Raw genomic sequence first — 57,671 nt, 5'->3', positions numbered from 1 at the left:
GGCAGCACCCTTGATGTGCTGTCGCCCGACTGTAAAAGCAGTTCATGTCCGATCCTGCGAAGTAAAACTTCCCTCCTGGAGATATTAAAATCATCACTGTCCTCCATACTGAAAGCCACGCAGATGACAGCGATAAACAGGAAGAGTATCAATCCCAACAGGTATTTGCGTTTCCCGGAGAGGAGATGTTGACTAAGATACATAGAGTCAGGCTTTTATTTATAAAGTTTACAATGCCCTTTTGGAACCGTTCAGTTATTGCCAATATTAAATAAATAAATGATGAAATCCATACACCTATATGCTTTGTGTGAATACCTCCCATGGACCTAAATGGATAACCCGGAATATCATACAAGACAGAAAGGGTAACATTTGGATGGCTGCATTTGATGGTATTTTTCGACGGAAGATCCTTTACCAATATTACACAAAAAGTAAGTCCGGCCCGTTTTTTTTCTGTTTGGGAAGATAGAAAAGGAAAAATTTGGCTGGCGCTTTGAATGGTATCGTTATGATGGTAATACTATTGCCAGTTTTAACGGGACCGACTCACTGGTTGGCCTTTAATCCCGTTTGATAATTATTATCCCCTGTGCATAAGTTGAATTGTACAGGCAGTATAAATCAAAAGTACTAACGCCTGTAAGTATTGGTATTTACAGGGATTTTCCCTTGAAGGAGCAATAGTGTTTAAAAAGGGTTTATTCCGCAGTTGCAGGATCAATAATAGCAGTTATCTTACTGACAGCGTTGGCAGGAAACCCGCCCTGTTTTGCATGCTCTCTGATCATTGCCTCGTCAGGAGCGATATACACACAATAAATTTTATCGCCTGTCACATAGCTATGGATCCATTGAATTTGTGGGCCCATATTGCTTAAGACACCACAGGAAGTTTGTGAAATTGCTCTTAATTGTTCTCCTGATAATTTACCTGCACCAGGGATTTCGCGTTCAATAACATACTTAGGCATAACTTTAAATTTTAATTTTATCCTATGACTGTTAGATCTGGCTTGTTATTGGGGTTTTCGCAGGTTCTGGCGTTTATGGGTAGTCAATGGGGTAGTAAAAAATATGTACCCTAAATATAAGCAATTATTTCAAAAGGGCCTCTCCTTTTCTTATTTCTCTCATCCCTTTACCAAAGTGTTTTTTCATCATCCTGTTCAAATGACTGCTATCAGTAAATCCCAGTTCCCAGGCAATTTCGGTTATAGGCGCGCTGGTATACAATGCACGGGATGATGCAATTTGTAAACGGGCTTTCAAAACAAAATCCTGGAAACGTTCGGAAGCATTTCTTTGAAAATATTCGCTGAAGTAACTTTCTGCAATATTAAATTTGGCAGACAGATATGCGGGAGATATTTTCTCCCGGTCCAAAATATTGAAAGAGATAAAATTAATCAATTCCGTAAACCTGCCGTCTTTAAAAGTACGTCCTTCCAATACCTTTTTCTGAATGTTACGTGAAAGAATACCAAGAATAGATACCAGGGTATTTTGGATAATAAAAGCAGAACAGGTGCTCTTTAACTGGTATTCAAAAAGTACAACGTCCAGTAATCTTTTCACCTGGTTTTTCTCGCCGGGCTCACTGATGAGCTCTCCCGGGTAACGGTCATGATGACTGAGAATGAAATTCAGCCGGCTGAACCAGGAGCTGTAATCAACCTGGGAATTTCCATGAGAAGCAAAATAACTTCCGGTAAAACGGACAAAAAGGAAGCGGGTCGGCTTTTCTATCATATACATATGACACTTAGCCGCCGGGAGAAGAAAGATACCGTTTTTAGCATATCTCCGTTTGAAGTGATTCACACTTTGCAACCCTGTTCCACGGAGAATATATACCAGTTCAAAGAAATTATTCTTCCTGTTTCTTTCTTTCCATTCGTGATATTCAGCAATCTCAATAGCAAATGTGTCGTCCAGTTGTTCCATATTCCAAATATACAAATTCAGACCCGGTGAAAACGCTTTCCAATCAGGTTACTGTTTTTTCAGAGGCTGTTACCGCTGATTGAGACGTAGGATCAGCAATTTTGTGAAGTAATAAAATTATATGGATTATAAAGCAATTTCAAAAGAAACAATTGGTTTCCTGTATCAATCACACGCCAGCATCAGGAAATCCGGACTGGACAACAAACTGATCGCACTGGCAGAGCTGCGGGTGTCTCAATTAAACGGGTGTGCATATTGCTGCAGCTTTCATAATGCAGAGCTCAGGCAAATGGGGCTTAGCCAGGATACCCTCGACCGGCTGCCGGGCTGGAAACATTCAAAAGCCTTTGACCATCTCCAGCAACTGGTTTTGTTATGGGCAGAAGCAATAACCTTAATGCAGGATGATCTGCAGCCAATTCGGGAGATGCTGGGAAAACAATTTACCCAAAAAGAAGTAGTGGAGCTTACTGCAAGTATCTCCCTCATGAATGCGCTAAACCGGCTTCGGATCACGCTTGGAGAGAAAGATTAAGATAACTGTAGCAGGTGCTTCCCGCCAGGATTAAGACAGCAGTACGGGGTTTTACAGCGCTATCTCAAACAGGCTGGAAGCGCCATCTTTATAATGTGCAGGCAGCTCATCGGTGGCAACAGGCGCTGTAACACCAAGATAATTAAAGCCACAACTGATATAATAATTGTTCAGCTTATCATTGCCGCTGCCCGTATCCATCCTGATATAGCTTTTACCCGTGCGAACTGCATATTCCCTTGCCCACTGTACAATATGCCTTACATACCCGTTCCCCCTGAAATCAGGATGGGTGGCAATACGGTGAATGTACACGGCCGGATCCTTATCCTTTTCTTTCCAGATGAAAGGGTCTTGCAGGGTAATGGAAAAGATGCAGGCAATACGCTCATCTTCCACTATTTTAAATAACCGCTGTTCACTGATATCTGTTTCAATTAATACCCGGTCAAACCCTTTCCAGTGTTTCCCTGCTACTTTCTTCTGGTATTGGGTACCGGCTTCATAAAGACTAAAAATGATATCAATATCTTCCTGCGTACTGTTAATTATCTGTAACATAACATACATATTGAGACCGTAAAATTCAATTATTTCCTGTGAATAAAACAGATTCAGTTTTGTTTATTTTAACCATATCAGATTTGTTGTTATGCTTATCAGTGAAGCATCTTTGAATTAGTTCTATCTTTATAGAATAATTGGGGATTAATAATGAAACTAACGATATCGGGCTATTCTACTGCCTTGTTTTCCACCTGGTACTTCCTGGAAGAACTGGGGATTTTGATGGATGCAGGAGATGGGTTAACGGCTGCGCTTTTACAGAAGAGCAGGAAGATCAATTACGTGTTTATTTCTCATGCCGACAGGGATCACCTCACGGGCCTGTTGCAATTGAACCAGCTGAATGCAAGGGATGGTTTTCCGGTGATCTGTTATCCGGGAGACAGTAGTTCTTTCCCGGCGCTGGAGGAATTTTCAAAAAAATTTGACCCTCACATTTCAGGTGTGCAATGGAGGCCTGTAGCGCCAGGTGAAGAGATATGGGTGAAAGACGACATCGTGGTGATTCCTGTTCGTAATGAGCATGTAACGGCCAGTGAGCACATCATCCGGAGCCTGAGTTATAAGGTTATGCAGGTAAAACAGAAGGTAAAACCGGAATTGGCCTCACTTCCGCCGGAAGTCATCCGGCAGATCATTATGGATCAGGGAAAAGAAAGCACTACCATGGAGGTAAGGACCAACCTGGTAGGCTATTCCGGGGATACGCCTGTACAGGATCCCGAACGCTGGAACAATACTGGTATCCTGATCCATGAAGCCACTTTCCTGGGCAGTGAAGGAAATGTAAAAATGATTGCTCATAAAAATAAGCACAGTAAGCTGGAAGAAGTGATGGATATGGTAAGTCATATCCGGATAGAACAACTGGTGCTGGGGCATTTTTCATCGAGATACAGTGCTGAGCTGATTGATCGTAGTATTAAAGCATTGTGTGATAAGTACGGCATCAGCATACCCGTATTCCGTTTATTGCCCGGCCTAACGGTGAGGGATATACTTTCCGGCGCGCCTGTTAACAGGTAGATACGCTACCATATTTTTTTATAAGTATTTGTTTTTGTGGATATTTATTTCCTACATTTGCATCCCGCTACACGGGGCGTAGCGTAGCCCGGTATCGCGCCTGCTTTGGGAGCAGGAGGTCGCAGGTTCGAATCCTGCCGCCCCGACGAAAGATAAAAGCCTTGAAATTCTTTACAGATAAGAGTTTCAGGGCTTTTTTATTGTTGATATGTTTACATTGTTTTGCATGGAATGGCTGGTAGGGGAAACACCTGATGTTCTTAATATCATCCAGGTCTTAATTATTCCCGTCATAAGAAGCACTGACATCGGGTAAAATATGTTGTACGGATATTTCAGGGGTCATTGCCGGACTATTTTGTTAAGTGCTTGTATGTGGTACATATTAATTTACAGTGCTTTGGGTGAAATGTGTTAAGCAAAATGCGAAAGGATTTCAAGTATTATCTTGGGTAACGGTGTAAGCCGACCTGTGGGTATTGAGTCCAAACTGTATACAACATGAAAAAAGTACCGCTGTATCACTAACAGCGGTACGACTCCGCAGTATAATCTGGTACGCAACGCCGTCAGGCGAAGTGTCAAAGCGTGATCACAATTTTTCCGACAGTTTTTCCTGTTTCTATCTGAGTATGTGCTTTTGCGATCTGCTCAAAAGATAATGTTTGTGAGACAAAAGGCTTTAATGCTTGCTGCTCCACCAGGTTCGCAATATGACTCATATCTTCTCCACTGGATTTAACAAGGATAAAGTATCCGTTCACACCAGCCTGTTTAGCCTTTGAAGATACATCATCATTTAGGCCAGTTGGTATGCTGATGATTGTTCCTCCAGGTTTTGTGACAGCTATCGAATTGTCAATATTGTTGCCGCCAACCGTGTCCAAAACAAAATCATACTCTTTTTGCTGACCGGCCCAATTATAGTCTTTGTAATCAATATGCTTGTCCGCACCCAAGCTGAGTACAAAATCGCGGTTCACTGCCGATGATGTTCCCGTTACTTCAGCCCCCAGGTTCCTGGCAAGCTGCACGGCGATATGGCCAACTCCACCTGCTGCTGCATGTATGAGAACTTTCTGCCCTTTTTGCACCTTCGCATTACTCACCAGGGCCTGCCAGGCAGTTAGCGCTACCAGTGTCGCTGCAGCGGCAGCTTCGAAAGAAGTGTTGGAAGGTTTGAGTTGGAGATGGGCTGCAGGCGCCGCCACATACTCCGCATACGCCTTCCCATGGCCCGGAAAGTTTACCATGCCAAATACCTCATCGCCCGCTTTGAACAGCTCACTATTGCTTCTTTCCACAATACCTGAAATATCCCAACCCAGGATAATCGGGTTTGCCATTTTCAGCGCTTCATACACTCCTTTGCCTTGCCGGACCTTTACGTCGACAGGATTAATGCTGATAGCCTTGACCTTTACAAGCACCTCTCCGGCGCCGATTTCTGGTATTTCAAGTTGCCGGTATTCTAATTTATCCACCCCTCCCGGTGCAATTAAAACAACTGCTTTCATTTCGTCATTATTTAGTTAGATTGACATTTTCCACGAAGACATTTTTGCCAAGGTGCAGTTCCAAATCACCATGCTGTTGCAGTCCCCGTTCAAACAGGTTTTTGATACGCTGCCTGGCCTCTGGCCATGCCAGTGAAGCAAAGAACTGTGTCTGCGTATCGGTAATGTCCTCGTTTTTAGGCAATGCAGCCCTGTTGTTCATAATCTGTTTGATCGAAGCGATGGCCTTTTTATCGAAGGACGCGATACGCCTGGCGAATTGGTCAACGAAATTGTCAAGCTCAGCGTCAGGTACAGCACGATTTATCCAGCCGTAGAAGGCAGCTGTCTCGGCGTCATAATCATTGCCACTGAGAATGATCTCCAGCGCCCTGGCCTTGCCGGTCAGTAAGTGCAATCGTTCCATACCACCACCACCGGGGAATGATCCAATGCCAATTTCCACCTGGGCCAGAAATGCTTTCTCTTTGCTGGCAAACCGGATGTCAAAGGCTTGTGCGAACTCGCTGCCCAAGCCCCTTGCCCTTCCACGAATGGAGGCAATACTCACAAAGGGCGCTTGTTCGAGCCGTTTTGCGATGTCGGGCCAGGATTTGGACAGACCGGTTTTACCGGCACCTTTCGGGAAGTCATTGACATTGAGTAGTTCGACATGCGCAACGAAAAAATCCGGGTTAGCACTTTCGAACACGACCACCTGCAGATGTTCATTAGCCTCCAATTCGTCCATCAGGACGATCAACTGCTTGGAGAACTCGGTGTCGAACATATTGATGGGAGGGTTATTGAAGCTGACCCTCCAATAAGCGTTGCTTATTTTATCAACAGAAAAAATCATATTGCATATTTTTGAGTGAAATGATTAGTATTGAAGAAATAGATGGATGTATCCGGCAATGAGAACCGGATGCTGGTGTTGTAGTCCATGACCGGTGTCATTGATGATGATGTGCTGCATGGAAGGTGCATTCCTGAGCAGCGGAAACCAGTTTTGGACTGCAAAGCTGATATCATGATCTGCTGAAATCACCAGCACCGGGTTACTCAGCGTTTTGTATTGTTCCCTGAAATTTTTGGTGTCCTTCTTCATGGAAGCTGAACCGGCAAAGTATCGCTTGAAGATTTCCTGCGAAGAAGGAATCTTCGACCGGTCTAACCTTAGAGCTATTCGGTCAAAAGATGCTTTTGCTGCCGCTAGGCTTTTTTGAGATGAAGGTTCGAAGAAGGTGATAATTTCATCATCAGAATTGTTGACGGGTTTCAGCGCCCTCTCGAAGAAAAGCTGCTCAAATGGCGTCTCGTTCAGTCCCGGCGGATTGGTGCCAATCAACACTGCTTTTGAGATAAATTCCTTGTTTTGGAAGAGAGCCGCCTGCGCTGCCAGTCCACCATAAGACCATCCGGCAACATGGTAATGTCCAAAACCAAGCTGCTCCATGAGTTTCACTCCTGTGGCAGCAACATCCGTAATTTCTGTGGAAAGTTCACCTTGCGAATCCCCGATCCCCGGATAGTCAAAAAGAATAATACTGTAATTAGTGGCGAGGGTATCCAAAAAGAGCGGGTCCCAACTGTCGAGGATGCCCCGGAAACGGTTATAGAATAATATCGGAAAGCCGGTTCCGAAATGCCTGTAGGCAACTGACAGGCCGTTTACCGTTAAAAACTGTGTTTGGGAATCTGAGAAGGATACATTCATATGATGTGCGGTTAATTAGTGACCAAAATTAGAATTGCACATCACTGAAGGTTAGTACGATTCGGGGAATTGCTTATCCTTTTCCCTGATTTCGGAATTCGAGAGGCGATACTCCTTTTACTTTCTTAAACAGCCGGGAAAAGTAGGCAAAATTGCTAAACCCCAAATGATAGGCTACATCGCTGACATTCATTCCGGTTTGCAGAAGAAGAATCTGCGCTTGTTCAGTTATGAATTCATGAATAAGGCTGACGGTGCTTTTACCAGTTTCGGCCCTGAGAAGATCAGTCAGGTAGTTAGGCGACAGATTAAGGCCTGTGGCGATGGAAGAAACAGTGGGAACTTCCTTTACCGGGCGGGAAAGGTTGCTGTAATAATCTTGCAGGTAGAGTTTGATTCTGGAAGAGATCGTGGTGTTTGGATGTTGGTCAAGGCCATATTGTCTTTCGTAGTACACTTCGGCATAGCTCAGTACCACACCCAACAAAGAAAGTACTACTTCCAGGTTGGAGTTGCCTCTTTTCTCAGTTAATTCAAGGTGAATCTTTGTAAAAAGCCAGGTAATTGTTTCTGCTTCTTCATGAGTCATAAACAGTGCATCGTCGACCTCATAACTAAAATACTTGTACCGGCTGATCTTGCTGGCTACCGGATGTAATTTCAATATGTCTGGATGAAACACAAGGGCGTATCCATCCCAGAACGTAAGGGTATCCCAGGATACTACTTGACCTGGTTCACTAAACAGCATCAGCCCATTATCAGTTTTATACCTGTTTTTACCGTATTTGATATCTCCGGAGAAATTCTTTTTTAACGCGATTTTAAACAGGTTAACCTGTATCTCACCACTGGCCAGTGGAAAATTCGGTATGGCTTCCTTGCAAACACGACTATCCATCATTGGATGCAAAGGCTCTTTTAGGTTTAAATACTGGTTATAGGTTGCCAGATCATTGAATACTTTCATAGTACAAAAGTATAAATATATTTATCACGTGGTGCTGGCTGCTCATCTTAAAGGCGCGCGCATTCCGTCACACGTAGACATTGATAAATATTATTTTATCATTGCTATTTAAGTCGTTGAATTTGAATCAGAGCGTCAATAAACAGGTTCGAAATTTGTCCAGTTGTCCCGACAGGACAGGATAGCTTCAATGCTATCCTGTCTTTTTTTATATCCCCGCAAATCGCGTTCTTATCCTTACAAGCCCAGGAACCATTTAGTAGTTTCGATCCTTGAAGCTTCCGGCCCGATGTCCAGGCGTCTTGCGTAGATCTGTTTTGCTGCACCACCGGCAGGATAGCGTAGTTGATCCTTTCCGTCGGTTGCGGCCTCAAAAATAACTTCCGCAATATTTATGGCTTCTCCGGTTTGCTGTATGCGGCCAATCATCTTTTTTATCACATCATCATATAAAGGGTGTGCAACTACATCGGCGGAGGAGAATAAATTGGTTTTTGTTGCATCCGGTGAAACAGTTTTAACACCTATGCCAAACATTGATAATTCGATGGATAAGCATTCGCTTAAACCTTCTAACGCCCACTTGGTTGAATTATAGACACTGCTTAGCGGAAAGCCTGTAAGCCCGGCCATGGAAGTGGTGTTGATAAACAATCCACTTTTCTTTTCCCTGAAATAGGGTATAAAGGCCTGGATGACTTTCAACGGGCCCAGGAAATTTGTGTTAACCTGCTTTAATATTTGCTCCCCGCTAACAGCTTCCAACGGGCCAAACAACCCATGACCGGCATTGTTCAGTACCACATCAATGTTGCCTGATGCAATTGCCGATTGAGCCGTTGATTGAATTTGTGCATCATTTGTAACATCTAAAGGAAGGATCGATACATTTTCAAGTGCGGTTAATTCCGTTTCGTTTTCGGGTGTCCTCATAGTGGCTATTACTTTCCAGCCCTTGGCCTGGAATAATTTGGCTGTTGCCTTGCCGATGCCTGATGAAGCCCCCGTAATAAAAATTGTTTTCATATCCCGATACTTTTTATGATTCAAAAGTATTGGGTAAATAGTATACATTTGATACTTGTATCCTAAAGGATACTTAATTCTCTTTTAGTACTACTATGAAAAACAAGCACAACGAACGGCGTTTTAAAGAGAAGATCAAAGCCATACAGGATACGATGTTTGTACTTGGGGGTAAATGGAAGTTGCCAGTCATCCTTTCCATTTATAGTGGAAACAAGCGGTTTAATGATATTGCCGGTTCTATTCCAGGCATTACCAACCGTGTATTGTCCAAAGAGCTAAAGCACCTGGAAGAAAACTTGCTGATCAGCAGAACTGTGATAGATGATTATCCCGTCAGGATCGAATATACCATTACGGATTACTGTTTAACTACGGAAGAAGTAGCTGCTCCATTGGAAAAATGGGGTAAAATCCATCAGAAAAAACTCCGGGGAAAGGCTTAGTCATATGGCTGATTGAAAAATGTTTATCCGGGCCCGGCCCGGGGAACATAAAAATTTCGGATTTTCCCGGCGATACCGTAAGCAATATGCTTCACTTTAATGGTTCAATAATGTCTTAGGGCTTAATTAGGTGCTAATGTTATTAACACAGATATAGTTGTTTCACTATTTACACAAAGGACTGAATACTACCATTTAAGGAAAAAAGCTGCCTGGAAAAGTAAAAGCAGCGAACTTCTCCTCTCAAAACTTCTCTTTCCCGGGCCTTCCCACAACAAATAACCACGCTTTCAATACGGACGCTATAAATGAAAAGAGACCGCCTCATTTTTTTGAGATGGCCTCCTGGTGCTTAATCATCTTCCTGTCACAATTCCTTTTATTTTCTATAGCCCTATTAAATCCTATATGTACCGGTCCGAAATTCGTCCAATCATCCTGGCCTGCTTTAAAACGAATGCAATAGCTTGTTTTAAGGCCTTTTTACTTTTACAGCATGCCCTAAATTCCGGTTCTAAAGGAACTTTTTCATTTCCATACAAATAAATTTTGGATTATTGAAATTTATTACATTTACACTTAACATGTAATTAATAAACCGATGTTACTTTTGGGCGCACATGACTGCTAATCATACCGATGATCTTCAACTGCTTGCCCGCATTAAAGCCGGGGAATCGCGGGCGTTTGATCAGTTGTTCCTTAAGTATTATCCTAATTTATTGCATTTTTGCAGGTCGCTGCTACCTTATCCGAGCGATGAAGGCGAGGATGTGGTGCTGGAAGTATTTCAGCAGGTTTGGCGGCATCGCGAAAAGATGGATATTCATTCTTCATTGTCGGCATTTTTATATGCCTCAGTGAAGCATCGCGTGTACGATTATCGCCGCAAACAACATCCGGTAACAAATATGCCGTTAGAGGAAATCCACGATGAGCTGGTGGCCAATCGTGAATGCCCCGACCAGGCATTAACCTACAAAGAACTCTCTGAAAACCTGGAAAAACTTATAAAGCTGTTGCCGGAGCGTATGCAGCTGATTTTTCGTATGAACAGGGAGGATCAGCTAACCTACCAGGAAATTGCGGATCTCCTGGAAATTTCTATAAACTCGGTCAAAACCCAGATGTACCGGGCCATCAAATTCCTGAAAGAATCCTACCGGTTCGATAACTCTGCCAGTTAAAAAAAAATCATTTTTCTTGTCACGATATTTTTTGCGCTTTACGTCTTATTAGTAAAAGGACAAAAAATTGAAAGAAGAAGAACTTTATCTGCTGATCACACGGTACCTGTCCAAACAGACCAGTGCAGAAGAAAATGAGCAGCTGATGGACTGGATGGCCGCGGATAAGAAGAACGGGCAGGTTTTTGAAGAGGTGAAGCGGATCTGGCTGGGGGCCCAAAGGATCGCCGACCCCGGCAGTATTCATGCCCTGTCGAAGTTGCGGTCGAGGATCGCAGCGGAGGACAATACTTATGTTCAGGCACCCCCCCGGCATGTACAGCTTTATCGTTTAGCTGCGGCCGCAGCCATACTGGTGGTGGCAATTGCTACCTGGCGCATCTTTTATTTCAGGCAGTCGTCTCACCAGGTAGCTTACCTGAAAGAAGCAACCCTTTCAGGGCAAAAGAAGAAAATAACTCTTGCTGATGGTACAAAGGTTATCCTGGGGCCGGAAAGCTCACTTTCCTACCCGGCATCATTTGATAAAGACAGCAGAACGGTAACGGTTGAAGGGGAAGCCTATTTTGAAGTGAGCAAAGCTCCTCATCTTCCCTTTATTGTGCAAACCCCCGTTCTGACCGTACAGGTATTAGGCACTCACTTCAACATAAATGCCCGTGATAACCAGCCATTAAGCAGTGTAGCCTTGCTGGAAGGTGCTGTTAAGGTGAAACTGAAAGAGAAGATAAATGAGGAATACCTGCTCAAACCCGGACAGGAACTGTCTGTAGACCACAACACACACCAGGTGTATCAACACGCGCTTGATTCCACAGCCGTACTGGGGTGGCAGAACAATGTATTGAAATTCAAAAATGAACAATTTGGCAGCGCCGCAAACAGGATCGAGAAAATGTATGGTGTAAAGATCATCTTCAAAGACCAGGCTGCTGCCAACACACGTCTTTATGCCACATTCAGGGACCAATCGCTTTCCGATGTGATGGAAATGATCTGTACTTCCGGAGTACTGGCGTATCACCAGGAAGGCGACACTATTTATGTAAATCTGAAAAACGAAAAAACGAAATGAAAATTATGTAAGCCTTGCCAGACATGAGTTTAGAAATACCGGCATCTGGGAAATGCCGGTAGTATTGCTATCAAATTGTTGGAATCTATTAATGAACATTCAGAACTATGAAAAAAAATTACTCTTTTTCGCCGACGAAACAATCAGGGCTTCACGCATGTCGCTTAGCAGCGGGAAGAAAGTTCCATCTATCTAAATATAAATTCTAAAAAACAAATGAAGTGAAAATTATGTAAGCCCTGCCTGGTGGGAGCTTAAAAAAACCGGCATCTGGGAAATGCCGGTAGCATCGCTATTAAATTGTTGGAATCTAATTAACGAATTTGCTAATTTATGAAAAAAAACAGTTACCCTGTATCTCTAAATTCACGTCTTCACAGACTATTAACAGTTATTGTACTTTTTTTATGTGCTCAACAAGTTGAGGCTGCATATAAAAATGAGTACAGACAGGATCTGTCAAAAATTAAATGCTCACTGACTGCCACGAATATGCCATTGAGCGATGTGTTTGACGTTCTTCAGAAACAAACGGAGTTCACCTTTATCTGTATCGACAACAACCAGCTATTGGCAAAGAAAGTTAATCTTATTGATCATGATAAGAGTCTTTCAGCAATCCTGGATGCGATAGGACGGGCCCTGAACTTTACTTACCGGCAAGCCGGGCAGCAGATTATTATCCGGCCTTCAACAGCACCTGTAATCCAGGCGGCAGTGCCACGGCTGATCAAAGGACATGTGTCGGATGCAGAAAAGAGGAGTCTTCCCGGCGTATCAGTTTTGATCAGGGGAACCAATACCGGCACTGTAACCAGCCAGGACGGCGATTTCTCGATCAAAGCCAATGCCGGCGATGTACTGGTTTTCACTTTTATTGGTTACCAGACAAAGGAAGTGCTGGTAGGAGATGCAGACAGGTATGCCGTTGTACTGGAGGAAAGCTCCAAAGGATTGTCTGAAGTGGTGGTAACGGCTTTGGGTGTGAAAAAAGAGAAAGCCAAACTTGGCTATGCCGTACAGGAAGTGCAGGGAGAAAGTCTTGTTAAAGCGCGGGAGCCCAACCTCGTCAATTCGCTGACAGGCAGGGTCGCCGGTTTAAATATCCAGAACTCAACCGATCTATTCCAGGACCCCGGTATCTCACTGCGCGGTCGTAAGCCACTGATTGTTATTGATGGAGTTCCGGATCAAACCGCCGACTTTTATAAAGTGAATGCCGATGACGTAGAAAGCATGACTGTCCTGAAAGGGGCGAGTGCGTCTGCATTATACGGATCCATTGGCCAGAATGGCGCGATCATGATCACCACCAAACGTGGTAAAGGGAAAACGTTAAGCGTGGAAGTAAATTCCTCTACCCAGCTGCAGCCGAGCTTTATCCGTATCCCCAAAGTGCAAACCGAGTATGGCGCCGGTTTCAAAGGGAAATATACTTATGTGGATGGTTCAGGCGGCGGGCCGGAAGGCTCCGGCTGGATTTGGGGACCGAAACTGGATCAGCGGGATCCATCTACTCCCAGCGGCTATTTTGAGACGCCTCAGTTCAACAGCCCGATCGATGCATCAGGAAAGCGCATTCCTATACCGTTTATCTCAAGAGGCAGGAACAATGTAAAGGACTTCTTTAATACGGGTATAGTGGCGAGCAATAATATCAGTATCATGCAAAGCTCTGATAAAGGTTCTTTCCGCGCTTCCGCATCGCATATTTACCAGAAAGGCATTGTACCAAATACGGATCTGAACAACAGTTCATTTACCGTGGCGGGCAACTATAAGTTATCCGACGCGCTTACCATGGATGCACGACTGACCTATAACAAACAATACACCGATAACTTTCCCGAAACCGGTTATGGCCCTACCAACTATCTCTATAATCTGGTTTTATGGACCGGCGCCGATATCAGCGTAAAAGACCTGCGGAACTATTGGGTGCCGGGTAAGGAAGGCATCCAGCAACGGAATTACAATACTTCTTATTATAACAATCCATATTTCCAGGCTTATGAATATCTGCGCAGTTATAACAAGGATAATACCTTTGGCTCGCTGAATTTGACGTATCAGATCAGCCCGGAGTTTTCACTGCAATTCAGGAACGGTATTAATGCTTTTGGTCTTAACCGTACTTATAAGGAACCTAAAAGTTATATTGGATACGGTAATAAATCAAGAGGTCAGTTCACGGTGGCTACACAAAATTACTTCGACATTGCCTCCGACCTCATTGGCGACTATAACCATACCTTTACCGAAAGATTTAAGATCCATGCACAACTTGGCGGATCGAATTATTACCGCAACTACAAGTATGGTTCCTCTAACACAGATGGGCTCACTATTCCGGGGTTTTATAACCTGAGTAATTCTGCCAGCCCGGTACAGTCCAACAATTTTTTAGAAGAAAGAAGAACGAGCAGTGTGTACGGCGTTATTGACCTGGAGTTCCTGAACGCCATTTACCTGTCTGCTACCGGAAGGAACGACGTTATATCTACCTTGCCAACCGAGAATAACAGCTTCTTTTATCCTTCCGTGACAGCCTCCGTGATCATTTCCCAGCTGGCAAAGATGCCTCAGTTTGTGTCTTACCTGAAAACGAGGGCATCCTGGTCAAGGGTATCCAGTGGTACCTTAAAGGATGATGATTATACTTACAGTTATTTGCCATCTTTTAACAAGGGTACTATCTGGAACAATGTACCATCATTAATTTCTGGTGATACTTTACTGAACAGTAATCTCCATCCCCAGACCTCCGACAGTTGGGAAGCCGGTGTGGATGTTAAATTTTTTAATAACCGCATAGGAGTGGAAGCCACCTATTACCAGACCCGCGATTACAACAATATCCTTTCTGTACCTACGTCTATCGCCAGCGCATATGGTAGCCAACTAGCTAATGGTAATGTTTACCAGCGGAAGGGAGTGGAACTGGTACTTACCGGTTCACCGGTGCGTAGTAAAGCATTCAACTGGGATGTTGCCATCAATCTTAGCAAGTATCGTCGTTACCTGAAGGAAATATATGGTAATGCCGAAACCTTTAATTTTTTAAGGGTGGGCGACCGTACCGACAAAATATTTGGCAGTGTATACCAGCAGGATCCTAATGGTAATATAATTTATGGCAGCAACGGTTTTCCGTTGAATGATGTGTTCTCCCGTTTTATTGGTAACCGCGATCCGGACTGGACCTATGGCGTGGAAAATATTTTCACTTATAAGAATTTCTCTTTCAGGTTCCTGGTAGATGGCCGTATTGGCGGTATGATGTATTCCACCACCAACCAGAAAATGTGGTGGGGAGGAACCAATACTGGCACCGTGAACCAGTACCGGGATGACGCCAATGAAGGAAAGGCAACTTACGTTGGAAAGGGCGTTGTTATAACCGGCGGTGAAGTGGTTTATGATGCAAACGGTAACATCACCAAGGATACCCGCACCTTTGCTCCCAACACCAAAGCGGTTAACTACATAGATTATATGACCAACACAAGCAACGGAGCCAATAATAACTACAATTATTTTTCACAAACCTTCCTGAAGCTCCGCGAAGTAACATTGACCTGGCAGTTTCCAGGGCAATGGCTGAGCAGGTCATTCATTAAAGGAGCCACTGTTTCTTTTGTAGGCCGCAACTTACTGTTGTTCTCCAGGATGCCGAATGTGGATCCTGATCCGGCTGCTGATAATCTTCAGACGCCTTCTACACGTTCTATGGGTATAAATTTTAACATTAAGTTTTAATCCGCCGATCAATGAAAAAAGTTCTTTTTATATTATTGAGTATCCTTGTTATACAATCAGGGTGTAAGAAATTCAGTGAGTTCCAGACGGATCCTAATAAGTCCACGATCTCTACTCCCGATCTGTTATTGAATGCTATAGCACAAAGCGCTTTTCGGTCTACCGATATCGGTGCTGCACTAGCCTGCCGGCAGATGGTGTATACAGATGCAGCAAGTTTGCAGCAATACTATGGATGGGCCAGGGCAGGTTTTGATGGATATAAAAATTTACGCCAGGTGCTGAAAATGGAGCAGGCTGCAACAACGCAGGGCAAACCGGAATATTTGCCGCTGGCAAAATTTTTCCGCGCCTGGTATTTCCTGCAGCTTACCCAAACATTCGGCGATATTCCGTACAGCGATGCGCTGAAAGGTGATGATGGTGTGAACGCACCGGTATATGATAACCAGCAGGATATTTATTTCAACATCCTTGAAGATCTGAAAGCGGCTAATGGACTGATCACTTCAGGTACGGCGCAGGTGCAGGGAGATATCATTTACAACGGTAATATGCAGCAGTGGAAACGGGCTATCAACTCCTTATCCCTGCGCGTGTTAATGAGCCTGTCGCTGAAAGTAAATGACACAAAGATTGATGTTAAGAAACGTTTTGCGGAGATCGTGAACAATCCTGTGGAATACCCTGTTTTTACCGGCAACAATGATAATGCGGCGTTGAAATTTTATGACCTGCAGGACAACCGTTATCCATATTTCAATAACAATGACCTGCAGACGGCTGATTACATGGAAGAAAGTTTCGTGAATCTTTTAAAATCATTAAAGGATGTGAGATTATTCAGTTTTGCTGATAAGGCTCCTAAGTTTGCTGCTTTGCCCGCCGATGATTTTAATGCCTACGGAGGTGCAAAAGGTAGCGCGCCGGTGAGCGACAACAATGCCCGTACTGTTGCAGGAGAGATTTCCAAAATCAATCCGAGGTTTTATAATAACCCGGTCAATGAGCCGAGTATCGCACTGGGCTATCCTGAATTGCAGTTCATCCTGGCAGAAGGGGTATTAAAAGGATGGATTGGCGGTAGTGCCAGCGACTACTACGAAAAAGGGATCAGGGCATCCATGTCTTTTTATCATATTGACCAGACAGTGGTAGATACCTACGTGGCGCAGAGCAGTGTAAAGCTTTCCAATGCCACTGCGTTACAGCAGATTATTACACAAAAGTACATTGCGTCCTTTTTTAACAGTGGCTGGCAACCATTTTATGAACAACGCAGAACAGGGTTTCCTGCATTCGACGTTTCAGGCGCGGGTATGCTCAACAATAGCAAAATTCCTAAAAGATGGATGTACCCGGAAAGTGAGTTACGGTTAAATGAGCAACATATTACAGAAGCCATAAGGCGGCAATATCCTGAAGGGGATAACATTAACGGTGTGATGTGGCTGATCAAACCATAATCAGTTGCTCCCTGTCCGGCTAACATAGCCGGACAGGTTTGAAACAATTATGAAACAATTTATCTTGCAAATTCAAACGGAAATACATGAATAAACTGACGAAACTATCTGTATTGCTATTGTTTTCTTTTCAGTCGGCTGTTTATGCCCAGCATATTAAAAAGACTGTTTTTGTAATAGCTGATGGAATCCCTGCCGATGTGATCGAGCGTTTGGATCTTCCCAACATTAAAAAGATCATAAACAAAGGTAGTTATACCCGCATGCACGTTGGCGGTGATAAAGGTACCTATAACGAAACGCCAACCATTTCGGCTGTTGGATACAATAGCCTGCTCACAGGCACCTGGGTGAATAAGCATAATGTGCCGGATAATGATATTAAAGCGCCCAACTACAACTATCAGAATATATTCCGTTTGTTCAAGGCACAGTACCCGGAAAAGAAGACGGCCATTTTTTCAAGCTGGCAGGATAACCGCACAAAGCTGCTGGGACATGAACTGCCGGCCGCCGGTAACCTGAAAGTTGACTGGTATTACGATGGATACGAGCTGGATACCGTTAACTATAAGCACGACCGCGCGAAAGAGTACATGCACAGGATCGATGAGAAAGTTATAGATGAGGCTACTGCAACAATCAGGAAGAATGCGCCCGACCTGTCATGGGTTTATCTGGAATATACCGACGATATGGGGCACATGCATGGTGATAGCCCCGAACTTGAAAGGGCGGTTAAAATGCTGGACGATCAGATGGGCAGGCTGAATGCAGCGATTGAATACAGGGAAAGTAAGTTTAAGGAAGACTGGCTACTGGTGATCACCACTGATCATGGAAGAGATGAAAGGTCTGGCAAGGGACATGGCGGTCAGTCGACACGGCAGCGCACCACATGGATGGTTACCAATTACAAGCCGCTGAATGCCTACGCCAAACGTTACTATCCGGCTATTGTTGACATCATGCCGATGATCAGCCGGTTCATGGATGTAAAGATCCCGCTGGAAGTTCAGCGTGAGCTGGACGGAACGCCTTTGATCGGTAATGTATCCATCGCCCAGGCTACGGTTAACTATGTGCAGGGACATCTTGATATCACCTGGAAAGCGCTGGAACCAACCGGTAAGGTAAAAGTATGGCTGGCTGCTACTAATGATTTTAAAGAAGGTACAGCAGATAAGTATCAACTGGTGGGAGAAGTGCCGGTAGCAGATCAGCATGCCTGGATTGATATTAAAGGATATCCTTCCAGTTTTTACAAGATAGTACTGGAGGCGCCGGACAATATGCTTAATCAATGGCTAATGCCGGAGGATAAAGCGAAGCACTAAAACAGCATTACATTGTGTGAACTGTTTAAAGGACAAGCCAGGTTTATTCCTGGCTTGTCCTTTTTTACTTGTAATAGCTGGGTTGTCCTTCTGCTTTTTTAATAACTGAATTACGGGTAAACCAGCGGTCGGCGGCTTTTTGTAGCTCGTTATAATCTGTGTTGTTGCCGGCCGCCCAGGCGATAATACCATCAGGGCGTATTAATGCAGCGCTCACCCCTAACTGGTCTTTTGCCGGGCCAGAAACATACCTGATTTGGTCGCCATATTCACCAGCCAGGGTTTTAAGTGAACTATTCCCGTCAAAATCAAGTAGTATGCCCTGGCCATCGTGCATCAATTCACCGATTGTTGTGCCGTCCGGGAATTCAAAGTTGGGAACGCTGTGGCCTGTCAGAGGATGCACACCACTGAGGTTGTAATGTGTGAAAATACCCCATACCCTTGCAGCCATATAAGTAGCGCCATCTCGTGTATTTATCAGGTCGCGGAAAATGGCATACAGTGCCTGGGCGGATGGATCTGGTTTCATGATGGCCACCTGGGCACGGGACCAGTCCAACACCTGTGCGCCAATAGGATGCCGTTCAGTAAAATAGCTATCCAGCAGCCCTTCCGGAGCTTTCTCCCGGATGGTTGCAGCGAGTTTCCAGCCCAGGTTCATGGCATCGCCTAATCCGAGATTAAGGCCCTGGCCTCCCAATGGAGAATGAATATGTGCGGCATCTCCGGCCAGCAGTACCCGTCCGTTGCGATAGGTGGTTGCCTGTCGCGCGCGGTCGGTCCAGGTGGTGGCAGTATGCAGGGCATTGAGCGTAACATCGGTGCCGGATATACGGCGTAATACTTCCTGTACATGTTCCAGGGTGATGGGCTGATCGGACCCGTGAAATGCACCGCCATCAAAATCCTGTATGGCCAGATAGCCCGGTTGGGATTGGAGGTACATACCTCTTGGTGTAATGTTCCTGCCTGGTTTAAGTTTCCCGGGATCTGCAATATCCACCTGCACAGAGTAGCCGGTAAATTCCGGCTCCGTGCCGGCAAATTCAAAACCTCCTGTTTTGCGGACAACACTGCGGGCGCCATCACAACCCACCAGCCATTTACTTTTAAAAGACTGGTCGCCTGAATATACAATTACCTCCTCAGGCGTTTGATGAAAACCGGTGATGGCAAGCCCTCGCTTAATTTCAACACCCAGGATGGTTGCACGTCGGCTTAGTATGGATTCAAGTTCTCCCATTTCAGAAATCAAACTCGCGTCTGTAGAGCTGGGCAGGCGATACGTCCACTGCGAGGTATTAATATTGCCTTCAAGGAACGGAATGCCGGCAAAGTGCCCTGCCTGCCTGTCAGGCCCCTGTACGGCGTTCTGGTGGGGATTTTTAAGCCGTTTATGAATCTCAAGCTCATTTAGCAACCCACGACGGTAAAGCGCTTCAATAGTAGGAGCTGAGAGGCCCCGTATGCCGAAAGGAAGGTGTTTTAACGGGGATTGAGGATTTTCTGCTTTTTCCAGTACCAGGACAGAACATCCGGCCAGGGCCAGTTCACAGGAAAGGAACAGGCCCACAGGGCCCGCGCCGGAAATGATTGCATCGTAAATAGTATGACTTTGTGTTACTTTCATATTTGATGATTGAAACACAAAATTCCGCCATACTTGCTCGTCAGGCTTGTATAAACGCGACAAAATCGCTGGTCACAGCCTTTCTCCCTTTTTTTGCTTTCCGTGCGAAGGCTGCCGGGGTAGACCCGCTATAGCGTTTGAATTCCCTGCTTAAATGAGCTTGATCTGTATAGCCCAGTTCAAGCGCTAAGCCGGCAAGGTTGGAGTCCGGGGAATGCCATAATTTGTTTCGTACCTGCTCAAAGCGCATCAGGCCAGACACGTCTTTAACGGTGTAGCCGGAAGATTGCTTGAATTTTCTTTCCAGGGTACGAACGGTTGCATGAGCCGCTGCAGCCACCTGGCTTACCGGGATAGTGCCATTGGCCTTTCTCATAGCAATTCCTGCTTTGAACAACATACTGTCAATAGCAATCCTGGATCGTGCATCCAGGAAATACTGCTTCACCAGCGCCACTGCTTCGTCTATTTTACCCGCTTCTACCAGCTTGGCCAGCGGCGATTGGAGCCGGGCGATAGGATGTTCAAATATGTGCACGCTGTCTTTCCCGGAGGGCAGTCCGAGCAAATCAAACACCGTCCAGGGAAAGCACCTGATGGCAATAATTTCCAGGCGTTTTTCCGTGTGAAAAGTAACAGGCTGATTGAGCAGCCCCATCATAAACGGTGATGGCAATGGCTGTAAATCTCCATTGGGAGAGACGCTGCTGAGACTTCCGAAATAAAAAATAATCTCAGCGTAGCCGTCAGGTATAACCTCAAAACCTGTCTGCAGTTCCCCCACTTCCCTCCGGTTGTACCAAAAGCACTTTATGGTATCCTGTAACTCTTCAGGAGGATCAAATTCCTGGTGCAGCATTTCGAAAGGCAGCATATTGGAGGTGTATTGGGTACAAGTATTTTAGTTTTATAAAAATACAAAAATAAAAGCGTGTATACCAGGGATATAAGCCGCTATATCTGTAATATGGACCTGCATCTGTTAAAGGTAAGTTTGAAATCTGTAAGCGATGAAATAAAAAAACTCTTCAACGTATGCCTCCAAAAAGTGCCCGTACTTTTTGGTGCATTACATTGAAGAGGGCTTTGGGTGGGGTAGTCCTGCAGTGACTAAAACACCCAAATATGTTTAGCAGAGATGGTTTTACTATATTTTTGTTCCATTCCTTTCCCTGGCCTCCTGTGTTCTAGGAGTAAAGAAGTTAACCAGGTTACCATCTGTGTCCCTGAATAACAGCGAACGATTGCCCCATGGCATAGTAGTTGGTTGTTGCACTACCTCTTCACCAAGTATGCCGGTGAGCTGCTGATATCTGGTATCAACGTCGTCAACCTGGAATTCAATAATAACCGACCTATTGCTGGCAGCATTTGCTATTTTGTCGCCGCCAAACAAAGCTAAGGTGCGTGTACTGCCTATAGCCAGTGTGCCGAGAGGCGTTCGCAGTTCAGCAAAATCATCAGTATACCATTTAAATGCTGTTCCGGTGACATTCTCATAGAAGGAAACCAGCTGTTTGATATTAGCTGTGATAATCCGGATAGAAGAAAAAGTCATATCGATTGTGTTTTGTTTAGAATAACGCAAAGCTATTCTGCCCAAGTGACAACCCTATGTCAGCAGTAAAACCGGAATTTTTTACATCGGGTGGGAATGCCCGATTACCTGGTGGCGCCAGATGGCTATCATCTTTGTATCTGCGTGCTCCTCGAGGGGATTGTTTTGGTAAAGCCTTTTCTTTATGTCACAGGCTTTTTGATAATCATCAATAAGGCCAAGGTTATTCAGGTCGGCCGGCAAAAAAGTTTCATCAAAACCTCCACAGTTTGTCAAAGCACTGGTACAGTAATATTGATCAAGAAGGTCATAACCAATAAAATTGAAGTTATCCAGATTGATAAATGCGCAGTCATGCTCCGGTTCAACGGCCACAGCCAGTAAATTCAATCTTACTTTCTCTTTTGTTCTTTTCAATACATAGTCCAGCGTTGAAAAGAAGCCTGTTTCAAGGTGGCCATCAAGAATGATATGTTTCCAGTCATCTTCATTGCTACGGTCGGGTTCAACTAAAACTTCATTCAGGCCGGTGTCCAGTGAAACCAGCTCTGTTAGATGGGCTAACCGGCTCCACCCGATATATTTGTCCCACCCCATCTGATCATTATCACTCCATTTGTCATACTTCGCTCGTGCGGTATATAAAAAGCTTATTTGATGATTACTCATATCGCAAGGTCGTTGTGGTCATCTCACTAAGTTACGAATGATCCTGGCATGTATTCATTTACCTGTGGCTAACACCCTGGTACCAGGCTTTGTTCTTATCCGTAATAACTCAATCAGCATGCTCCCCTGGTGGAGAAGACCCAATTCCAATAGGAGTAATTTTCCTGATCAGGAAAATTACTCCCCATATGCCTGCAATGAATGCAGCAATAGAAAAAAATAGTACAGGTTGTTCCCTTAAAGTGTTCAAACGATAAAGGAATAAAAGATGCAGAAGGACAAGCAGGCCAAGGATAAATTTACCCAGCCATGTTTTAGGCTTAAAGGTTTGGGCTGCCTTGATTTTTTGCTGCTGTACAACCGCCTGTACCAGGCGATGGGAGAAAAAATCTGTTGGTTTTACTATTCCTCCCTCTTTTAGAATCTCCCTGAGTTTATCTTCCTGCTCTTTATTATGTTTCATAGTAAATTCCTTGTTTCCTGGTTTAACAATAGTGCTAATTCTGTTTCCAGTTGTTTTCGCCCTCTTAACAGGCGCATCTTGATGGCAGACTTCCCGGCGCCGAGTATTTCGCATATCTCGGCGATATTCTTTTCTTCAATATAGTGAAGTGTGAGTACCAGCCGGTCCTCCACCGATAACCTGCCTAGTGCCAGGGCTACATATTTTTTCCTTTCAGTGTCTTTCAATATGTCCCATCCCTGATTTTCAGTGGTGGCCTCTTCCTCTGCTGCCGGTGATTGATCCATACTAATGGTCGGCATTCTCCTGTTTTTGCGCTTCGTTAAAGCCGTGTTGTAAACAATACGGTATAACCAGGTGGAGAATTTGGAGGCCTGCCTGAATTTATTCAGTGAAGCAAATGCTTTCAGGAAAGCATCCTGTACTACCTCTTCAGCATCCTCATGATTGGCGACAACCGACATGGCAATAGTATAGGAAAAATCCTTATAAGTATTAACCAGTTGGGCAATACTGTTTATATCGCCACGTATGGCTTTGCTCCATGAATCCTGTACCTGTTTATTTTCTCTCTGGGTTGCCATGTAATGAATTAGACTACATGTGAGTGAAAGTGGTCACATTCCGGTGACCACTTTCACATTTTGGGAGTCTTATTATAGGAACTCAAAAATATTTAAAAATATATAATCATGGGAATAACGTCCGCCTCCTTGTTCATTGCGATATCACTTGTTGTTTTTGGAATAAGTTATTACTATTTCACAACAAGGTATAAAGAACGAATGACCATTATTGAAAAAGGGTTGCCTCCTGATTTTTTTAAAGGAAGTACCAACTATCTTTTATTTATTCTGCTGCTTGGTATTGTGAGTATAGGAATTGCAGTAGGAGTCGTAACGGGCACCTTTTTGAGATCATTGGAGATAAGAGGGATAAAGGATTTCATATTGCCCTCTTCCATACTCCTTTTTCTGGGTCTCAGCCTGTTAATCTCTTATTTTGTCCTCAAAAGTATTGTGAAGAAAAAGTAGGTCTTCCTGAGGGCCCGGGCTTGCCGCCATGGGATGCACAGATCCGGAAAATAGAGACACACCGGGAGCCTGCCCTGGTAACAGGCTTTTGATGGTTATAGGCCCGGGTGTTTTCATCAGCGGATCCGGGGAATAAAAACATATCGGCGACCTGCCCTGGTAACAGGCTTTTGATGGTTATAGGCCCCGGTGTTATCATCATCGGGAATATTCACAGTAGCGTTGCCATTTGTTGTGCAGGCGGTAAATACGAAGCTCCTGGTAGAACCGTAAAGCCCCTGTTGTTATAGCGGAAGGAAGTGATCCGAATATTGCGGGCACTATAAGGATTTTCTCCTGGTTTAATGCAGCCACATTAAAGCAGCCACATTAAAATTAACGGGTTAAACCCGCTAAGGGAACCTTTATGCCTGTAGTAGCCAATAAATTTAAATGCCATGAAAAAAATATTGATAGTAACCTTATTTTCCATAATAACCGGCATTTGCTTTGGGCAAAGCCTGGAAAAAGAATTAGATGCTCTATTAACCCGCACATTTCCTTCTCAGGCTCCCGGAGCGGCTGTGCTGGTGGCTAAGGCAAACAAGGTTCTTTACAAAAGAGCATTTGGCAAAGCTAACCTCGAATTGAACGTAGCCTTAAAGCCTGGTTATATATTCCGGATTGGTTCCATCACCAAGCAATTTACGGCCTGCGCTATCCTGAAGCTTGTGGAGGAAGGAAAATTGTCACTGCAGAGTGACCTAACTGAATTTATCAGGGATTATCCTGCACAGGGCATTACTATTGAACATTTACTTACACATACCTCGGGAATCAATACGGGTGCAGGAGCATGGACGCCGGAAACAAGAAAGCTGGACTTTACACCACGGGCGTTGATAGACTCTTTTAAGTTCCGTCCGCCGGACTTTTTACCCGGCGCCAGCTTCCGATATAATAACAATGGGTATGTGCTGTTGGGCTATATTATTGAATTAGTTTCCGGTATGCCCTATGAAGAATATATCAGCAGGTATTTCTTTAAGCCTTTGGGAATGAAAAACTCCGGTTATGATAATACCTCTTTGGTGATTCCCGGTCGCGTCAGCGGATATCAGCGGGATAATGATCTATACAGTAATGCCGGCTATTTAAGCATGACACAGCCCTATTCAGCCGGCTCCCTCTTTTCTACTGTTGAAGATCTCTATACCTGGAACAAGGCGTTAACAGCCGGAAAAGTTATTAGTAAAGAAAGCCTCCGTAAAGCCCAAACCTCGTTTACGCTGAATAACGGCAAGCCTACCGGTTACGGATATGGATGGTGGCTGGGAAATATCCAGGGAAGCCCGTGTATAAAACATGATGGGCTGATTAACGGGTTCTCCACATTTGCGCTTTATCTTCCGCAGGAGAAAGTTTTTGTGGCTGTTCTCACAAACTGTGAAAATAATAACCCGGAGATCATCGGGTCCGAAATTGCGGGGACAACCATTGGTAAACCCTACCACACAAATGAAATCGGGTTGCCTATGGAGCAGCTGAAATCATATGCAGCTGTTTATGAATCGGCAACAGAAGGACAAAGACTCGTGTCTTATGAAGACGGACGGCTCCTGTATTTTGTAAAAGGCGGCGCCAAAGCACGCCTGATCCCTTTTGAAACAGACAGGTTCTATTTTGAAAACAGCCTGGATATCGTAGAATTCTTAAGGAAGAAGGACGGCGAAATCGCGGGGATGGCTTTAGAAACAGCCGGGAAAACAAATACATTTACCCGGACGAGTATTAAGCCGGATAACCTGTATGCAATAAGTATTTCAACGGAGTTGCTGGAAAAATATGTTGGGGAATACCAGTTCCCCGATAATTTCATCCTGATAATTACCAGGTATGGAAACCGGCTGTATGGGAAAGGAACCGGACCCCGGCAAATCAGGCAGGAAATAGTACCTTACGACACGTGCAGTTTTTTTGCCAGGAACCTGGACGCCCGGTTAATGTTCCACCTGGATAAAAGCGGCACTGTTACAGGATTAACAAAAATTCAGAACGGTGAATCTGTGGCGAGGAAAATTGAATGATGCAGATCCGGATGGCGTGGGGGAACATCTTTCAGCACTGCTGCAATGCCACACTGCTTACTGCAACATCGCGTAGTCTGCCGTTGCATTGCACCACTAGTTGTAACCCCGCACTACTGGCAGTTGCAGCACAAGCTGTAATGAGACACTACTAATTACAATATCGCGCAGTTAGTTGCGACAATCAGTACAACTGATTCCTCAAAATTCTTTTGATCATTTGTATAGTGGAACGGCTGATCTGCCCTTTATACTTCTGGAGGATAGTACTTTCACTAACGCCATCACTGAGCTCGTTCACTACCCGCAACCATTTGCCAAGGAACTCGGAATTGGGGGTACGGTACCGTAGCAGTCTCCTTACGGTTTCAATTACAGACTTGCTGACAGTCCCTTCGTGCAGCTCAAAAACCTCGTCGTTGTTAAGTCCCAGCTTGATGTCGTCGGCAATCCTGGAATAATCCTGTAGATATTTTTCATTGGCCTCCATTACCTGTAACAGGGGATTATCACTAAAAGCGATATCCGCATTTTTCCGGTGCTGTTTCTGTAAGGCATGCAAGGCGTAGTTCCGGGCAATATTGTCGCAGATAATGAGATCGTCTTTATTAAGCTCAAACCACTCGCCTTTCACCCGTTTGTGCTGGAATACAATATGCAGACTTTCTTCCAGGGCCGTCATATTCAAGGCCTCATATTGCCTGATAACACGGAACATTACAGGCAGGTGAGTATGGTAAGCCGCCAGACGCTTATGCAGGTCCTGCGTTTTACCAATCTTATACAGGTTTTTACCTGTGTTCAGAATGTACACACACTTTCCAATTTGTACTTGCTCCATGAGGTGTTTTCGCGCTTGCTGATGATAATTAAGCTATCAATTTACGACTATGATTTTTATATACAAAATGGAATAATCAGGCTGAACATTATACAGGCGTTTATCAGGGGCTCCGCCAGGCTTTTCGGGAGCTCATAAGTTAGTATCATCTGCCGGTGATCCGCCAGGTGCTGTACAGGAAGCCCGGTTTGCAATGTTGTTCCGCCGCGTATCATCTTTCACCTCCCGGTCTTTTGCGGCGAATAAGCCCAAAGAAGCTGGAGGTTCCCCACCACAGAGCACTATGAGTGGTTGCCGCCAAAACCATCACCAGCCGGGGAACTATTTCTCCGTAAGCGTGAGGGCAACCTTATGGCGTTCTGCCAGTTCTTTTAATGCCTTTTTGTTTTCATCGGTAAGCGCACTGCACCACCTCAGATCCAGTGTTTTTAAACCATTTTCCATCAGCGATTTTAAAGCACCCAGTACTTCGCCGGCCAGCTCAGTTACATTCCGGAGCTCCCGTTTCCCGTCTGATGAGCTGACAGTGGTGGATGCGCCAGGCGATTTTTCTTTGGTAATGGTCCGCGCAAGGCTCAGGTTATCCAGCCCTCTCATTTTCCCGAGATTACTGTAACAGGCTTCATCCATAAATTCCGCCCTTATTAATTCCAGCCTTTTTAATGGCAGTTGGAGCAAACCGGCAAGTCTGTCTTTTGGCGGCGTGGCAGTTTGAGTATTGTTGATGATAAGGGTATTAAGGCTTTTAAACCGGAGAAAAATATCTGACGACCAGTTATCCGGGAAAACAGGTTTAATGAGATTGAGCGTGGTGGTATTTTTATCAGCAGTGGAAATTTCATCGGTAAATGAATCTCCCGTTTTCCTGATCCCGCTGATGTCTGTTTTTACCTCCGGTTTATCATCTGCCTTAGCTTCCTGTTTTGCCTGCATCAGTTTTTGTAAAAGCGCTGTGGCTACCCAGCCGATTCCTGCGGACAGTATTCCCCATGTAACGCTGTAGGAAAGGCCAACAGCGCCGGCAATAGTAGCCACAATAGCAGGTACGGAATTTTCAGCGATCTTTAAGCCAAGAAGTTTAACAATTTCTGTCAGGGTTTCTAAAGAAACTCTTTGTACCACCGGGTTGGCAACCGGCTGCCGCTGCACAGTTGCCGTATCTGGCTGAGGAGGATGAAGGTGCAGAGCGCCAGAACTATGATACACATCCGGTGCATTGTTGCCCATTATATCAGCTTCATGCTCCAACCCTTTATCGTTGTTTACGGCGGTATCATTTTTCATTTGCACAGCCGGCGCCGGTAAGCTTATTCCACCACGGCCAGGCGTTTCATTGGCGGATGCGCGGGACTGTTTATCCGCTTCGCTTTTTTCATTAACAGGAGAAAACATAGGAGAAAATTTCTGGTATTGATAAATAGATTTGAGGGAACAATTTTCGTTTGCCGGTCTTATTTCAATACTATTGCCTTTATCAGCAGAAGGCCCTCCTGCCGCTATTCTGCCCAGTTGCTCAGGTATCTTGCGGTAAAATTCAACCCGTTGGTATACATGAATTTCCCGATCACTTCGTTCAGGTAATCCATATCAAGCGAACCGTCTGCATTATTGTAGCGGAGTGAGCGTGTATTATTATCATCTCCCGTATTCAGATATTTATCGGCAACAGGTAAATATTTTTTTAATCCTGCTGCCAGGTCAGATAATTTCAGGATATTATCCATCCGGTTAATAGGGTTGATAAGGCCATCGAAATCAGAGCCAATGCAGATATGATCCCACGGCGAAGTGCCCGGTTCCCAGCCTATACCGGCATTTCCGACCCTCACCGCATAAATGATGTGAAGGCACAGTAGCATCAGGTGCCGCTCAGCCCTCGACGGGATACTCAGGAAGTCGAATAGTTTTTCTGCTCCCGGCAACTGCCCATCCCTGAAAAGCTTCTCCCATTCTTCTTTGGCAATATATTCAGGATCGAAGAATTCCGGCCGGCTGCTGTCTATCATTTTTTCTGCACCAAGGATACGTTGATCAAGACTGATCCCGATCATTCCTCTGGAGCTCATGATCTCTGTAATTTCTTCATCAAACAGGTTAATGGTCCAAGGGTTGCCATACAAGCCACTGTTAATGCTGTCGTTTGTTTTACCGATCTTCCGGTTCTCAGATTCCACGATACATACAAATGCACCATCCTGCTGACCGGTGGTAGACCTGAATTGTTTTTTAGTAAGATAATTATTCAGTGATGTAAATGTAAATCCGGTATGCGACGTGATTATAGGCAGCCTGCTTACTGCAGGCGCTTCATTGATCAGCGATTCCCGGTAACGGTAGTAATGAAACCGGGTATACACGCTCATGTGTTTCAGATCAATGAGCACCGGCCGCTTTTCATGCAGCAATGCCTGCCTCACTACTTTCTTTCCCAACTGGGTGAGGCCAAGTCCGGCTTTAGGCATAAAGTCCTCGCTGCTAAACGCAATCTGCGCCTGCTTGTTAAGCCCCTGCGCAAAGCCGCCCAGCGGCTGCTCGGGTATATAGCTCAGGTGACATAAATTAATACTGATGAAATCCAGTTCACTGTTATCCTGGATATCTTTCAGGTTCAATTCAGGTGTTCTGGATAACGCACTGCCCCGGATAGGCACGTCAGATAAATTGTGGCCGCCTTCTATGGAAAAGATCAGGTAGCGTTGCTGGTTGTCATTTCTGAGCGCGTCTGCAATTTGCTGCGGCGTGTGGCCTTCCCAATCTTTTCTCCCGGTATACTTAATATGATAGGGCGCCTGCTCCAGCGTGGCCTTACTATCCAGGTACATTTTAACCTGTTGCTGAAACTCTGCATAGTAGCTTGTTTTCCCGTCTTTTGTTTTGTTTACGATCTCTTTGTTTAAAGGTAATATATGGGAGAAGTCGATGCCAAGAACATGCAATATCCTGCGGGCAAAAGCATGTTCCAGGCTGATGATGGAAGCCACTCCCAGGTAAAGCTGGCTGTCTTTCACCTGGTCTGGCGACGACTGACTGTTAAACGGCCCGCCAAAAAGATCGTTCAGTAAACTGGCCAGGCCGGTTGTTTTAACCTGTTCCGTTATCGGGGTACCGTTACTGAGATAGTGTTTGAACAGCAGGTGGAAATGAAAATCGAATATTTTGTTTGTCATGGGGTCACGTTATTTAGCGGCATTTTCTAAAATAGACTGAACGGTATTAAATCGTTGGAGCAGGTCGGGATAGGTAGCAGGAGCAGTGCTTTCATAGGCGGTTCCGGCTTTCCCGAAGGTGGCGCTTTCCAGCATCCGCGCGGTGTCCGACAATGGCGCGGCAACAGGGGTCAGCGATTCCTGGGTCCCTCTCCTGGTGCCAAAGATGGCGTTGTGAAGTTTATTCCAATACGTTTTCACTATTTCAGCATAGCCTTGTAATGAATTAAGGAAAGCGCTTTCATTCCAGCCGTTGTATTGGTTGTTCAGTTTATTGGCAGCCCTGGGTGGTGTGTTTAATAATTTTTCAGCGTTAAGAATCCCGCTGCCAAAACCTTTCGTGGGTAACTGGTCGCTTTTCCGGGCCGAGTCCCTCAAGGCTTGCCGGAAGGCTTCTACCCTTTTCCAGCCTGCATATTCAGGAGCTCTGAGCTGCTCCTGGTATTTTGCCAGCCAGTATGCCGCAGCTGCTGCCACATGAGGCGTGGCATAGCTGGTGCCATCGCCATAGGCAAACCCTTCTTTGTGATCACCTTCCGCCAGCCAGATAGGTACCAGCACATCTTCTCCCGGTGCAGTAATATCTACGGTATCTCCCCTGGAAGACCCGGTCCATTCCCTGTCGAGCGGATTGGATGCCGCCACCGCAATGGTGCCCGGAAATACAGCGGGCGCCACTACGGCCTGTACGCTGTTACCTGCTGCACAGCACCAGATCACGCCGCTTTCATAAGCCTTCTTAGCCAGGCGGGCGGTGGTAAGCGTAGGCGGGATACCCATGCTCATGGTAATGATATCAAAGCCCTGTGCAATGGCGGCATCCAATGCTGCTGCCAGTTGTTGCTGCCTGTTGATGATAACAACGGTTTCGGCTATACGGAAAGGAACCAGTTTGTAATTATCAGGCGCCAGTAAGCCGCAGTTACCGTTGCCTGCTGCAGGCGAGTAGTCGTGCCCGATTAACAGGCTGCCTGTACGCGTACCGTGGCCGGGCTGTTTTCCCAGGGCTACGGTGCGCAGATCAAGTGCGTCATTGGTATTATCAAGGAAGTTAAAATCGTTGTCGGTATCAAATGCGCCGGCTACTTTGGAATGATCGGTATAGCCGGTATCAAACTGCACAACGCGGATTCCTTTTTCATGTGGTGATGCAGGTGTGGTTTGTGTTAGCAGTATTTTATCAAACCCTGTGGCATACCAGTTCCAGCGCCGGTATTCTTCTGTTTTCCTGCCGGAAACAAATTTACTGACAGCGGTAACCGTATAGTTTTTCAGGAAGATGTCTTCGTTGGGAGTACCATATCCATCATCAAACAGGAAAGCAGATTCCGCGGGCCCGCCACCTTTCCTGATAACATTGGCGGTGTCGGCATTCAGGTATAATGGAAGGTCGGCTTCTGCATAAAAGATGCCGGGCACCTGCGTAAGTTTTGTTGCTTCCTCGTGCGGGTTGCCGCTGAAGCTGGCGGTGAAGGCAAAAAGCTCTTCTTTGCCTGCAACAGCAGTAGCGGGCGTGAGCAGCGACAATTTCACTCCCGGCGGATATTTTACAGACAGTACCGCTTCTATCTGTGATACTGTTTCAGGTTTATTCAGCGCAGATATAATGAATGTTGTGGGAGCGCTGATATTGGAAGATGATGAAGCGTCCATAGTATTTTCTTTGGGAGATGAGGAAGTAATATCAGGAACATTGGAAGATGTATGGTGATCGTTTACCGCGGCAGCCATTACTACGTTATCTACGCCGCTCCGGATGCTGTCCTGGTCGGGCAGGGCCTGCTTTAGCCGGGGCGCAATGCTATCGGTATCTTTAAGCAATGCACGCCTGCCTTTTTCCATATCGGGGCTTAAAGTGGCTTCACGCACGGCGCTTACAATTACACTTACTTTAATGCCTTCATTACCGATCCAGTCGATTTCATCATCAGGAGTTTCCGGGGTGGCTAGTTGTCCGCTCCGCGTAAGTACCCGGTTCTGGTCGTCTGTGCGGGAAAGACCGCTGTGGTGCAGCGCAATGATTTCACAGGTGCCCAGTCCAAACACCGGGGAACCGCTGCTGCCGGGTAATGTATCCGATTCGTATACCAGCCGGGTCCCCGTTTCAGAAAAGAACCGGATATCTTTCAACACTACTTTTTTGGGTAATCCATTAGGATGCTGCACAATTACACAGGATTCTCCTTTGATGATTTTGCCGATATTTCCATCAAGCCGTATGGGTGGAAATTGGGAGAGCAGTTCGCCAAAAGTACCGGTAAGACTTACCCCGATAAGTGTAAAGTCGAGCCCGCTGTTCAGGGTGGTTTTACTTACTTCCAGGCTGGAGGTCAGAAAAAATTTGCGGGCATCCAGCTTAAAGGAAGCGCTTCTTTTCAATGCTTTGGTAGTAGCATCTACTTCATAGTTAAACTCCGCAATCATATCTGTTGCGTCTGCAGCTGATTCAATCACATGGTGATTGGTAAGCAGGATATCTTCCGTTACAAGAAAACCGGTGCCGATGGGAGAGCCGCCTTTCAGGATACGGCATACTGCCTTCGACATTTCAGATAAGCGGTCAAGCACGTATTTGTCCTGGAAGTCGGCAGTGCCGGTAATCCGCTCCAGCGCGGTTTCCACAAGGGGCGTGTTTTCGCGGGCCACGCGATATTGTACGCGGGTAGGGTTATCTTCCAGTTGTACCAAAGGCAGATTGGCCTGCCGTAATGCATATAGCTTTCTTTCAGCGGCTTCAAACTGGGGCTGGCGGTCACCGAAGCGATTGGCTACTTCCTGGATAACTTTCCAATGAGGTATCATTTTTATGAGGGTGTTTTTGGGGCTGGTATGCTCGATTTTCCTGAATGAATTTAATCAAAAAAGAAGGAATAAAAGATTAACTTTTTTATGGTGAGATGAATAGCGCGGAATTAATTCCCGGACAACCGGAGGGAGCTGTCCGGGAAGGTAGCGTTACCCGTAAATAATAAATCCTTTCTCAATAGAATTTATTTTCCTGAACGTTATCCGGAATACCCCGATGCCGTTGCTGCTGCCATTGGGATTGCTGTTGCCCTCAATGGTTTCAATGAAACCGCCATTAACAGCAGTAACAATGCCGGTATGGCCAAACCCGCCGCCATGGCTTTTAATGAAGATACTTCCCGGAACTATCAGCGAAGGATTATTGATAGCCTTTGCAGTTGTGATTTTCACTGCATTGGTCCGGTTCCAGTGATCAAGGCATCCGGCAGTTTTTACAACAGGGTTAGGGATACCCAGTTCTGCAGCAGCTTTTTTAAAGCACCAGTATACAAAGGCGGCGCACCAGTAGTTGCCCGGAGGTGTGTTAGTACTGGCAAGGTAGGCTTCCACCTGTGGCCCGCGGTTGCTGCCGGGAGGTACTTCCATTACGCCAATCTGGCTTTTAGCTACTTCAATGGCTTTTGCCAGCAAGGGAGAGGGCGCTTCATGTTCTTCCGGTACGCCGTCGTCAAACAACACCTCCCAGGTAATGGCGCCTACTTCGCCATCTACAATAAGCGGATTGCCAAACCGGTCGCGGTGCATGGCCTGGAACTGTTTTACGGCCGACACGGTTTTAGGGCCAAATGTACCGGTACCCTGTAAGCCGCCGATGCCCAGCTCAATAAGTCGCTGCTGAATGGCTTTTACGATCTGGCTGTTTTTTTCTCCTGCCTTAATTATTTTGTTGGGGTAGTTCATAACAATTGATTTTTAAAAAGTTGGGGTAAGAAAGAATTATATACAATGGTTTTTACTGTTTTCTGGTATAGTCTGATGAATTACTCCGGGGCTATCTTAAAGATAATAACTTCCGGGCATTTTAAGAACGGGAAAAAAGAAGGGCAGCGTATCAGCAATAAATGAAATCGCAGGCGATGGTAGGGTGAATGATAACGGTAACAATCTACAGTTCCTTAAACAGGCAGCGGTTTCCGCCAGGCGCCTGGATAAAAAAGGGAGTATCCTGTTTTTGGATACCCCTTTTTTACCGGCTCCCGGTTCTTAGAAATTCGTATTAATGATCAGCGTATTCCTGTCGGACGCCGCAAAATCCATTGGAATAATACCGTACCTGCCATGTGCATTATTGGTGAAGTAGGTATTGATCTGTGGATTAATGGCATTCGATACCGTGGTAATGCTCGGAATACCGAAGATGAGCGATTTGTAACCGCTGGTGAAATTGATATACAGCACTGATGAGCTGCCATTTTTTGCTTCTGTGAACAGGTTGGTGATACTGGTCCATTTCCCGTTATTATCGGGCACTACGTACTGATCCTGCACACGAAGGGAGGAATTGGCGTTATTAATGGAAAAAGTAGTGTTATCGGCCCAGTTGGTGGCTTCAATGCCTTTGGGAGTACCGGAGGCGCCAAATCGCCTCAGCAGCACAATTTTACCCCTTACCTGCCCGAGATTGGGAACGGCGTCGCCCAGGTACCATCTGGATGGCTGCAGCTGGGTATAGCTGTCGAAAGTTTGTTCAAAGGAGCGGGTGTTGTTGGTAGGGTCATACTCCTCCTTTACGCACATAATGATCGTTTCCGTAGGGTTTGCTGCCAGGAAATCGTAACAGGCGGTGATTACATCCGTAAAGTTCAGGTTCTGGTAAATAGAGCCATGATGAATAGCAAAGGCATCCCCGATGTGCCGGCACCGGATATCAAGGAAGCGGGTACCGGCATCCAGCTGCTCGCGGATGCTGAGGTTCTGGCATTTGGCGGTACCACTAACCGGTTCCACCCGGGCGCCGCTATCGTGCGTACCGGGAATGGAAAGGCTGGTCAGACTGGTATTGTCTGCAATGGCGCCCATCCATCCTGTAAGGGTTACGTTTAAGGTGTTGGTAAGCGCGGTATTGTTCGCTGTTTCAATGCCTGCTGCTGCCTGCGGATTTACCAGGTCTTTTTTACAGCCAAAAAGAGAGCATGTGGCCAAAGCCAGGGAGAGGGTTTTTAGGTTCATAGTGAAAGTATTTATCTTAAAAATACAGGACAATACCGTTTGGTTCATTGCAGTGGAAATTAATTGTGGGTTAACAATCTTTGATGTGGAATTAACAATCCGTCGCGTAACGAAAAGGTGTGATTTTTTATCAGCACAGGAATGTCTATCTTTATGTCACGGTCGTACCACATCAACCAGATTTTGCTTATAAGAGGAAGTGTCCAAATTTATTTTGAATACCGTGCAATTAAATAGTGAACCGGATTTACTATTAAAAGTGTCGCAGGGCGATGAAGCCGCCTTTGCACATCTGTTCCACACCTACCAAAACAGGCTGGGAGCCTTTGTTATGCAGCTTACAGGATCCAGGCCCCTTGCAGAAGAAATTGTACAGGAAATATTTATCAGGATATGGGAAAAACGGGAGAAATTAAGCCAGGTAGAGCATTTCCATTCCTACCTGTATACGGTGGCAAGGAATTATAGTTTGTCTTTCCTGAAAAAGCTGGGCCGGGAACTGGCCCAAAAGCAGGCCTGGGAAATGAGCGTGGCCACACAGGGGGAAGAAGAGGATGCTGTTATCAGGAATTACCGGCGCATAATAGACCAGGCCATCTCTGAATTGCCTGCCCAGCGGCAGAAGGTATATCTTTTAAGCAGGGATGAAGGGCTTCGCCAGGCCGAAATAGCAGAACGTATGGCCATTTCATTGGAAACGGTAAAAAAACATATGGTACTTGCGCTCCGTTCCATCCGGAGCTATGCTATAGCTCACCCGGAAATCAATGTATTGATACTTGTTCTGATTACGCCATTGACGATCTGAAAATTTTTTTTCTCCCGTTACCTCTTTTTTATACTTCCTGCTGTCTTATAGTATAGAATCAATCTATGCTAATGGACAATACCAGGTTGCGCTATCTGCTTAGCCAATATGCGGGCAAAACGATCACCCAGGCGGAGGAATCCGAGTTAAGTGATTTTTTAAATGCGGCAGATAATCAAACGCAGCTGGAATTGCTGATAGAGGAAGCCTGGATCAGGTCTGGTGAGGAAGATGAAAACATTTTTCCCTCGCCCCAACTGAACCAGGAATCGTTACCAGGGCCGTTAAGGCCGGTGCGCTGGCTGCGCTGGGCTGCTGCGGTACTGTTGCTGATTGCCGGCGCCGGCGCATGGCTGCTGGCTGCCAGGACCAGGAAAGCGGAAAAGCAACCACCGGTCATAGCAGCAAACACAAAAAAAGATGTGGGGCCAGGCGGGCCAAAGGCAATGCTCACACTGGCCGATGGCAAGGAAATAGCGCTCGATAGTACCCTCAAAGGTACATTGGCCAAACAAGGAGAGGCAAACCTGCATGTGAGCCCCGGAATGCTTAAATACGACCAAAACAGGCAGTCATCTGCCAATACAATAGCCTATAATACATTAAAAACGCCCAAAGGAGGGCAGTACCAGCTGGAATTGCCCGACGGCTCTAAGGTGTGGCTCAATGCGGCATCTTCCCTGAAATTCCCTACCGCTTTTGTTGGAAAGGAACGACGGGTGGAACTAAGCGGGGAAGCTTATTTTGAAGTAGCCCGGAATGCCAGCCAGCCTTTTTTTGTATCAGTGAATAACGCCAGCATCGCGGTACTGGGCACCAGCTTCAATGTAATGGCTTATGCCGATGAGGCAGCCATGAGAACTACCCTGCTGGATGGCGCCGTGAAAGTAAGCCAGGCAAGTGCTTCCAGCTTATTGAAGCCGGGAGAACAATCGTTACTGGAGCCAAACGGGCGGATGGAAGTAATAGAAAAAGCCGATGTAAACCTGGCAGTTGCCTGGAAAAACGGCCTTACCTCTTTTAAAAGTGCAGATATCAAAACAATCATGCGACAGGTGGAACGCTGGTATGATGTGGAGGTGGTATATAACGGAACTATACCCTCCCGAAGGTTCACAGGAGATATTCCACGCGACGCCAACCTGTCTGAATTATTACGGCTACTGGAAATAAGCAGGATCCATTTTAAAATGGAACAACGGAAGCTGATCGTTATGCCGTAGGCAACCAGATCTAATTTTTTATATCAACCAAATCACTATTACCATGAATAACGGTCCCTGAACGACGTGTGGTAAGAACCGAGGCATAAAAAACCAGGAGCGATCTCACCCGCCCCTGGCAAAAAGCCTGGGTCTCTGGTACCTGACATCAATACTTAGCAGAAATCAAGAATTATCTCAACCCAAACACTACAAATGTATGCAATCTAATTGTCATGCAAAGCCCGTCTATATACCCGGGCTATTATCAACCATCAAAGATCGCGTCCTGACATTCCGGAAATCAGGTGCCCATCTGAGGATAAAAAAACAACTGATTAAGCAAATGAAAATTACAGCTATCCTCTTAACGGTAGTTTGTTTGCAGATCAGCGCAAAAAGTCTGTCGCAACAGATCACTTTGTCGCAAAAGAACGCACCGATCCAGAAGGTATTTGAAGAGATAAAAAAACAGTCAGGCTATAAATTCTGGTATGAAGATGCCATGCTTACGAAAAGCAAGCCGGTCGACATTTCCATCCGGAACGGTTCCCTGGAGGAAGTACTGGCCCTGCTGTTTAAAGATCAGCCTTTCAGCTATGAGGTGATCGGCAAGATCATCGCTGTAAAAGAAAAAGATATACAACTGCAGCATGCCTTACCCTACATGATGATACCGGAAGTGGTGCTTCGTAAAATAAGCGGCCTGGTAAAGGACAGCACAGGGTCGCCTATACCGGGTGTAACCATCCTCGTTAAAGGCACTAAAACCGGTGTTACCACAGATGTGCAGGGCCGGTTCAGTCTTGATGTGCCGGATGGCAATGTGGTACTGCTTTTTACCTCGGTAGGGTTTGAACCCAAATCCATCACACTGGGCACTTCCACTTTCCTGAACGTAACCCTCTCTACCGCTTCCAGCGGGCTGAATGAAATGGTGGTAACGGCGCTCGGTATCAAACGCCCGAAGGGCACACTGGGATACGCTATCAGCACCATTAAAGCAGATGAGCTTACAAAGGCCGGTACTACCATGAACCCCTTCCTGGCTTTATACGGTAAGGCGGCAGGTGTTGGTGTAAACGTTGGTACCTCCGGTCCGCAGGGCGGCGTAAGGATCAATATCCGCGGTGCAGCCAGTATGAACCCCGATCAGAACGTAAGGCCCCTGTTTGTGGTAGACGGCGTTATTCTCAGCGACCGTAAAACACAGATAGGCGGTGACGTAGGACAGGGCTTCGACTATGGCGCCGGTATCAATGATATCAACCCTGATGATATTGAATCGATCGATATCCTCAAGGGCGCAAAAGCTACTGTATTGTATGGCAGCGATGCGGCAAACGGCGTAATGATCATTACTACTAAAAACGGCCGCAATGTAAAAGGTTTCGGTATGACAGCCAATGTGCAGCATACCATTGAGCAACCGGTATCTTACCTGAAACTGCAAACCAAATACGGCCTGGGCGATAATCTTTATGATACCACCTATGCCACTATCAATGGCGTACAAACCAGGATGCTGCCCAACAAACGCTTCAGCTTCGGGCCCGCTTTCGATGGGGCTAATGTGATGTTCTACGATAGCTCCATGGTGAAGAATTCGCCACATCCGAATAACTTCATGTCCCTTTTCCAGAATGGCCAGTCCACTTCTGCCAACGTAGCTATTGCCGGCAGCAATGAAAAAGGTAGCATAAGGGCTTCCTATACCAACTATAACTACCAGGATATTTCCGGCGATAACTCCTGGCAGAAAAGGAACTCCTTCAGCTTTAACGGTAATATCAAAGCATCTGAACTGGCTTCTTTTGAAGTGATCTCCAATATCTACAGCATCTCTACACAAAACCGCCGTTCACAAAACGATGGGCCTGTAGCGTGGGGATACCCGGTTGACTATGATTATAACCTGATATGGCCTTATTATATAGATGCCACCGGTTATAAAAGAGACCTTTCCAATGCCCGTGTATCGGATGCGTTTAACAAACTTGGCGAATACCTTTGGAACACCAAAATGAACCGCTATAAGGATGAGAATATCCACATGATCACCTCCGCCAAGGTAACGCTGAACTTTACGAAAGATATCTTCCTTGTGGGCCAGGCCGGGCTGGATTATGATAACACCAACTATAATACGCAGGTAAGCGTAACAAGGGTGCTGCCAACGGTAGACAAAGGAAGCTTTGGTGTAGCAAAGGAAAATTCCACCACTCAAACTTACCAGGCATTACTAAACTACAATAAAACCTTCCTGAATAACGATCTCCGGTTGTTTGCATTCGGTGGTGGTGTATACAGGCTGCGTAATGTAGATTATCTTGGAACAAACACAGTTGGCGGACTTACCTTCCCCGACTGGTACTCGTTTTCCAACCAGCTGGGCACACCAAATGCAGATAATGCTTACCTGTTGAGGAATTACACAAGAGGATCTGATGTATTATACAGTTTGCTGGCATCCGCTGCTTTGTCCTGGAAAAATGAGTTTACATTGGAATTACAGGGCCGCCAGGACTGGAACTCTACACTTCCTCCTGAAAACAACAGGTACTTCTATCCCGGCGCCGCACTTACCTGGAACTATACAGAACGCTTCCCGCTTGCCGGCGTAAACACCGGGCAGCTGAGATTGTCCTGGGCCGACGTAGGTAATGGTACCACCCGTTATTTTGCCAATAATCTGTATGGATACAACCGACTTCCGAGCACCGGCGCCAATTCCGTTTCACCACCGGATAAACTGTTACCGGGCGCGCTGAAACCGGAACGCAAAAGGGAATTCGAAGTGGGTATCAACAATACTTTCCTGCCTCAGGACAGGATCATCCTCGACTTCTCCTTCTATACCAATCACCGTTATAACCAGATCATCAGCCTGCCTATTTCTTCTGCCTCCAGTTCTACCGGTATGATTGTAAACGCAGGGGATGTAAAAGCCTGGGGTTTTGAACTGGCGTTAACAGGCGTGCCGCTGGTGGGTAAAAACTACCGCTGGAGCCTTACACTGAACGCTGCCAGCCAGGGATCGAAAGTAATGGATCTGTACCAGGGCGTTACCAACTATCCGTTCAGTAACCTGATCAATGGCGCCGCAGCTTCTATTCATGCAGATGAAGGCCGTCCATATGGTGAAATTGTTATGCTGGACTATAAACGCGATGAAGCCGGCAATAAAGTAGTCAACAATCAGGGTATCTATATTCTCGACGATCAGAAAACAACCGTAGCCGGTAATATAATGCCAAAGGTATACGGCGGGTTTATCTCCGACTTCATGTATAAAAACTTCAATTTCCGTATCGGGCTGGATTATAAATACGGGGGTACTATTTTCAGTTATACCAACAACCGCTTAACAGGTGTGGGCCAGCTGGAAAATACCATGCAGTACCGTGATGAAGAAAATGGTGGCCTGGCTTACTACATCAACAGCAGCGACCAGAAGGTGCCCTGGCAGCATTCACAGCCGGCGCCGGCCCAATCCAAAGACGGTAAAGTATACCACGATGGCCTGGTTCTGCCGGGTATGAAAGTGGACGACAATGGTAAATACGTAACCAACGATATTATCACCAGTGCCGCTACTTACTATGGAAGCTACGCCAACGACCTGGCTACTTCTTTCCCGCCCGACAGGCTGTTCAAAAACAACTATATCAAGGTGAGGGAAGTAGCGCTTTCTTATACATTGCCTACGGAAATTTCCAAAAGGATAAAGATGCAGCGGCTCACTATCACAGCAGCTGCCCGTAACCTGTTCTACCTCTATAAATCTATTCCCAATATAGATCCGGAAGGAGCATTGGGCGCAGATGTTTTCGTGGAAAATACCATCTACCCTTCCCAAAGGACTTATTCCCTGGGGTTAAATGTTGCTTTCTAATGTATAAACTGAAAAAAATGAAAAAAGCTTATTTATATATTTTCCTGCTCTCGGCTTCCTTTCTGGGAGCTTGTAAAAAGGACCTGGAAGATCGCTTCTACGACAAGGACAAGCTCTCTACAGGCAGTGATATAGATGTGGTGCCTGGCTTATTCACCGGCGTGCTTACAAACAATAAAATATTTGCGCAGGACTATGGGGAATGGTATTACCTCCTCAATGGCGGTACCAGTATTACGGGATATGAACAGGTGGCTCAGCGGTTTGTATCTTACCGTTACGATTGGTTTTCTACCTATAATGATTTAACAACGGGTAACGGCTTTGATGATTCTCCCATCAATGGTCAGTCCTTTTTTCAGCATAGCTATACCCGGTTGAAGAATTATGAAGTGATCCGTGATTCTGTGGATGCACGTACAGGGCAGCTTAAACTGGATGGAGATGTATACCTTAAACTGGCGAGCTTTATTAAATGTTACCAGAGTGCGAAGTTGGTGGACTTTTTTAATTCCGTTCCTTATTCAGATGCTTTCCAGGGTGCTAAAAAAGAGCCGAAATATCTTTTCCCTAAGTATGATGATCCGAAAGAGATCTATCAGTCTATTATACAGGAGCTGGGAACTATTGTAGATGGCCTGCCAGGCGCCTATTCGCAGATGTCGGCCGCTGCCCAGACCGTTTTTACTGAACAGGATATTGCTTTTCATGGAGATATCAATAAGTGGGTAGCGTTGATCAATTTCACCAGGCTTAAATTACTGGTAAGAATTGCCGGTGTGGAAGAAGCGTATGCCAAACCATTGATCCAGGCGACACTGGCAAAGCCTTTGCCGCAAACAGATCTCTACTGGTTCTACTGGTTCGATATAGATCCTACTGGTGGCGGAACATGGATCCGCGGCGTATATGAAAATACCTTCGCGTCTTTCATTCCGAATATCATCATGAAAAGGCTGAACTATGGTACACCTGCTTACCAGGTAGGAATTGACGATCCCCGTTTGCCTGTGCTGGCCATGCCAACAAAGTATATGGATTACCGTGGGGTATCTGCCAATATTGAAGAACAAACTGCATTGTATAATAGTGGGGAAAAATACTATCCATATGCAGATAATATTGCTTCTACTTTTTCCACCAACGCAAAATCCACTTACAATCATGCCACGTTCCACCGGAATTCCAAGATGCCGGTATATATGAGCACCTTGGGAGAACTGGATCTGCTGCTGGCGGAAATTGCATTGAAAGGATTAGCTAACACAGGTAAATCAGCTGAAGAGCATATCAAAGATGAAGTAACGCACTCCGTTGCCTTCTGGTATACCATTAACCAGCTGAGCAGCTATGCCAAAACCCAGATGACACCTGAACAAACAAATATGGTATATCCATCAAAACCATCTGATGCAGTGATTAGCGCATGGGGAGATGTGGTTAAAGCCAAATTCACCGCCGCCCCTACACTGGACGATAAAATGGAAATCCTGATGCAACAGAAATACATCCATCTCAATCTCTATCAGCCGTATGAGCTCTGGGCAGAGCTGAGAAGGACCCGTCATCCGAAACTGGAACCGTTTACCTGGCATTCTTCCGTATGGAAACCAATGCCGGAAAGGGTGCGTTATCCAACCATCGAGCTGACCAATAACCCGGATAATTTCAAAAAAGTGGCCGGTGAAAATAATCTGACCAGCCCTATTTTCTGGGTACCTGCTGCAGCAAGAGCAAAAAATCCTTACTGGGATAATTACAATTATCAATAGCAGAGAGCAATGATGTCGGAAGAGAGCTGGCTTATTTAGCCGGCTCTCTTTTTTAGTGCCACACCGCGATACATGCCGCCGCAAGTGTTAGTCCCACTAAGGCATAGTAAGCAGTTTTAGTAAAGGGCTTATTTGTAAAACGTATATTGATCAACGTTACCAGCAGGAACATACCGGTTTTGGGAACTACTTTATAATAATTGACCTGTGGATATTTCAGGGCCACCAGTATTATACCTGTTACCAGCAAAACAATACCGAGTATCAGTCCCTTGTGGTCCCGGATCTTTGTGTGATAATCTGATCGTTGGGTTACCAGTATAGCAAGGTATCCTAAAAAACACCCGAAGTGAAGCAGTAAGATAATACTAAAGAGCATGGGATGTTTTTTTAGTGGTGAAAGCAAGATAGTATCCTCCCAGCGCCAATGCCATCACAATAGCCACCAGGTGAGGGATCAGTTTATCAACCGTATATGCCGGGTTATGGAGTACCAGGCAAAAGTCCATCACGGGAACAATGGCGCCTGCCAGCATTAACACGCCCAATGCGCGGCGCTCCCCGGTCCATAATATGCCAAGTATGGCGATACCGGTAAACAGGTCGCGGATGCCTTTGATATAATGAAAGGAAAAATTGCCGTTTACAGGTACGTTGATGCCAAAGCCTGCTTCTGCTGCCAGTGGGTTAAAGAGAAAACGGAGGCCAATAAATACCAGTAGCGCTCCCATCGATAAGGTAGCATAGAAGGCGGTTTTTTCAGAGATGTTTTTCATTTGTTGCTTTTTTATGATGATGCAACAAAGGTATACACCGCTTTTCGCCGGTTCGTTCACCCGGGTTAATAAATTCAGGTCATCAGCCGTTTCCTGATCCTGCTTAGCGACGGCGGTTTTACACCCACGAAAGAGGAAATGTAGTATTGGGGAATACGTTGCTGCAGCTCCGGGTAGTTGTTTATAAAATGCAGATATCGCTGTTCTGGCGGATCTTCATAAAAAGAGGTGGCCTTTTTAATAGCGTATACATATAGCTGTTCACAAATTAAACGGCCAAACTTTTCGCCTTCTTTTACTTTGTTGTAAAGCAATTGAAGGTTTTCATACGATGCGCATAAAATTTCTGTCGGTTCAATGCACTGGATGCTGCGCCGGGAAACCGAGTGGTCAAGGAAACTCTCATAGTTGCAGGTGAAATCATGCTCTCTTCCAAAATCAAACGTCACTTCTTCACCGGAATCTTTTATACCGTAGTAACGGATCAATCCCTTCTCAATAAATCCCACTTCGCGGCACACCTGCCCCTGCCGCAGGAAATAATCATTTTTCCGGAACTGCCGGCTTACAAATAAAGAAGAGATAAATAGTTTTTCGGCTTCATCCAGGCGGATAAAATGCCCGATAGCGTTGATCAGGTTAGTGTGCATACTCATCTGTAAAACGGTTTAACTGCGCCTGTATGCCTTGTTTTTCCGTATCTGTTTTAGCCAGATCCCAGGCTTTCTCAAAACTTGCTTTGGCTTTATTATTGTCGATATTCTTATACAGTTCTCCCAGCAATACATAGTAAAAATGATTATTCTCCAGCTTTAATTTTTCCGCTTCTGCCAGTGCTTCCTGTTGCCCTTTTGCTTTATACAAAGCAAAGGTACGGTTAAGGGCTACACTGGGAGAGTAATTGATCATTAACAGTACATTGTATAACTGCAGTATTTCATTCCATTTTTCAGGGGTGTCTTCCTTTATGCAATGCCAGTAGGCAATACGGGCTTCCAGGTGGTAGGAGCTTACTTCACTGCCTTCGGCAGAAAGCTGCAGGAAATGAATGCCCTGGTTAATTAACGAATAGTCCCACAGGGCTTCATTCTGCGCTTCGTACAATACCACCTCGCCTTCACCGGCCTGCCTGGCATTGAAGCGGGACGCATGAAAGCACATGAGGGCAATAAGCGCATTTGTTTTGGGAAGATTGGTTTTGTCGTATGCAGCAAGCATTAAGCCCAGGCGCAGGGCTTCCAGGCAAAGATCCTGCCGCAGGATCTGGTTCTGTGTCTGTGAATAATACCCTTCGCTGAAAAGCAGGTAAATAATATGCAGCACATTGTCCAGCCGCCGGGGGATATCGTTTTCAGGAGGAAGCTCCATTTTGATTTTCTCTGCGCGTAGCTTCTCTTTGGCCCTGAATAGTCTTTTATTAATAGTTTCCTTATTGGATAAGAAAGCTTCAGCAATTTCATCTATCCCAAAACCGCAAAGGATGCGCAATGCCAGGCCTATCTGCGCTTCGCTGGCAATAGCGGGGTTACATACGGCAAAAAGCATTTGCAACTGGCTGTCCTGGATGTTTTCCTGGGAGAAGTTCAGCGCTGTCGCATCATCGGTCAGTTCCTGCCGGGCTGTTATTTCAGGCAGTACCTTTGTATCAAATATTTTATTTCTCCTGAAATGATGTATTGCTTTTTGTTTGGCTACGGTATAAAGCCAGGCAGTTGGATTGGGAGGAAGCCCTTTCATACCCCATGTTTCGGAGGCCAGTAAAAATGTTTCACTCACAATATCTTCCGCGATTTCAATATGCTGTAACCCGAAAATCCTGCTGATCACAGCCACCATCTTGGAGAATTCCTGCTTAAATAAATGCTTCAGTGATTCGAGTTCCTTTTCCATATTAAAACAGTAAAAACCACTCTAACGAAAGAGTGGTTTCTTTATTTTCCGCTGATGCCGTTTATGAAACAATTTCCCTGATCTCAACGCTGCCGCCAACTTCCAGTACCGGGCAACCGTGCGCCAGTGTGGTAGCTTCTTCCAGCGTATCGGATTTTACCACCAGGAACCCGCCCAGTCTTTCCCTGATCTCCACAAACGGGCCGTCGGTAATAACGCCTCCGGGTTTCAGTACTTTTCCTTCCTGTGCAAGTCGGCTGCCAGTATTCCCCAGTTTTCCCTCTGCGGCAATGCCTCCCGCCCAGTCGTGCCACTTCTTTGTCAGCGCCTGGAAATCCTCTGCAGATAAGTCACGATATGAGAAATCGGCCTGGCGGAATAACAATAAGAATTCTTTCATTTCTTTATCATTTAATTCATGGTGAAATATATGAATTAATTCGCTTTCACCTTGAATAATCCCGGTGTATAACTTCCTGCAGCGGTGCGGAAGGCGATATTAAGACGGTTGTAGCTGTTAATGGTAGTAACGGCTATGGTCAGGTCTACAATTTCTTCTTCTGTAAACTGCGCGCGCACCTGGTTGTATACCTCGTCCGGTACCTCGCTGTTGGTGATCCTGGTTACAGCTTCTGCCCAGGCAAAGGCTGCCCGTTCACGATCGGTATACACTGTAGCTTCTCTCCAGCCCGCCAGCATATAAAGGCGTTGTTCTGTTTCTCCTTCTTCCCTGGCATCTTTGGAGTGCATATCCAGGCAAAATCCGCAGCCATTCATTTCTGATACCCGGAAGTAAATTAAGTGCTGCAAAGATCTTTCAATACTTGATTCTGCGAGGTATTTACCTACTCCGGATAATGCTTTTACTGCGTTGGCGCCATTGGTCAGCAGATTAATTCTCTGTGTCATGTTTATAAGTTTTATTGGTGAAAATTTGTTCGTTTATACACCAATAAGGATCGGTAAAAAGGAAATTGGACATCTCCCCGGAAATTTTTTTAAAAATTTTCTCAGGCAGATGGGGGAGGGTGTATCCACGCATGTGGCCGGCAGTAACAAGGCGCTTATCTCCTGGTAAAAGCATACAAAAGCACGAGGTTTTAGAAGAATCATTGTAGGGATATTACCGGCTTTGAGCTGGTGGATGCAGGCTCCGGCAAAGATTACGACTGGCGCCGGGCGGGGCAATGGCTACCTGCATGGCCTGGTTCCCTGCTGGCAGTGGCTTCCGGGGTGACTAAATCATTTGTTAAGCGCATCACTACTTCCCTGCAGGCAGCAACTCCGGGGTAAATCATTTGTTAATCACATCGCTTTCACAATTGCAAAACACTTCGGTGGGCAGGAATTTTTTCTTTTGACGGATGATTGTACAAACTTATCCGCGCATCGGTAAAATGCTGGCCCTTTTTATTTTCACATGGTCATTTACTATTATATCCGCTAAAGCCCAGGAGGTAAGGCCCCTTTACAAGGATTCCATTCCTAACAGTATCGGTAACACCGCCCCGGCAGATGTCCCCACCGTCACCATTTATAAGCCTGAAAAGCCTAACGGCGCAGCAGTGATCATCTTCCCCGGCGGCGCATATGCGTTCCTGGCCTTTGCGGAGGAAGGCACCAAAATAGCTGAAGCATTTATTACAAAAGGGGTTACCGCCTTCGTGGTAAAATACCGCCTGCCTTCAGATGCCACTATGCGGGATAAAAGCATGGGGCCTCTCCAGGATGCGCAACAGGCCATTAAGCTGGTACGCATGAATGCAACAGAATGGGGGCTGGATCCCCATAAGATCGGTATTGCAGGCTACTCAGCCGGCGGCCACGTGGCGTCTACGCTGGGTACGCACAGCGGCCGTAGCTATATCCCCAATAAGGAAAATACGGACCTGCGCCCCGACTTTATGATCCTCGTTTATCCGGTGATCAGTATGAATAAAGACCTGGCCCACCAGGGATCAAGCATCAGCCTGCTGGGGAATGAGCCCACCAAAGAAAAGATCGCCTTCTTTTCCAATGAGGAATGGGTGAACAACAATACGCCACCGGCCTATATCACCCATACCAGCGATGATGCCGTAGTGAATGTAAATAACAGTATTGCCTTTTACCAGGCCATGCTGAGAGGAGGTATCCCTGCTGAATTGCATCTCTATCCCACCGGCAACCATGGCTTTACCCAACGGTTACCTGTAAATGAATGGCTCGATCCCATGTTGTGGTGGATGAAAAGAGGGGGCTGGATCCCCAACACCCCCTGATCTGATATTAAATCATGGCATAGCCGTATGAACAGGTCGCGCAGTGGGCTTTGAATGCAGCAGCTTTATCAGCGGCCGCTCTACTTTGTAGTAGAAGAAAATGCCCACTGCCACCGCCAGTACCATATGCACAATAACCGAAAGATCGGCATTCAGGAAGTAACCGGTGGAAGCATATATCTGCGCGATAAAATAATAGAAAGTATAATGGGTAAGGTAAATAGAATAGGAAGCATCGCCTATCAGCAAACCCAGCTTGTTATTCCAGAGCTTTGTTAACACACCCTGCTGTTCAAGGAAAATACATCCGGCCAGGATGCACGCACTGGGCAAGCCCCATAACAATACCCGTTTCAAACTGCCGGTACCGCTGGTAACACTGCTCAGCTCAGATATATTTCCAAAGCCATAAACAATATTGTAAACATAACCAGCTATTCCCAAAAGGAGGAGCAGTCCCGCTATACCGGTAGCTACCTTCACATGCCGGTATAGCCAGAAAATGATCACCCCGAAAAGAAACTCCAGCATAATAGGGTTGGTGTAAAATATCAGCCGGAAATCTGTTGGTCTCAACAGCTGTCCCGCTGTTACCAGCACAGGGATAACAAGTAACAGCAATAATGTTTTATATCTTGTACGGAGCAGGATCAGGAAGAAAAACAGGCAATAGAACCACCACTCAAAGCTAAGCGACCAGCCCACCACAAGAATTGGCGCCAGCCACTTCTGGGAGTTCAGTACGGGTAACATAAACAACGTGTCCCTCCATCCGTAAAGGATAGCAGTAACGGGGTACATCTGGTCAAAAAAACAGAAGAACACCATATAGCACACACTCGCTACGTAGTAAATGGGATTGATCCGAAGGAAACGTTTCTTCAGGAAATCCACCCCATCACGCGCACCAAAATAATCACTGGCCACATAACTGATAATAAACCCGGAGATACCAAAGAAGAGGTCTACACCAATAGCGCCGAAATTTTCAAGGAAATAGAATTTTTGCTGATGGGAAACGGTGAATGCTTCCTGTAGATCTATGGCATGTACATGTACCACAAGGATAACTGCAACTGCCCTTAATAACTGTATGCTGTTAATCTTCATAAATGGGATACTGATTGAGGGTAAAGGATGGCAACACCGGTCACTTCTGTGTAAAGCAAGTTAAGCCGGGTGGCTGTAATTACACCTCAGTCAGTATCATGCGCTCAGCCATGCAACGATTGCCAGGTTGCCCTTTTCCACCCCAGCCCATCTGCCAATGCCGTTCTCCAGGTATTGTTGCCGGATAAACTGTATCGCCTCCCGCGATTCTTCAATAGTGCTCACGGGCTTGTTTCCCAGGTATAAATGCACGGCTTTGTCTGAATCCAGTTCAAACATGCCGGCAGCATCAGCCGGTATCAGTTCCCTTAAAATCAACCGGGGCGTAGATGCAAAAATCTCCATACACGTGTTATTTGGCGCCCAATTTAAAGGAACTATCTTAAACAGGAACAATAAAAAAGCGGGAATTTTATTTAGGCATCAGCAGGAAATTACTACCCACTTCGGCTTTGGTGGATTTTTTCTGGTACTGGTAAGGAGAAAAACCGGCAAATTCCTTGAAGGCCCGGATGTAATGGGATTGATCGGCATAGTCGTGCTCAAAAGCAATATCAGACAGCTTACTGTAGTTGTTGCTTTTTAACTGCTTTAAGGAATTCTGGAAACGGCATATCCGGGAAAATAATTTCGGGGAGATGCCAACGCCCTGTTTAAACCGGCGCTCAAAACTTCTTTCCGTTAGCTGCAATTGCTGCTGCAGGTCTTTTAATGCAATACTCCCGCCCGATTCTATGATCTGTGACAACGCAAACTGCGTGATCTCGTCGGCCGATGTATTGTTCTTATTGATCTGGTTAAATAGAAATGTGGAGATGATATCTATCTTCCCTGTTAAAGAAGGCGCATTACCTAACCTTTCTGCCAGGTAAAAATCTTTGGTAACTGCCAGTATATCCAGGTCCATACAGGAGTTGGTCAATTCCTCGGCATTCAGGCCGAAAATGGATTTCAAGGCATGCGGGTAACAAATTACTCCTATTGAACAAATGCTGCCGGTTATATGCAGCTCCGTATATCTGGTGGTTTGGCCATACAACAGCAGGTCAGGCAGCTCTTTGTTTTCCTGGTAGAAAGTACCATCTGCAGATTGCTGAAAAATCAGACCAGGACATCCATCTGCCGTTGGCCCGAAAATTTGGGGCTCATGGGTAATGCCACTACTTTCCAGCGTCCAGAAATAACGGACGTGGTTTTTAAGATAGGATGGCGGTGGCAACTCCTGGTACCTCATGTGATGGCAAATGAATTATCTTCAAGGTAAGATTTTTTAATGATTTCATGATAACCCTTAGTTTTGCAGACTAATTAACTCATCCCATGAGAATCGCATTATTCCGTTTCATCGGCAGCCTGGTACTCACAGTAATTGCCAGTCTTACATTTGCACAGAATAAGATCGTTGTTTTCCAGTCTGATTTTGGTTTGAAAGATGGTGCCGTTTCAGCTATGAAGGGCGTAGCTAACACCGTATCGCCCGACCTGAAACTATATGACCTCACCCACGAAATCCCTGCGTATAATATATGGGAAGCCGCCTACCGGCTGGAACAAACAGTTCCTTACTGGCCAGAAGGTACAGTGTTTGTATCGGTAGTGGACCCTGGTGTAGGTACCAGCCGCAAATCGGTGGTGCTTAAAACAAATAATGGCCACTTTATAGTAACGCCCGACAATGGCACGCTTACCCTTATTGCCGCCTCAGAAGGCATTGCAGCAATACGTGAGATCAATGAAGCTGTAAACCGCCGTAAAGACTCTCAGAAATCCTATACCTTCCATGGCAGGGATGTATATGCCTATACCGGCGCACGACTGGCATCCGGCGCTATTACCTTTGAAGAAGTAGGACCGTTGTTACCGAATGAGGTAGTAAAGATTCCTTACCAGGCGGCAGTACTGGAAGATGGAAAACTGAAAGGCAATATCTCTGTACTGGATGTACAGTACGGCAACATATGGACCAACATCGGCGCCGACCTGCTTAACCAGCTGCATCCGCAATACGGCGATATCCTGCAGGTAACATTTTTTCACAATGGGAAAAAAGTGCACCAGACCGCCGCGCCTTACAGCCAGACTTTTGGCGCGGTGCCGGAAGGAAAACCATTGAGCTACCTGAACAGCTTAATGCAATTATCGTTTGCGCTTAACATGGGTAATTTTGCAGCTGCCTATCATATAGGAAGCGGAAGTGAATGGAGTGTGGAAGTAATGTTGTTGCCCAAAAAGTGAAAGAAGTTCATTACAAGCCGAAAGGATTACCGTGTTTGCCCAGTTTCGGAAGTATATACAATAAGCTGATAACGTAAATATCTGGCTGCCGTTTCGCTAAGCTCTTCATAAAAGAGCCCTTTACTTCAATGGCGCCGTTCTGTTTTTTACCAAGCCCTATCCGCATACCGATATTACCTACCGGTCCAAAGGAATGCTGGGTAATAGAATCTGTAAGCGTGCCCCCGTTAACGTCTTTGTACTTAACATTTACAGGGCCGTAATGATAGGCCAGCCCACCACCTGCAAAGAATCCCACGGCTTTTTTATTATCAAACGACGAAAACGCACCAAAATTAAAATTGATAATAAGCGGTATATCTACCATCGACCGGAATTTTTTCACCGGCCCATCTTTTTGCCTGCCGGTGTAATAGTATATGATATTACCGTCGGCATCGTAATACCAATCCATCTCTTCTCCTTCTCCCGATCCGCCGGAACCACCAGCGGTAAGGGGAATGCCCACAGATATCGTCATCTTATCCGTTTCCAGTACGTTATAACGGATAGCGTAGGTTAAACCGAAGCTGGGGATACTTCCGCCCCGGGAAGTATGATCTATGGAAGTAGAAAACCCTATACCATGCACAAAACGTTGTGAGAAAACCGGTAAACCGGCTATACAGGCAATTGCTAACAGTACAATTTTTTTCATACGGCAATGGTGGGATTAAGGATACAATATAAAGTAAAAAGCTATTGACCCGGAAAAACCGTGCCAATAGCTTTTTATAAACTTCTCTAGTGTTATTGTAGTACGTCCAGTATAGCGTGATCAATGCCCTGCAGAGTATTTGCAGCAGGTTTGATCAGTTCCAGTACGGTGATCTTATTGTTGCCTTTCTTCAGCCATTCAGCAGGTACATACAGTGTTTGCTGCGGGCCTACCTGCCAGTACCTGCCCAGGTGATGGCCATTGATCCATACCACTCCTTTGCCCCATTGCGTCATATCCAGGTAGGTATCGCCGGTAGCGGAAAGCGTGAAACTGCCTTCTTTCAGCACCGGTACATCTGTACCAGCAGCGGCAGGCGTTACCGCCGGCTGTACATCAAAAGGAAGTTTAAACTGCTGCCACTGGTGGATGGCCTGACCATTAAACAACACTTGTCCAACAACACCTTTTTTGTTTTTCAACAGGTAAGGGCCAAAGTTGATGCGCCCCAGGTTTTCCACGAGGATATCCAGGGTTACAGTGCCCGCCGGAAGTGTTACTTCCACGCTGTCCTGCGCGAGGCGGCGGTCAAGGATAGCCACTCTTTTTCCGTTAATGAATACAAGGCCGTAATCGCGGAGGTCTTTTATTTTCAGCAGGCCACTGTGCCCGCCGGGAATAGAAGTGCGGTAGAGCACAAATCCATAGGCCTGGTTAAGGTCTTCAAACGTTAACGGATCTACGCTTTTGATAGCGGCTGGCAGTTTGCTGAAAACGGCGGCGCTGCGCGTAAAGCTAATTACCGGTGTAGTGATCACCGGTTTCTTCGCAGGCACTTCCGGTAAGGTCACCCCGGCTGGCAGATGACGTGCAATCACTTCCCTGAACTTCATGAATTTAGGCGTAGCATTTCCTGCTTCATCCAGCGGCGCATCATAGTCGTAGCTGCTGATCTGTGGCTCATAAGGGTTCTTGTCGTTGTAATTGGCGCCATTCATATAACCGCGGGTAGTGCCACCATGAAACATGTACATGTTAATGGAAATACCAGCAGCGAGCACGCGGTCTAAACGGTCAAGGAAGTTTTCATAAGGGATGGTATGGTGCTTTTGTCCCCACCAGTCGAACCATGCAGGATACCATTCTGCAATATAAAAAGGGCCTTTCCCGTTGTGATTTTCCCTTACCAGTTGTTTTACTTTTTGCGGATCATCTATGCCGTTTACGGCAGGCAGCAAGCCCGGTAAATGGCCTTTGGCTACATCCGCCGCAGGATCGCAGGTATATAAAAGCCCGTCGAATCCCGCGTCAATAAACATCTTCCGGTTAATATCCAGGTAACTTTTGTCATTGGAATAAGAGCCATATTCATTTTCTATCTGCACCATCAGGATGTTGCCACCGTGGTTGATCTGCAATCCTGCCAATTGTTTTCCGACCGCTTTAATATAGTTGTGGTAGGCAGCGAGATATTGTGGTTCTTTACTGCGTACTTCAAGACCTTTTATATTTTGCAGCCAATATGGGTATCCGCCAAACTCCCATTCTGCACAAACATAGGGGCTGGGACGGAGCACTACCCATAATCCTTCTTCCCGTGCTATTTTTACAAAGGCGGCAACGTCGTTGTTGCCGGAAAAATCATAATGCCCTTTCTGGGGCTCGTGCATATTCCAGAACACATAGGTGCCTATGGTATTCAGTCCCATTGCCTTTGCCATCTTCAGGCGGTCGCGCCAGCTTTCACGTGGCACGCGCAGGTAATGGATCTCTCCCGAAATCATCTGGAAGGGTTTCCCATCCAGCAGAAAGGTGGAGTCGCCCAGCTGGAATGTATGCTGTGCGGATAACTGGAAGCTGCACAATACCATTAAAATAACAACGCTTAATCTTTTCATTGTCTACAGTTTATTGCTTAAGGTTACCTGTTATTGTAACTACTGACCGTGGTGGAATAAGGACGGTGTTTCCCCGGACATCACCTGGCTGCAGGTTGCCTGCTGCGCTGGTGGTATAACTGCGCATACTGCCCGCTTTTAACCCTTGACAGTGTATGCTGGTGCTGGCAGCAGTGTTACCATTATTGATCACTACTATCCGGAGGGTATTGTCTTTGTTTTTATATGCAGACAGATAGAAGTCCTTCGAAGCAGCGCTGCCGCTCACATTAGCCTGAACCCTTTGGGCGCCGGGTCTTATAAACCGGCTGTAGTTACCCAGCACCCACATCATTTTGGTATCGCGGAGCTGACCATCTGTTTTATTTTTATCTATATAAATCAATCCGTCTTTATAATTATAAGGCGAGACAGCCAGCCACCACTGCCAGGCTGCGGCGTTGGCAATGGTAAGATCCGAGTGGATCACACGCGCCATATACAGTGCGGCATCCATACCCAGGTCTACGCCGGAGCCGTTTATTTTCCCGGCATTATCGCCCAGGATACAGTATTCCGACTGCCAGAACTCCAGCCCTTTCAGCGCGGTATGCAGCTGTTTTCGTATAGTAGTGGCCGTATCTTCAGGGGAGGTGGTGAAATAACTATGTGCGGCAATACCTTTGTATACATTGGGAAGGTTGCCCAAATAAGTAGCGCTGCTGGGTGCGAAAAAGGCATTTATCTGTGAACCTTTGTCCGGCTTGTCTTCCGGCGCATACAGGTAATTGATTTTACCTGCCTCCGGTACCAGTATTTTTGTTGGGATTTTTGCTTCGCTGAAAGTTTTGCTGATGGCTTTGGTGAAACCGGCCACCTGTTCATTATTATAGGGACAGCCTTCCTGTCCGCCATCACTCCAATCCCACTGCGGTTCATTCACCGGGCTGATATAATTGAGCTGAACGCCCGTGGTGGAGTGGATACCTTGTATTATATCTTTCAAAAAAACAGCAACGGCAGTATAATTCTCCCGGGGAAGATTGCTCCCTCCTTTATCGGCAAATGCTTTGCCGTTACGGGTAAACATTACTGGCGGACTATTCAGAAAACCAAGGAACTCTGTAACGCCGCGTTGTTTCGCGGCCTGTAAAAACCATAACTGCCCGGATTGTTTCTTCCAGTTGTAGGTATTGTCTTCCTGCAGGAATGATTCCGCCCTACGCCATTCATCTTTTATGCCGCTGTTGTTGCCCTGTTCAGTACTGCCTGCGCCGATATTAAAGCGCCACATGGATAAGCCGATACCTTTGGGCTGACCATCGGCGGTAGTATCGGTACTGAACAGCCAGTCGGCGATCTGGTTACGTTTGCTGTCCGGCCAGTTACCGGTAAACTGACCTGCCCATGCATCGGAGGCCGCAAAGTTGCGGATCGTTTGCGCAGTTTTTTGTAAGTCGATGTTTACCTGGATAACGTTGCTATTGCTTTGCTGTGATAATGCGGTGTGCAGTGCAAGGCACAGCGGCAGCAGGCAGAAGATTTTTTTCATGTTCCTAAAACGCTTTGCTTTACACAAAGCCGCCGGAAAGTAGTAAAATGGCTGTTAAATATCTTTCAATTATGACAACCGGCAAGCCAACGCGGCGACTTTGTGTAAAGCGGATGAGGGTTTAATAACCTTTGTTCTGCTCCAGTTGCCCGTTGGAGGCCAGTATATCAGCTCTCGGAATAGGCAGCCAGTAATTTTTTTCACTGAACAGGCGACCCTGCAGCGCTATTTTCCTTGTATAGGTATATACGCCGCCACTAACGGCAACGTCTACACCATAAGCGGGTACGTTTTCTGTTACAATCGCCGTTTTCCACCGCCGTACATCATAAAAGCGATGTTCTTCAAATGCCAGCTCAATTTGCCTTTCATGTTGAATCGCGGTCCGCATCTGGTCTTTGCTCAGGCCCGGCGTAAGTACGGGCTGCTGTACGCTGGCGCGTTGACGGATCTGGTTAACGGCAGCATATACACTGGCATCAGGTCCTGCGACTTCATTTTGCGCTTCAGCATAATTCAGCAGTATCTCTGCATAGCGGATGTAGATCCAGGGCTGTAACCCGGCTACGTTCCAGGGATTGTCTATAGGGTTGTTATCATCCATGAATTTGCGGAGATAATAACCTGTTTTGGTAGAGTTCCAGTTGGAAGGGCCATCCTTTCCATCTTTTCCACCGGGAGAAAATGTTTGTATGGTAGATCCCCGGTAGGAAGCGCCGTTGTAAAGGATAGTGGCATAGAACCGCGGATCCCTGTTTACATAAGGGTTTTGTGCATTGTAACCGGAGGTAGGATCGGTGATCTGCTTACCGTTCTTCATTTCATAAGCGTCTACCAGGTTTTGCAGCGGTGTATTACCGGCCCATCCGCCATAACCGTTAGGGCCATTGGATATTTCCAGGCATACGTGACGCGCGCCCACGGCATAACGGCGGCCAAAAATAATTTCGTTGTTATCAGGTTTTATGAACAACTGGCTGTAATCTGCTGCCAGGGTGTATTGCGACAAGTCCATCACTGCTTTGGCGGCATCGGCTGCTGCCTGCCAGGTGCCTACATTGTACAGCGGACTGGCGGCATATAAGAGCAACCGTGCTTTTAACGCTAGTGCGGCGCCTTTGGTAGCCCTGCCCAGTTTCCAGCTATCGTCGTTGGTGAGCGGCAGATCGGCAGCTGCGGCGGTAAGCTCGCTTACTGCATAATCCATGGATTCCTTCAGCGTGGCCCTTTTAAATAAAGCGGGATCGGTGAGGTTGTCGGTGAGCTGGTATTCTTTGTTGCCCATCATTACCACGCCACCATAGTTACGGATCAGGTCATGATACCGGTAGGCGCGGATAAAGCGTAGTTCAGCAGTCAGCTTTTTACGGAGCGCAACACTCATTTCCACGCTGTCTATATTATTCAGTGCGTAGTTACATTCCCGGATACTGCGATAGCTTCTGCCCCAGATGGTACCTGCGATACCGGTATTTTCCGGCGCCATCTGCCCCTGCTGGATGATCCAGGTATTATCATCATTGTTGTAAATGGATTCGTCGGTAATGGAGCTCCACAGCCCGTATTCAAAACCTCTTCCGAAACCGGGATTTGTACCTTCTCCTTCTTTGTCCTGCAGCTTAATGCTCAGGTAACGGTTGATCACATAATTCTGGAACAGGGCGGAATCGGCCAGTACGGCCTCGCCCAGGATACGGTCGGTAGGTGTAATGTTCAGGTAATCCTTCTTGCAGGAAGTAAGTAATCCTGCGGCTGCTAAAGTTAAGCTGTATATAAAGTGCGTTGTTTTCATGACTTATTTTTTCTGGTTTAGAATCTAACATTTACACCCACATTGATAATCCGCTGCTGGGGGTAAAACTGTCCGCTGCTGCTGGTTCCTTCCGGATCGTAATCTTTTACCCTGGTAATGGTGAAAAGGTTAAATGCGTTAGCATACACTCTCAGGCTGCCGATCCTGATACGGGATAAAACTTCGGAACTGAAAGTATAGCCCAGTGATACGTTTTTCAAACGCAGGAAAGACGCATCGTTGAGCCAGAAAGTGTTGGCAAAACGGCCGCCGCTTACGGAAGAGGAGGCACGTTCATCCACTCTCGGGTAAGAGCCATTCGGATTGCTGGGGCTCCAGCGGTTGTCGGCCCAGCTGCTGTAATAGTTACCGATGGTGCCGGATTCAGGAAGCACGTACTGGCTCACATTTGTTTGCCCGGCAAATAACAGCGATAAATCAAATCCTTTGTAATCACCACCTAATATAATACCGTAGGTGATTTCCGGGATATTACCATATTTGGTCCTGATCTGGTCATCGGCGTTGATTTTCCCATCGCCGTTAACATCCCTGTAAATCAGGTCGCCCAGTTGCGTGCCTTCAGGGTGTGGATATTTATTCAGCTCATCGGCTGTACGGAAAATACCGATGGCATCATACAGCAGGGAAGTGTTCATTGGGCCGCCGGTTTGTCTTTGATAAGACAGGGTGCCGGGGGCTTCATCTATAAAGATGATCTTGTTTTTGGCATAGGTGATGTTACCTGAAATGTTGTAGTGGAAACCGCCACCGGTGGTGTTGTCATATCCGAG

Annotated in this window: 51 protein-coding genes, 1 tRNA gene and 1 pseudogene (1 of these 53 running past the window's edge); 18 read left to right on the top strand and 35 right to left on the bottom strand. The window is 46.0% G+C overall.

Going from position 1 to position 57,671, the window contains the following annotated elements:
* From VIM72_RS16040 to VIM72_RS16030, 3 genes are all read right to left on the bottom strand, one after another.
* Positions 1-203, bottom strand: partial view of a winged helix-turn-helix domain-containing protein gene (locus tag VIM72_RS16040; RefSeq protein WP_332003837.1) — the 5' portion only. 691 nt of this gene lie to the left of the window's left edge; 203 of the gene's 894 nt are visible here — the first part of the coding sequence; it begins with the start codon at positions 201-203; its stop codon lies beyond the left edge, outside the window.
* A 501-nt stretch (positions 204-704) separates the two neighbouring features.
* A complete protein-coding gene (locus VIM72_RS16035) occupies positions 705-977 on the bottom strand; it encodes a DUF4242 domain-containing protein (protein WP_332003836.1) in 273 nt (90 codons plus the stop codon).
* Between the two features lie 124 nt (positions 978-1,101).
* Positions 1,102-1,950: a helix-turn-helix transcriptional regulator gene (locus VIM72_RS16030; protein ID WP_332003835.1), complete on the bottom strand. Its 849-nt coding sequence runs from the start codon at positions 1,948-1,950 to the stop codon at positions 1,102-1,104.
* A 121-nt stretch (positions 1,951-2,071) separates the two neighbouring features.
* On the opposite strand from VIM72_RS16030, the gene VIM72_RS16025 reads away from it, so the two are divergent.
* On the top strand, positions 2,072-2,488 hold the full coding sequence (locus tag VIM72_RS16025) for a carboxymuconolactone decarboxylase family protein (RefSeq protein WP_332003834.1): 417 nt from the start codon (positions 2,072-2,074) through the stop codon (positions 2,486-2,488).
* 51 nt (positions 2,489-2,539) lie between these two features.
* Here the strand turns inward: VIM72_RS16025 and VIM72_RS16020 are convergent, their stop codons facing one another.
* Positions 2,540-3,049, bottom strand: coding sequence for a GNAT family N-acetyltransferase (locus VIM72_RS16020; protein WP_332003833.1), 510 nt, complete (start codon positions 3,047-3,049; stop codon positions 2,540-2,542).
* 153 nt (positions 3,050-3,202) lie between these two features.
* Here VIM72_RS16020 and VIM72_RS16015 point away from each other — a divergent pair, with 153 nt between their 5' ends.
* Both VIM72_RS16015 and VIM72_RS16010 read left to right on the top strand, forming a co-directional pair.
* On the top strand, positions 3,203-4,081 hold the full coding sequence (locus VIM72_RS16015; protein ID WP_332003832.1) for an MBL fold metallo-hydrolase: 879 nt from the start codon (positions 3,203-3,205) through the stop codon (positions 4,079-4,081).
* Positions 4,082-4,153: 72 nt separating this feature from the next.
* Positions 4,154-4,227: transfer RNA gene (locus VIM72_RS16010), tRNA-Pro, on the top strand.
* A 435-nt stretch (positions 4,228-4,662) separates the two neighbouring features.
* Here VIM72_RS16010 and VIM72_RS16005 read toward each other — a convergent pair.
* The 5 genes from VIM72_RS16005 to VIM72_RS15985 all read right to left on the bottom strand — a co-directional run bounded on the left by VIM72_RS16005 (position 4,663) and on the right by VIM72_RS15985 (position 9,341).
* Positions 4,663-5,598, bottom strand: a complete 936-nt coding sequence (locus VIM72_RS16005; RefSeq protein WP_332003831.1) for an NADP-dependent oxidoreductase — start codon at positions 5,596-5,598, stop codon at positions 4,663-4,665.
* 7 nt (positions 5,599-5,605) lie between these two features.
* On the bottom strand, positions 5,606-6,436 hold the full coding sequence (locus tag VIM72_RS16000) for an enoyl-CoA hydratase/isomerase family protein (protein ID WP_332003830.1): 831 nt from the start codon (positions 6,434-6,436) through the stop codon (positions 5,606-5,608).
* A gap of 24 nt (positions 6,437-6,460) precedes the next feature.
* Entirely contained in the window at positions 6,461-7,297 is an 837-nt protein-coding gene (locus VIM72_RS15995; protein WP_332003829.1) for an alpha/beta hydrolase, read from the bottom strand.
* 73 nt (positions 7,298-7,370) lie between these two features.
* Positions 7,371-8,267: a helix-turn-helix transcriptional regulator gene (locus VIM72_RS15990; RefSeq protein ID WP_332003828.1), complete on the bottom strand. Its 897-nt coding sequence runs from the start codon at positions 8,265-8,267 to the stop codon at positions 7,371-7,373.
* 237 nt (positions 8,268-8,504) lie between these two features.
* Positions 8,505-9,341, bottom strand: coding sequence for an SDR family oxidoreductase (locus VIM72_RS15985; RefSeq protein WP_332003827.1), 837 nt, complete (start codon positions 9,339-9,341; stop codon positions 8,505-8,507).
* Positions 9,342-9,388: 47 nt separating this feature from the next.
* On the opposite strand from VIM72_RS15985, the gene VIM72_RS15980 reads away from it, so the two are divergent.
* From VIM72_RS15980 to VIM72_RS15955, 6 genes are all read left to right on the top strand, one after another.
* Positions 9,389-9,739, top strand: a complete 351-nt coding sequence (locus VIM72_RS15980; RefSeq protein WP_332003826.1) for a helix-turn-helix domain-containing protein — start codon at positions 9,389-9,391, stop codon at positions 9,737-9,739.
* Between the two features lie 620 nt (positions 9,740-10,359).
* Complete coding sequence (locus VIM72_RS15975; protein WP_332003825.1) at positions 10,360-10,926, top strand: RNA polymerase sigma-70 factor; 567 nt, start codon at positions 10,360-10,362, stop codon at positions 10,924-10,926.
* 67 nt (positions 10,927-10,993) lie between these two features.
* Entirely contained in the window at positions 10,994-12,001 is a 1,008-nt protein-coding gene (locus VIM72_RS15970; RefSeq protein ID WP_332003824.1) for a FecR family protein, read from the top strand.
* A 492-nt stretch (positions 12,002-12,493) separates the two neighbouring features.
* The gene (locus VIM72_RS15965) at positions 12,494-15,760 is read left to right on the top strand and encodes a SusC/RagA family TonB-linked outer membrane protein (RefSeq protein WP_332003823.1); all 3,267 of its coding nucleotides are present in this window, start codon (positions 12,494-12,496) and stop codon (positions 15,758-15,760) included.
* A gap of 11 nt (positions 15,761-15,771) precedes the next feature.
* Positions 15,772-17,226, top strand: coding sequence for a SusD/RagB family nutrient-binding outer membrane lipoprotein (locus VIM72_RS15960; RefSeq protein WP_332003822.1), 1,455 nt, complete (start codon positions 15,772-15,774; stop codon positions 17,224-17,226).
* Positions 17,227-17,312: 86 nt separating this feature from the next.
* Complete coding sequence (locus tag VIM72_RS15955; protein WP_332003821.1) at positions 17,313-18,563, top strand: alkaline phosphatase family protein; 1,251 nt, start codon at positions 17,313-17,315, stop codon at positions 18,561-18,563.
* Positions 18,564-18,627: 64 nt separating this feature from the next.
* Here VIM72_RS15955 and VIM72_RS15950 read toward each other — a convergent pair whose 3' ends face one another.
* The 6 genes from VIM72_RS15950 to VIM72_RS15925 form a co-directional block, all read right to left on the bottom strand.
* Positions 18,628-20,196, bottom strand: a complete 1,569-nt coding sequence (locus VIM72_RS15950; RefSeq protein WP_332003820.1) for an FAD-dependent monooxygenase — start codon at positions 20,194-20,196, stop codon at positions 18,628-18,630.
* Between the two features lie 40 nt (positions 20,197-20,236).
* The gene (locus tag VIM72_RS15945; protein WP_332003819.1) at positions 20,237-21,070 is read right to left on the bottom strand and encodes a helix-turn-helix domain-containing protein; all 834 of its coding nucleotides are present in this window, start codon (positions 21,068-21,070) and stop codon (positions 20,237-20,239) included.
* Positions 21,071-21,343: 273 nt separating this feature from the next.
* The gene (locus tag VIM72_RS15940) at positions 21,344-21,754 is read right to left on the bottom strand and encodes a VOC family protein (RefSeq protein ID WP_332003818.1); all 411 of its coding nucleotides are present in this window, start codon (positions 21,752-21,754) and stop codon (positions 21,344-21,346) included.
* An 81-nt stretch (positions 21,755-21,835) separates the two neighbouring features.
* A complete protein-coding gene (locus VIM72_RS15935) occupies positions 21,836-22,423 on the bottom strand; it encodes a hypothetical protein (RefSeq protein WP_332003817.1) in 588 nt (195 codons plus the stop codon).
* A 109-nt stretch (positions 22,424-22,532) separates the two neighbouring features.
* Entirely contained in the window at positions 22,533-22,886 is a 354-nt protein-coding gene (locus tag VIM72_RS15930) for a hypothetical protein (protein ID WP_332003816.1), read from the bottom strand.
* A complete protein-coding gene (locus VIM72_RS15925) occupies positions 22,883-23,470 on the bottom strand; it encodes a sigma-70 family RNA polymerase sigma factor (protein WP_332003815.1) in 588 nt (195 codons plus the stop codon). Before VIM72_RS15925 ends, VIM72_RS15930 begins: the two co-directional genes overlap by 4 nt.
* Positions 23,471-23,578: 108 nt before the next feature.
* Between VIM72_RS15925 and VIM72_RS32410 the strand changes: the two genes are divergently transcribed.
* Together VIM72_RS32410 and VIM72_RS15920 are read left to right on the top strand one after the other, a co-directional pair.
* The gene (locus VIM72_RS32410; protein WP_414648995.1) at positions 23,579-23,920 is read left to right on the top strand and encodes a DUF6249 domain-containing protein; all 342 of its coding nucleotides are present in this window, start codon (positions 23,579-23,581) and stop codon (positions 23,918-23,920) included.
* A 437-nt stretch (positions 23,921-24,357) separates the two neighbouring features.
* Positions 24,358-25,986 carry a serine hydrolase gene (locus VIM72_RS15920; RefSeq protein ID WP_332003814.1) on the top strand — a complete coding sequence of 543 codons (1,629 nt, stop codon included), beginning with the start codon at positions 24,358-24,360 and terminating at the stop codon, positions 25,984-25,986.
* A gap of 184 nt (positions 25,987-26,170) precedes the next feature.
* On the opposite strand, the gene VIM72_RS15915 is transcribed toward VIM72_RS15920, so the two are convergent.
* The 6 genes from VIM72_RS15915 to VIM72_RS15890 form a co-directional block, all read right to left on the bottom strand.
* Positions 26,171-26,800 carry a GIY-YIG nuclease family protein gene (locus tag VIM72_RS15915; protein ID WP_332003813.1) on the bottom strand — a complete coding sequence of 210 codons (630 nt, stop codon included), beginning with the start codon at positions 26,798-26,800 and terminating at the stop codon, positions 26,171-26,173.
* Between the two features lie 348 nt (positions 26,801-27,148).
* On the bottom strand, positions 27,149-28,219 hold the full coding sequence (locus VIM72_RS15910; protein ID WP_332003812.1) for a hypothetical protein: 1,071 nt from the start codon (positions 28,217-28,219) through the stop codon (positions 27,149-27,151).
* 104 nt (positions 28,220-28,323) lie between these two features.
* Positions 28,324-29,994, bottom strand: coding sequence for a hypothetical protein (locus tag VIM72_RS15905; RefSeq protein ID WP_332003811.1), 1,671 nt, complete (start codon positions 29,992-29,994; stop codon positions 28,324-28,326).
* 9 nt (positions 29,995-30,003) lie between these two features.
* A complete protein-coding gene (locus VIM72_RS15900; protein WP_332003810.1) occupies positions 30,004-32,835 on the bottom strand; it encodes a S8 family serine peptidase in 2,832 nt (943 codons plus the stop codon).
* A 153-nt stretch (positions 32,836-32,988) separates the two neighbouring features.
* Positions 32,989-33,741 (bottom strand): CHAP domain-containing protein, encoded by a 753-nt coding sequence (locus VIM72_RS15895; RefSeq protein WP_332003809.1) that lies wholly within the window; start codon positions 33,739-33,741, stop codon positions 32,989-32,991.
* 303 nt (positions 33,742-34,044) lie between these two features.
* Positions 34,045-35,010, bottom strand: coding sequence for a phosphatidylinositol-specific phospholipase C (locus VIM72_RS15890; RefSeq protein WP_332003808.1), 966 nt, complete (start codon positions 35,008-35,010; stop codon positions 34,045-34,047).
* 199 nt (positions 35,011-35,209) lie between these two features.
* Here VIM72_RS15890 and VIM72_RS15885 point away from each other — a divergent pair, with 199 nt between their 5' ends.
* From VIM72_RS15885 to VIM72_RS15870, 4 genes are all read left to right on the top strand, one after another.
* Positions 35,210-35,818, top strand: a complete 609-nt coding sequence (locus VIM72_RS15885; protein ID WP_332003807.1) for an RNA polymerase sigma-70 factor — start codon at positions 35,210-35,212, stop codon at positions 35,816-35,818.
* 71 nt (positions 35,819-35,889) lie between these two features.
* Positions 35,890-37,041, top strand: coding sequence for a FecR family protein (locus tag VIM72_RS15880; RefSeq protein ID WP_332003806.1), 1,152 nt, complete (start codon positions 35,890-35,892; stop codon positions 37,039-37,041).
* A gap of 325 nt (positions 37,042-37,366) precedes the next feature.
* On the top strand, positions 37,367-40,915 hold the full coding sequence (locus VIM72_RS15875) for a SusC/RagA family TonB-linked outer membrane protein (protein WP_332003805.1): 3,549 nt from the start codon (positions 37,367-37,369) through the stop codon (positions 40,913-40,915).
* Positions 40,916-40,932: 17 nt separating this feature from the next.
* Positions 40,933-42,687, top strand: coding sequence for a SusD/RagB family nutrient-binding outer membrane lipoprotein (locus VIM72_RS15870; protein ID WP_332003804.1), 1,755 nt, complete (start codon positions 40,933-40,935; stop codon positions 42,685-42,687).
* Between the two features lie 52 nt (positions 42,688-42,739).
* Here the strand turns inward: VIM72_RS15870 and VIM72_RS15865 are convergent, their stop codons facing one another.
* The 6 genes from VIM72_RS15865 to VIM72_RS15840 all read right to left on the bottom strand — a co-directional run bounded on the left by VIM72_RS15865 (position 42,740) and on the right by VIM72_RS15840 (position 46,262).
* On the bottom strand, positions 42,740-43,066 hold the full coding sequence (locus VIM72_RS15865; RefSeq protein ID WP_332003803.1) for a hypothetical protein: 327 nt from the start codon (positions 43,064-43,066) through the stop codon (positions 42,740-42,742).
* The gene (locus VIM72_RS15860) at positions 43,056-43,463 is read right to left on the bottom strand and encodes a DUF4267 domain-containing protein (protein ID WP_332003802.1); all 408 of its coding nucleotides are present in this window, start codon (positions 43,461-43,463) and stop codon (positions 43,056-43,058) included. The genes VIM72_RS15865 and VIM72_RS15860 overlap by 11 nt, the downstream gene beginning before the upstream one ends.
* Before the next feature lie 74 nt (positions 43,464-43,537).
* Positions 43,538-44,119 (bottom strand): Crp/Fnr family transcriptional regulator, encoded by a 582-nt coding sequence (locus VIM72_RS15855; RefSeq protein WP_332003801.1) that lies wholly within the window; start codon positions 44,117-44,119, stop codon positions 43,538-43,540.
* On the bottom strand, positions 44,103-45,353 hold the full coding sequence (locus VIM72_RS15850) for an RNA polymerase sigma factor (protein WP_332003800.1): 1,251 nt from the start codon (positions 45,351-45,353) through the stop codon (positions 44,103-44,105). The genes VIM72_RS15855 and VIM72_RS15850 overlap by 17 nt, the downstream gene beginning before the upstream one ends.
* Positions 45,354-45,414: 61 nt before the next feature.
* The gene (locus VIM72_RS15845) at positions 45,415-45,753 is read right to left on the bottom strand and encodes a YciI family protein (protein WP_332003799.1); all 339 of its coding nucleotides are present in this window, start codon (positions 45,751-45,753) and stop codon (positions 45,415-45,417) included.
* Positions 45,754-45,788: 35 nt separating this feature from the next.
* Complete coding sequence (locus VIM72_RS15840; RefSeq protein ID WP_332003798.1) at positions 45,789-46,262, bottom strand: carboxymuconolactone decarboxylase family protein; 474 nt, start codon at positions 46,260-46,262, stop codon at positions 45,789-45,791.
* 231 nt (positions 46,263-46,493) lie between these two features.
* Here VIM72_RS15840 and VIM72_RS15835 point away from each other — a divergent pair, with 231 nt between their 5' ends.
* Both VIM72_RS15835 and VIM72_RS15830 read left to right on the top strand, forming a co-directional pair.
* The gene (locus VIM72_RS15835; RefSeq protein ID WP_332003797.1) at positions 46,494-46,646 is read left to right on the top strand and encodes a hypothetical protein; all 153 of its coding nucleotides are present in this window, start codon (positions 46,494-46,496) and stop codon (positions 46,644-46,646) included.
* Positions 46,647-46,717: 71 nt separating this feature from the next.
* Positions 46,718-47,614 (top strand): alpha/beta hydrolase, encoded by an 897-nt coding sequence (locus VIM72_RS15830; protein WP_332003796.1) that lies wholly within the window; start codon positions 46,718-46,720, stop codon positions 47,612-47,614.
* A gap of 12 nt (positions 47,615-47,626) precedes the next feature.
* Here VIM72_RS15830 and VIM72_RS15825 read toward each other — a convergent pair whose 3' ends face one another.
* The 3 genes from VIM72_RS15825 to VIM72_RS15815 all read right to left on the bottom strand — a co-directional run bounded on the left by VIM72_RS15825 (position 47,627) and on the right by VIM72_RS15815 (position 49,958).
* Positions 47,627-48,724, bottom strand: a complete 1,098-nt coding sequence (locus tag VIM72_RS15825; RefSeq protein WP_332003795.1) for an acyltransferase — start codon at positions 48,722-48,724, stop codon at positions 47,627-47,629.
* A 96-nt stretch (positions 48,725-48,820) separates the two neighbouring features.
* On the bottom strand, positions 48,821-49,069 hold the full coding sequence (locus VIM72_RS15820) for a GNAT family N-acetyltransferase (RefSeq protein WP_332003794.1): 249 nt from the start codon (positions 49,067-49,069) through the stop codon (positions 48,821-48,823).
* 67 nt (positions 49,070-49,136) lie between these two features.
* Entirely contained in the window at positions 49,137-49,958 is an 822-nt protein-coding gene (locus VIM72_RS15815) for a helix-turn-helix domain-containing protein (RefSeq protein ID WP_332003793.1), read from the bottom strand.
* A gap of 86 nt (positions 49,959-50,044) precedes the next feature.
* Here VIM72_RS15815 and VIM72_RS15810 point away from each other — a divergent pair, with 86 nt between their 5' ends.
* The gene (locus VIM72_RS15810) at positions 50,045-50,959 is read left to right on the top strand and encodes an S-adenosyl-l-methionine hydroxide adenosyltransferase family protein (protein ID WP_332003792.1); all 915 of its coding nucleotides are present in this window, start codon (positions 50,045-50,047) and stop codon (positions 50,957-50,959) included.
* Between the two features lie 10 nt (positions 50,960-50,969).
* Here VIM72_RS15810 and VIM72_RS15805 read toward each other — a convergent pair whose 3' ends face one another.
* From VIM72_RS15805 to VIM72_RS15785, 5 genes and pseudogenes are all read right to left on the bottom strand, one after another.
* Positions 50,970-51,656 carry a hypothetical protein gene (locus tag VIM72_RS15805; protein WP_332003791.1) on the bottom strand — a complete coding sequence of 229 codons (687 nt, stop codon included), beginning with the start codon at positions 51,654-51,656 and terminating at the stop codon, positions 50,970-50,972.
* Positions 51,657-51,748: 92 nt separating this feature from the next.
* A complete protein-coding gene (locus VIM72_RS15800; protein WP_332003790.1) occupies positions 51,749-53,554 on the bottom strand; it encodes a glycoside hydrolase family 35 protein in 1,806 nt (601 codons plus the stop codon).
* 10 nt (positions 53,555-53,564) lie between these two features.
* Positions 53,565-55,085, bottom strand: coding sequence for a glycoside hydrolase (locus VIM72_RS15795; RefSeq protein ID WP_332003789.1), 1,521 nt, complete (start codon positions 55,083-55,085; stop codon positions 53,565-53,567).
* A 121-nt stretch (positions 55,086-55,206) separates the two neighbouring features.
* Entirely contained in the window at positions 55,207-56,877 is a 1,671-nt protein-coding gene (locus VIM72_RS15790) for a RagB/SusD family nutrient uptake outer membrane protein (protein WP_332003788.1), read from the bottom strand.
* Positions 56,878-56,894: 17 nt separating this feature from the next.
* Positions 56,895-57,671 (bottom strand): annotated as a pseudogene (locus VIM72_RS15785) (SusC/RagA family TonB-linked outer membrane protein); the annotation flags it as partial.

Source organism: Chitinophaga sp. (genome assembly GCF_036569185.1).
In the GTDB taxonomy this organism is placed as follows: Bacteria; Bacteroidota; Bacteroidia; order Chitinophagales; family Chitinophagaceae; genus Chitinophaga.
This window is presented reverse-complemented; position numbering and strand designations above follow the sequence as displayed.

Coding starts and splice junctions, on each gene's coding strand:
- VIM72_RS16035 (WP_332003836.1), bottom strand. CDS start 977: ATGCCTAAGTATGTTATTGAACGCGAAATCCCTGGTGCAGGTAAATTA.
- VIM72_RS16030 (WP_332003835.1), bottom strand. CDS start 1,950: ATGGAACAACTGGACGACACATTTGCTATTGAGATTGCTGAATATCAC.
- VIM72_RS16025 (WP_332003834.1), top strand. CDS start 2,072: ATGGATTATAAAGCAATTTCAAAAGAAACAATTGGTTTCCTGTATCAA.
- VIM72_RS16020 (WP_332003833.1), bottom strand. CDS start 3,049: ATGTTACAGATAATTAACAGTACGCAGGAAGATATTGATATCATTTTT.
- VIM72_RS16015 (WP_332003832.1), top strand. CDS start 3,203: ATGAAACTAACGATATCGGGCTATTCTACTGCCTTGTTTTCCACCTGG.
- VIM72_RS16005 (WP_332003831.1), bottom strand. CDS start 5,598: ATGAAAGCAGTTGTTTTAATTGCACCGGGAGGGGTGGATAAATTAGAA.
- VIM72_RS16000 (WP_332003830.1), bottom strand. CDS start 6,436: ATGATTTTTTCTGTTGATAAAATAAGCAACGCTTATTGGAGGGTCAGC.
- VIM72_RS15995 (WP_332003829.1), bottom strand. CDS start 7,297: ATGAATGTATCCTTCTCAGATTCCCAAACACAGTTTTTAACGGTAAAC.
- VIM72_RS15990 (WP_332003828.1), bottom strand. CDS start 8,267: ATGAAAGTATTCAATGATCTGGCAACCTATAACCAGTATTTAAACCTA.
- VIM72_RS15985 (WP_332003827.1), bottom strand. CDS start 9,341: ATGTATACTATTTACCCAATACTTTTGAATCATAAAAAGTATCGGGAT.
- VIM72_RS15980 (WP_332003826.1), top strand. CDS start 9,389: ATGAAAAACAAGCACAACGAACGGCGTTTTAAAGAGAAGATCAAAGCC.
- VIM72_RS15975 (WP_332003825.1), top strand. CDS start 10,360: ATGACTGCTAATCATACCGATGATCTTCAACTGCTTGCCCGCATTAAA.
- VIM72_RS15965 (WP_332003823.1), top strand. CDS start 12,494: ATGCCATTGAGCGATGTGTTTGACGTTCTTCAGAAACAAACGGAGTTC.
- VIM72_RS15960 (WP_332003822.1), top strand. CDS start 15,772: ATGAAAAAAGTTCTTTTTATATTATTGAGTATCCTTGTTATACAATCA.
- VIM72_RS15955 (WP_332003821.1), top strand. CDS start 17,313: ATGAATAAACTGACGAAACTATCTGTATTGCTATTGTTTTCTTTTCAG.
- VIM72_RS15950 (WP_332003820.1), bottom strand. CDS start 20,196: ATGAAAGTAACACAAAGTCATACTATTTACGATGCAATCATTTCCGGC.
- VIM72_RS15945 (WP_332003819.1), bottom strand. CDS start 21,070: ATGCTGCCTTTCGAAATGCTGCACCAGGAATTTGATCCTCCTGAAGAG.
- VIM72_RS15940 (WP_332003818.1), bottom strand. CDS start 21,754: ATGACTTTTTCTTCTATCCGGATTATCACAGCTAATATCAAACAGCTG.
- VIM72_RS15935 (WP_332003817.1), bottom strand. CDS start 22,423: ATGAGTAATCATCAAATAAGCTTTTTATATACCGCACGAGCGAAGTAT.
- VIM72_RS15930 (WP_332003816.1), bottom strand. CDS start 22,886: ATGAAACATAATAAAGAGCAGGAAGATAAACTCAGGGAGATTCTAAAA.
- VIM72_RS15925 (WP_332003815.1), bottom strand. CDS start 23,470: ATGGCAACCCAGAGAGAAAATAAACAGGTACAGGATTCATGGAGCAAA.
- VIM72_RS32410 (WP_414648995.1), top strand. CDS start 23,579: ATGGGAATAACGTCCGCCTCCTTGTTCATTGCGATATCACTTGTTGTT.
- VIM72_RS15920 (WP_332003814.1), top strand. CDS start 24,358: ATGAAAAAAATATTGATAGTAACCTTATTTTCCATAATAACCGGCATT.
- VIM72_RS15910 (WP_332003812.1), bottom strand. CDS start 28,219: ATGTTTTCTCCTGTTAATGAAAAAAGCGAAGCGGATAAACAGTCCCGC.
- VIM72_RS15905 (WP_332003811.1), bottom strand. CDS start 29,994: ATGACAAACAAAATATTCGATTTTCATTTCCACCTGCTGTTCAAACAC.
- VIM72_RS15900 (WP_332003810.1), bottom strand. CDS start 32,835: ATGATACCTCATTGGAAAGTTATCCAGGAAGTAGCCAATCGCTTCGGT.
- VIM72_RS15895 (WP_332003809.1), bottom strand. CDS start 33,741: ATGAACTACCCCAACAAAATAATTAAGGCAGGAGAAAAAAACAGCCAG.
- VIM72_RS15890 (WP_332003808.1), bottom strand. CDS start 35,010: ATGAACCTAAAAACCCTCTCCCTGGCTTTGGCCACATGCTCTCTTTTT.
- VIM72_RS15880 (WP_332003806.1), top strand. CDS start 35,890: ATGGACAATACCAGGTTGCGCTATCTGCTTAGCCAATATGCGGGCAAA.
- VIM72_RS15875 (WP_332003805.1), top strand. CDS start 37,367: ATGAAAATTACAGCTATCCTCTTAACGGTAGTTTGTTTGCAGATCAGC.
- VIM72_RS15870 (WP_332003804.1), top strand. CDS start 40,933: ATGAAAAAAGCTTATTTATATATTTTCCTGCTCTCGGCTTCCTTTCTG.
- VIM72_RS15865 (WP_332003803.1), bottom strand. CDS start 43,066: ATGCTCTTTAGTATTATCTTACTGCTTCACTTCGGGTGTTTTTTAGGA.
- VIM72_RS15860 (WP_332003802.1), bottom strand. CDS start 43,463: ATGAAAAACATCTCTGAAAAAACCGCCTTCTATGCTACCTTATCGATG.
- VIM72_RS15855 (WP_332003801.1), bottom strand. CDS start 44,119: ATGAGTATGCACACTAACCTGATCAACGCTATCGGGCATTTTATCCGC.
- VIM72_RS15850 (WP_332003800.1), bottom strand. CDS start 45,353: ATGGAAAAGGAACTCGAATCACTGAAGCATTTATTTAAGCAGGAATTC.
- VIM72_RS15845 (WP_332003799.1), bottom strand. CDS start 45,753: ATGAAAGAATTCTTATTGTTATTCCGCCAGGCCGATTTCTCATATCGT.
- VIM72_RS15840 (WP_332003798.1), bottom strand. CDS start 46,262: ATGACACAGAGAATTAATCTGCTGACCAATGGCGCCAACGCAGTAAAA.
- VIM72_RS15830 (WP_332003796.1), top strand. CDS start 46,718: ATGATTGTACAAACTTATCCGCGCATCGGTAAAATGCTGGCCCTTTTT.
- VIM72_RS15825 (WP_332003795.1), bottom strand. CDS start 48,724: ATGAAGATTAACAGCATACAGTTATTAAGGGCAGTTGCAGTTATCCTT.
- VIM72_RS15820 (WP_332003794.1), bottom strand. CDS start 49,069: ATGGAGATTTTTGCATCTACGCCCCGGTTGATTTTAAGGGAACTGATA.
- VIM72_RS15815 (WP_332003793.1), bottom strand. CDS start 49,958: ATGAGGTACCAGGAGTTGCCACCGCCATCCTATCTTAAAAACCACGTC.
- VIM72_RS15810 (WP_332003792.1), top strand. CDS start 50,045: ATGAGAATCGCATTATTCCGTTTCATCGGCAGCCTGGTACTCACAGTA.
- VIM72_RS15805 (WP_332003791.1), bottom strand. CDS start 51,656: ATGAAAAAAATTGTACTGTTAGCAATTGCCTGTATAGCCGGTTTACCG.
- VIM72_RS15800 (WP_332003790.1), bottom strand. CDS start 53,554: ATGAAAAGATTAAGCGTTGTTATTTTAATGGTATTGTGCAGCTTCCAG.
- VIM72_RS15795 (WP_332003789.1), bottom strand. CDS start 55,085: ATGAAAAAAATCTTCTGCCTGCTGCCGCTGTGCCTTGCACTGCACACC.
- VIM72_RS15790 (WP_332003788.1), bottom strand. CDS start 56,877: ATGAAAACAACGCACTTTATATACAGCTTAACTTTAGCAGCCGCAGGA.